At 42.8% G+C, this 57,671-nt stretch carries 53 protein-coding genes (1 of these 53 running past the window's edge); 11 read left to right on the plus strand and 42 right to left on the minus strand.

Going from position 1 to position 57,671, the window contains the following annotated elements:
- Positions 1 to 65 precede the first annotated feature (65 nt).
- Together ACO05V_RS01055 and ACO05V_RS01060 are read left to right on the plus strand one after the other, a co-directional pair.
- Positions 66 to 554, plus strand: a complete 489-nt coding sequence (locus tag ACO05V_RS01055) for a hypothetical protein (RefSeq protein WP_421846685.1) — start codon at positions 66 to 68, stop codon at positions 552 to 554.
- A gap of 245 nt (positions 555 to 799) precedes the next feature.
- Positions 800 to 1,369, plus strand: coding sequence for a tyrosine-type recombinase/integrase (locus ACO05V_RS01060; protein WP_421846687.1), 570 nt, complete (start codon positions 800 to 802; stop codon positions 1,367 to 1,369).
- 148 nt (positions 1,370 to 1,517) lie between these two features.
- On the opposite strand, the gene ACO05V_RS01065 is transcribed toward ACO05V_RS01060, so the two are convergent.
- From ACO05V_RS01065 to ACO05V_RS01100, 8 genes are all read right to left on the minus strand, one after another.
- A complete protein-coding gene (locus ACO05V_RS01065) occupies positions 1,518 to 2,729 on the minus strand; it encodes an IS256 family transposase (RefSeq protein ID WP_338269659.1) in 1,212 nt (403 codons plus the stop codon).
- A gap of 99 nt (positions 2,730 to 2,828) precedes the next feature.
- Positions 2,829 to 4,106: a tyrosine-type recombinase/integrase gene (locus tag ACO05V_RS01070; protein WP_421846689.1), complete on the minus strand. Its 1,278-nt coding sequence runs from the start codon at positions 4,104 to 4,106 to the stop codon at positions 2,829 to 2,831.
- Between the two features lie 367 nt (positions 4,107 to 4,473).
- Positions 4,474 to 4,905, minus strand: a complete 432-nt coding sequence (locus ACO05V_RS01075) for a DUF6641 family protein (protein WP_421846691.1) — start codon at positions 4,903 to 4,905, stop codon at positions 4,474 to 4,476.
- 62 nt (positions 4,906 to 4,967) lie between these two features.
- Positions 4,968 to 5,618, minus strand: a complete 651-nt coding sequence (locus ACO05V_RS01080; RefSeq protein WP_421846693.1) for a hypothetical protein — start codon at positions 5,616 to 5,618, stop codon at positions 4,968 to 4,970.
- A gap of 119 nt (positions 5,619 to 5,737) precedes the next feature.
- Positions 5,738 to 7,006, minus strand: coding sequence for an MBL fold metallo-hydrolase (locus ACO05V_RS01085; protein WP_421846695.1), 1,269 nt, complete (start codon positions 7,004 to 7,006; stop codon positions 5,738 to 5,740).
- A complete protein-coding gene (locus ACO05V_RS01090) occupies positions 7,003 to 7,179 on the minus strand; it encodes a hypothetical protein (protein ID WP_421846697.1) in 177 nt (58 codons plus the stop codon). The genes ACO05V_RS01085 and ACO05V_RS01090 overlap by 4 nt, the downstream gene beginning before the upstream one ends.
- Positions 7,180 to 7,373: 194 nt before the next feature.
- Positions 7,374 to 7,694, minus strand: coding sequence for a hypothetical protein (locus ACO05V_RS01095; RefSeq protein WP_421846699.1), 321 nt, complete (start codon positions 7,692 to 7,694; stop codon positions 7,374 to 7,376).
- A gap of 154 nt (positions 7,695 to 7,848) precedes the next feature.
- Positions 7,849 to 8,163, minus strand: a complete 315-nt coding sequence (locus ACO05V_RS01100; protein WP_421846701.1) for a DUF6626 family protein — start codon at positions 8,161 to 8,163, stop codon at positions 7,849 to 7,851.
- Between the two features lie 83 nt (positions 8,164 to 8,246).
- Between ACO05V_RS01100 and ACO05V_RS01105 the strand changes: the two genes are divergently transcribed.
- Both ACO05V_RS01105 and ACO05V_RS01110 read left to right on the plus strand, forming a co-directional pair.
- A complete protein-coding gene (locus tag ACO05V_RS01105; protein WP_421846703.1) occupies positions 8,247 to 8,711 on the plus strand; it encodes a hypothetical protein in 465 nt (154 codons plus the stop codon).
- Positions 8,712 to 8,997: 286 nt separating this feature from the next.
- Entirely contained in the window at positions 8,998 to 9,567 is a 570-nt protein-coding gene (locus tag ACO05V_RS01110) for a tyrosine-type recombinase/integrase (RefSeq protein ID WP_421846705.1), read from the plus strand.
- Here the strand turns inward: ACO05V_RS01110 and ACO05V_RS01115 are convergent.
- The 8 genes from ACO05V_RS01115 to ACO05V_RS01150 form a co-directional block, all read right to left on the minus strand.
- Positions 9,564 to 10,529 carry a tyrosine-type recombinase/integrase gene (locus ACO05V_RS01115; RefSeq protein WP_421846707.1) on the minus strand — a complete coding sequence of 322 codons (966 nt, stop codon included), beginning with the start codon at positions 10,527 to 10,529 and terminating at the stop codon, positions 9,564 to 9,566. The two genes, ACO05V_RS01110 and ACO05V_RS01115, sit on opposite strands and share 4 nt — an antisense overlap.
- Positions 10,516 to 10,803, minus strand: coding sequence for a hypothetical protein (locus ACO05V_RS01120; protein ID WP_421846709.1), 288 nt, complete (start codon positions 10,801 to 10,803; stop codon positions 10,516 to 10,518). The genes ACO05V_RS01115 and ACO05V_RS01120 overlap by 14 nt, the downstream gene beginning before the upstream one ends.
- A 383-nt stretch (positions 10,804 to 11,186) precedes the next feature.
- Positions 11,187 to 11,618, minus strand: a complete 432-nt coding sequence (locus tag ACO05V_RS01125; RefSeq protein ID WP_421846711.1) for a DUF6641 family protein — start codon at positions 11,616 to 11,618, stop codon at positions 11,187 to 11,189.
- Positions 11,619 to 11,680: 62 nt separating this feature from the next.
- The gene (locus ACO05V_RS01130; protein ID WP_421846713.1) at positions 11,681 to 12,382 is read right to left on the minus strand and encodes a hypothetical protein; all 702 of its coding nucleotides are present in this window, start codon (positions 12,380 to 12,382) and stop codon (positions 11,681 to 11,683) included.
- A 43-nt stretch (positions 12,383 to 12,425) separates the two neighbouring features.
- Entirely contained in the window at positions 12,426 to 14,162 is a 1,737-nt protein-coding gene (locus tag ACO05V_RS01135; protein ID WP_421846715.1) for a carbamoyltransferase C-terminal domain-containing protein, read from the minus strand.
- Positions 14,162 to 14,335: a hypothetical protein gene (locus ACO05V_RS01140; protein WP_421846717.1), complete on the minus strand. Its 174-nt coding sequence runs from the start codon at positions 14,333 to 14,335 to the stop codon at positions 14,162 to 14,164. The genes ACO05V_RS01135 and ACO05V_RS01140 overlap by 1 nt, the downstream gene beginning before the upstream one ends.
- Positions 14,336 to 14,541: 206 nt before the next feature.
- Positions 14,542 to 14,850 (minus strand): hypothetical protein, encoded by a 309-nt coding sequence (locus ACO05V_RS01145; protein WP_421846719.1) that lies wholly within the window; start codon positions 14,848 to 14,850, stop codon positions 14,542 to 14,544.
- Positions 14,851 to 15,005: 155 nt separating this feature from the next.
- Entirely contained in the window at positions 15,006 to 15,320 is a 315-nt protein-coding gene (locus ACO05V_RS01150; RefSeq protein WP_421846721.1) for a DUF6626 family protein, read from the minus strand.
- Between the two features lie 754 nt (positions 15,321 to 16,074).
- On the opposite strand from ACO05V_RS01150, the gene ACO05V_RS01155 reads away from it, so the two are divergent.
- Positions 16,075 to 16,644 carry a tyrosine-type recombinase/integrase gene (locus ACO05V_RS01155; RefSeq protein WP_421846723.1) on the plus strand — a complete coding sequence of 190 codons (570 nt, stop codon included), beginning with the start codon at positions 16,075 to 16,077 and terminating at the stop codon, positions 16,642 to 16,644.
- Here the strand turns inward: ACO05V_RS01155 and ACO05V_RS01160 are convergent.
- The 3 genes from ACO05V_RS01160 to guaB form a co-directional block, all read right to left on the minus strand.
- Positions 16,641 to 17,876 carry a tyrosine-type recombinase/integrase gene (locus tag ACO05V_RS01160; RefSeq protein ID WP_421846725.1) on the minus strand — a complete coding sequence of 412 codons (1,236 nt, stop codon included), beginning with the start codon at positions 17,874 to 17,876 and terminating at the stop codon, positions 16,641 to 16,643. The genes ACO05V_RS01155 and ACO05V_RS01160 overlap by 4 nt on opposite strands.
- Positions 17,877 to 18,037: 161 nt before the next feature.
- Positions 18,038 to 19,615 (minus strand): glutamine-hydrolyzing GMP synthase, encoded by a 1,578-nt coding sequence (guaA, locus tag ACO05V_RS01165; RefSeq protein WP_421846727.1) that lies wholly within the window; start codon positions 19,613 to 19,615, stop codon positions 18,038 to 18,040.
- Between the two features lie 128 nt (positions 19,616 to 19,743).
- Positions 19,744 to 21,210, minus strand: a complete 1,467-nt coding sequence (gene guaB, locus ACO05V_RS01170; RefSeq protein WP_421846729.1) for an IMP dehydrogenase — start codon at positions 21,208 to 21,210, stop codon at positions 19,744 to 19,746.
- Between the two features lie 93 nt (positions 21,211 to 21,303).
- On the opposite strand from guaB, the gene xseA reads away from it, so the two are divergent.
- The gene (xseA, locus tag ACO05V_RS01175) at positions 21,304 to 22,650 is read left to right on the plus strand and encodes an exodeoxyribonuclease VII large subunit (protein ID WP_421846731.1); all 1,347 of its coding nucleotides are present in this window, start codon (positions 21,304 to 21,306) and stop codon (positions 22,648 to 22,650) included.
- A gap of 66 nt (positions 22,651 to 22,716) precedes the next feature.
- Here xseA and ACO05V_RS01180 read toward each other — a convergent pair whose 3' ends face one another.
- The 3 genes from ACO05V_RS01180 to ACO05V_RS01190 all read right to left on the minus strand — a co-directional run bounded on the left by ACO05V_RS01180 (position 22,717) and on the right by ACO05V_RS01190 (position 28,072).
- On the minus strand, positions 22,717 to 24,645 hold the full coding sequence (locus ACO05V_RS01180; protein ID WP_421846733.1) for a methyl-accepting chemotaxis protein: 1,929 nt from the start codon (positions 24,643 to 24,645) through the stop codon (positions 22,717 to 22,719).
- Between the two features lie 159 nt (positions 24,646 to 24,804).
- On the minus strand, positions 24,805 to 26,169 hold the full coding sequence (locus ACO05V_RS01185) for a sigma-54-dependent transcriptional regulator (protein WP_421846735.1): 1,365 nt from the start codon (positions 26,167 to 26,169) through the stop codon (positions 24,805 to 24,807).
- The gene (locus tag ACO05V_RS01190) at positions 26,156 to 28,072 is read right to left on the minus strand and encodes an ATP-binding protein (RefSeq protein ID WP_421846737.1); all 1,917 of its coding nucleotides are present in this window, start codon (positions 28,070 to 28,072) and stop codon (positions 26,156 to 26,158) included. Before ACO05V_RS01190 ends, ACO05V_RS01185 begins: the two co-directional genes overlap by 14 nt.
- Positions 28,073 to 28,424: 352 nt before the next feature.
- Between ACO05V_RS01190 and ACO05V_RS01195 the strand changes: the two genes are divergently transcribed.
- From ACO05V_RS01195 to ACO05V_RS01205, 3 genes are read left to right on the plus strand one after another with little or no spacing between them, the layout of a single operon-like run.
- Positions 28,425 to 29,879 (plus strand): cytochrome ubiquinol oxidase subunit I, encoded by a 1,455-nt coding sequence (locus tag ACO05V_RS01195; protein ID WP_421846739.1) that lies wholly within the window; start codon positions 28,425 to 28,427, stop codon positions 29,877 to 29,879.
- Entirely contained in the window at positions 29,879 to 30,889 is a 1,011-nt protein-coding gene (gene cydB, locus ACO05V_RS01200) for a cytochrome d ubiquinol oxidase subunit II (protein WP_421856843.1), read from the plus strand. Before ACO05V_RS01195 ends, cydB begins: the two co-directional genes overlap by 1 nt.
- Positions 30,889 to 31,026 carry a hypothetical protein gene (locus ACO05V_RS01205; RefSeq protein ID WP_421846741.1) on the plus strand — a complete coding sequence of 46 codons (138 nt, stop codon included), beginning with the start codon at positions 30,889 to 30,891 and terminating at the stop codon, positions 31,024 to 31,026. Before cydB ends, ACO05V_RS01205 begins: the two co-directional genes overlap by 1 nt.
- Positions 31,027 to 31,121: 95 nt before the next feature.
- On the opposite strand, the gene ACO05V_RS01210 is transcribed toward ACO05V_RS01205, so the two are convergent.
- The 5 genes from ACO05V_RS01210 to ACO05V_RS01230 all read right to left on the minus strand — a co-directional run bounded on the left by ACO05V_RS01210 (position 31,122) and on the right by ACO05V_RS01230 (position 37,336).
- Complete coding sequence (locus ACO05V_RS01210; protein ID WP_421846743.1) at positions 31,122 to 33,071, minus strand: TRAP transporter permease; 1,950 nt, start codon at positions 33,069 to 33,071, stop codon at positions 31,122 to 31,124.
- Between the two features lie 10 nt (positions 33,072 to 33,081).
- Positions 33,082 to 34,020 carry a TAXI family TRAP transporter solute-binding subunit gene (locus ACO05V_RS01215; RefSeq protein WP_421846745.1) on the minus strand — a complete coding sequence of 313 codons (939 nt, stop codon included), beginning with the start codon at positions 34,018 to 34,020 and terminating at the stop codon, positions 33,082 to 33,084.
- 116 nt (positions 34,021 to 34,136) lie between these two features.
- A complete protein-coding gene (locus ACO05V_RS01220) occupies positions 34,137 to 35,252 on the minus strand; it encodes an ABC transporter substrate-binding protein (protein WP_421846747.1) in 1,116 nt (371 codons plus the stop codon).
- Positions 35,242 to 36,672, minus strand: a complete 1,431-nt coding sequence (locus tag ACO05V_RS01225) for a sensor histidine kinase (RefSeq protein ID WP_421846749.1) — start codon at positions 36,670 to 36,672, stop codon at positions 35,242 to 35,244. Before ACO05V_RS01225 ends, ACO05V_RS01220 begins: the two co-directional genes overlap by 11 nt.
- Positions 36,665 to 37,336 carry a response regulator transcription factor gene (locus ACO05V_RS01230; protein WP_421846751.1) on the minus strand — a complete coding sequence of 224 codons (672 nt, stop codon included), beginning with the start codon at positions 37,334 to 37,336 and terminating at the stop codon, positions 36,665 to 36,667. The genes ACO05V_RS01225 and ACO05V_RS01230 overlap by 8 nt, the downstream gene beginning before the upstream one ends.
- Before the next feature lie 292 nt (positions 37,337 to 37,628).
- On the opposite strand from ACO05V_RS01230, the gene ACO05V_RS01235 reads away from it, so the two are divergent.
- Positions 37,629 to 38,525, plus strand: coding sequence for an EamA family transporter (locus tag ACO05V_RS01235; RefSeq protein ID WP_421846753.1), 897 nt, complete (start codon positions 37,629 to 37,631; stop codon positions 38,523 to 38,525).
- Between the two features lie 24 nt (positions 38,526 to 38,549).
- Here the strand turns inward: ACO05V_RS01235 and ACO05V_RS01240 are convergent, their stop codons facing one another.
- From ACO05V_RS01240 to ACO05V_RS01285, 10 genes are all read right to left on the minus strand, one after another.
- Positions 38,550 to 39,380, minus strand: a complete 831-nt coding sequence (locus ACO05V_RS01240) for an ion transporter (protein ID WP_421856846.1) — start codon at positions 39,378 to 39,380, stop codon at positions 38,550 to 38,552.
- Between the two features lie 112 nt (positions 39,381 to 39,492).
- Positions 39,493 to 39,768: a hypothetical protein gene (locus tag ACO05V_RS01245; protein ID WP_072842024.1), complete on the minus strand. Its 276-nt coding sequence runs from the start codon at positions 39,766 to 39,768 to the stop codon at positions 39,493 to 39,495.
- Positions 39,769 to 39,856: 88 nt separating this feature from the next.
- Positions 39,857 to 40,423 (minus strand): mechanosensitive ion channel domain-containing protein, encoded by a 567-nt coding sequence (locus tag ACO05V_RS01250; RefSeq protein ID WP_421846755.1) that lies wholly within the window; start codon positions 40,421 to 40,423, stop codon positions 39,857 to 39,859.
- A gap of 21 nt (positions 40,424 to 40,444) precedes the next feature.
- Positions 40,445 to 41,332 (minus strand): AEC family transporter, encoded by an 888-nt coding sequence (locus ACO05V_RS01255; protein WP_255827095.1) that lies wholly within the window; start codon positions 41,330 to 41,332, stop codon positions 40,445 to 40,447.
- 68 nt (positions 41,333 to 41,400) lie between these two features.
- Positions 41,401 to 42,393, minus strand: a complete 993-nt coding sequence (locus tag ACO05V_RS01260; RefSeq protein WP_421846758.1) for a substrate-binding domain-containing protein — start codon at positions 42,391 to 42,393, stop codon at positions 41,401 to 41,403.
- A gap of 74 nt (positions 42,394 to 42,467) precedes the next feature.
- A complete protein-coding gene (locus tag ACO05V_RS01265; RefSeq protein ID WP_421846760.1) occupies positions 42,468 to 43,271 on the minus strand; it encodes an ATP-binding cassette domain-containing protein in 804 nt (267 codons plus the stop codon).
- Positions 43,271 to 44,353, minus strand: a complete 1,083-nt coding sequence (locus ACO05V_RS01270) for an ABC transporter permease (protein ID WP_421846762.1) — start codon at positions 44,351 to 44,353, stop codon at positions 43,271 to 43,273. Before ACO05V_RS01270 ends, ACO05V_RS01265 begins: the two co-directional genes overlap by 1 nt.
- A 128-nt stretch (positions 44,354 to 44,481) precedes the next feature.
- Positions 44,482 to 45,513, minus strand: coding sequence for a sugar ABC transporter substrate-binding protein (locus tag ACO05V_RS01275; RefSeq protein WP_421846764.1), 1,032 nt, complete (start codon positions 45,511 to 45,513; stop codon positions 44,482 to 44,484).
- Between the two features lie 155 nt (positions 45,514 to 45,668).
- The gene (locus ACO05V_RS01280) at positions 45,669 to 48,197 is read right to left on the minus strand and encodes a PAS-domain containing protein (protein ID WP_421846766.1); all 2,529 of its coding nucleotides are present in this window, start codon (positions 48,195 to 48,197) and stop codon (positions 45,669 to 45,671) included.
- Entirely contained in the window at positions 48,198 to 48,932 is a 735-nt protein-coding gene (locus tag ACO05V_RS01285; RefSeq protein WP_421846768.1) for a response regulator, read from the minus strand.
- A 93-nt stretch (positions 48,933 to 49,025) separates the two neighbouring features.
- Between ACO05V_RS01285 and ACO05V_RS01290 the strand changes: the two genes are divergently transcribed.
- A complete protein-coding gene (locus ACO05V_RS01290; RefSeq protein ID WP_421846770.1) occupies positions 49,026 to 49,340 on the plus strand; it encodes a 2Fe-2S iron-sulfur cluster-binding protein in 315 nt (104 codons plus the stop codon).
- A 105-nt stretch (positions 49,341 to 49,445) separates the two neighbouring features.
- Here ACO05V_RS01290 and ACO05V_RS01295 read toward each other — a convergent pair whose 3' ends face one another.
- The 5 genes from ACO05V_RS01295 to proC all read right to left on the minus strand — a co-directional run.
- Positions 49,446 to 51,422: a methyl-accepting chemotaxis protein gene (locus ACO05V_RS01295; protein WP_421846772.1), complete on the minus strand. Its 1,977-nt coding sequence runs from the start codon at positions 51,420 to 51,422 to the stop codon at positions 49,446 to 49,448.
- A gap of 115 nt (positions 51,423 to 51,537) precedes the next feature.
- Positions 51,538 to 53,262: a SulP family inorganic anion transporter gene (locus ACO05V_RS01300; protein WP_421846774.1), complete on the minus strand. Its 1,725-nt coding sequence runs from the start codon at positions 53,260 to 53,262 to the stop codon at positions 51,538 to 51,540.
- Positions 53,263 to 53,335: 73 nt separating this feature from the next.
- Positions 53,336 to 55,906: a TRAP transporter permease gene (locus ACO05V_RS01305; protein WP_421846776.1), complete on the minus strand. Its 2,571-nt coding sequence runs from the start codon at positions 55,904 to 55,906 to the stop codon at positions 53,336 to 53,338.
- A gap of 82 nt (positions 55,907 to 55,988) precedes the next feature.
- Positions 55,989 to 56,975, minus strand: coding sequence for a TAXI family TRAP transporter solute-binding subunit (locus tag ACO05V_RS01310; protein WP_421846778.1), 987 nt, complete (start codon positions 56,973 to 56,975; stop codon positions 55,989 to 55,991).
- A 121-nt stretch (positions 56,976 to 57,096) separates the two neighbouring features.
- Positions 57,097 to 57,671: the 3' portion of a pyrroline-5-carboxylate reductase gene (gene proC / locus ACO05V_RS01315; RefSeq protein WP_421846780.1), read on the minus strand. 247 nt of this gene lie beyond the right edge of the window; only the last 575 of its 822 coding nucleotides appear in the window; its start codon lies off the right edge, out of view — the gene reads right to left on this strand; the stop codon is at positions 57,097 to 57,099.

Genomic DNA, 57,671 nt, shown 5'->3' on the forward strand with positions numbered 1-57,671 from the left:
AAATAACTGTGCGTTAGAAAGTACGCACAAAGTATTTAGCAAAGATACCAATGAGAAACATAAGTTTGACACAGCAATACAAGCAAGCCGTTACAGATTGGAATGCGAAACAGCAATTCACTCTATTTGGCACTTGTCAGTTTATGTTCAAAAGTAATCGAACAATTGAAGATAGAAAAAAAGCGGTTAAGCGATTTTGGAATGCTGTAGACAGAACAATCTATACAGCAAAGGAAATAGCAACAGAAGGCAAACGAGTAGAACGTATTGTATATTTAGAACAAGGCAGAAGTAGAGACTATGTACATTTTCATTTTTTTTGTAAGGCAAATAATCCAACTCAACTCAAAACACTTATCAATACAACACAGCATTTTTGGAACAACAAAGTAGAAGATACTCAACCATTAGATATCAAACTCAATCAAAATAGTGACTACAGAGATGGATATGGAATTAAAGAGTATGAAGCAATTTGCTTTGACGATAACCGTAATTTCAAAACAGAAATATCAAACGAACAGATATTTGTAGAGTGCTGTCATCTTACATAAGGCAACGTTGACACAACAATAATACGCGATGCTGAACTTTTGTTGTGATGCTTTAAACATAACTATGTGTGTTTCATACGTAGTTTCTTCGTATGTTTAAAATGTAAGAAAGTAATGAATAGTTTACATTATGATGTAACCAATTGAAAAACATATTGATTTATTTGTAAGTCATATTGGTAGGAAAAAGAAACATAAGAAATTACTTTAGTTGTAGTGAAATTATTACATTTAAGGTGATTGAAATGAAACAAGCAAAAGTACTAACAGAAAAAGAACTAAAGAAAGTTATCGACTACATTGATGCTTTTGACAAACACGCACACAGAAACAAAGTGATTGTGCTTCTTACACATTATTGTGGAATGCGTGTAAGTGAAGTGGCAAGTCTACTTGTGTCAGATGTTGTAAATGATGAAGGTGAAGTAAACGATGTTATTCATCTAACAGCAAATCAAACAAAAGGAAGTGACAGTAGACGTGTATTTGTAAGTAAGAAGGCAAAAACAGCACTCAAACAGTATCTACAAAGCGATTTAAGCGTCATACAGCGTGTTTACTTGTTCAATACGCAAAACAGTAAGCGATTTAACACAAACGCACTTACGCAACTTGTTAAGCGTTTATATGAGCGTGTTGGTATTGTTGGAGCAAGTTCACACAGCGGCAGAAGAACATTCATTACTAAACTTGCTACAAGTGGAGTGAGTGTACGTGTGATAGCAGAGGCTGTTGGACATTCATCTATTGCTACTACACAGCGTTACATTGATGTGAATGATGAGTTGATTGGTAATGCTGTGGAACTTGTGTGATGGAGAAGTCTAAGCACAAGTTGAAGAAAGAGTTGAAAAGAGCAGAACGACATAAAGAGTGGTTAAAGAAGAACTTACCAAACACTGATATTGAAAAGAAAAATCAAAAGCAGATATGACCCTGTAACAGATTCTGTGTAACTACCATTTAGTTAAGGTGCTTTTCGAGTCGCTCCTCGAACTCAATAATAAATCGACTCATCGCTTGGCGCCAGTTTTGAATGGGCATTGTCCATTTTTTACTGGCCTCTCTAATGGCAAGATAAACCATTTTCCTCGCAGAATCGTCGCTTGGGAAGACTTTACGTTTTTTAATGGCTCTACGGATGACACTGTTCAGTGATTCAATAGCGTTCGTTGTGTAGATCGCTTTGCGGATATCGTCAGGGTAACTAAACAGTGTATTAAGATTATGCCAGTGATTGCGCCACGATTTGGTGATTTGCGGGTATTGATCGTCCCAGACGCCTGCGAAACGATCTAACTCCAACAAGGCTTCTTCTTCCGTTGCAGAGCGGTAAACTTGCTTTAAGTCCGCCGTCACCGCTTTGTAGTCTTTCCATGATACATACTTCAATGAGTTGCGTACCATATGCACGATACACAGTTGAATGCTGGTTTGTGGGAAAACGGCATTGATGGCTTCTGGGAAGCCTTTTAGACCATCAACACAAGCGATGAGAATATCTTCTACACCACGCTGCTGAAGCTCAGTGAGGACGTTTAGCCAGAACTTAGCCCCTTCGTTCTCAGCAATCCACATGCCCATGAGTTCTTTATGACCGTCGGTGTTGATACCGAGTGCCAAGAAAATCGATTTATTGATAACACGCTTATCTTGGCGGATTTTCAACACAATACAATCAAGATACACAATGGGATAGATGGCATCCAAGGGGCGTGCTTGCCATTCAGTTACTTGCTCGATCACCGCGTTGGTAACACGTGATACCAGTGTCGGAGATATCTCAGCACCGTACCATTCATCGAAGGCATTGACGATGTCTCGGGTGCTCATACCTTGCGCGTAGAGCCATAGGATTTTATCGTCCATGGAAGTAAAGCGGGATTGGTGCTTTTTGACCAGCTTTGGTTCAAAAGAACCTTCGCGGTCACGAGGCGTATCCAGTTCAAACTCACCATCTTCCGTCTTAATACGCTTACTGTTCTTACCATTACGACTGTTGGTTGACGAGGATTTTTGATGTCTCTCGTAACCCAGATGCTCATCCATCTCTGCATTCAAGGCCGCCTCAACGGTAATCTTCTTCAGCATTTGGCTAAATTCGTTAAGATCCTCAGGCGTTTTAATGCCTTTGGCGGCTTCTTTTGCGAAGGCTTCCAGTTCTTTTTGGTTCATTTGCATCTACCTATCCTTAATTCTCTATAGAATATGTTGTGATAGGTAGTTACACAAAATTAGTTACAGTCTCGCAGATATTTAAGTTATATACTGCTATTAAATTTGACTACCAATTGGAATGACTTTGCCATCTCTTTTAACGTAAGTAGCCATTGCTGTAGTTTTCATCATTGCTTCATTCAAATGATAGTAAGTCTTTTCAATCTGATTGACACTTGTTCCACACATATAAGCAATGTCACTAAACTTACATCCACTCATTACACGTTGCGTAATCATATAGTGACGAAGTGAGTAAGGAACTAATTCCTTCTGTCTGTCTTTTGGTATGTCAGTCATCAGCATTATACGCTTCCAATGTCTGTGGAAGTTCGTACGTGGAAATATTTTATCTCCTTCTACACTAAACACATAACCATCAGCACTTTTTCCATATTGACGAAGAAGTTTACTCCAACGTTCAATATAGTCTCCACCTCTACAGTACAAAGTACGTGGCATTCTTACTTTACTTGTTTCTTTTCTAACAAGTATCTTAGCAAGTTTAATCTCTTGTACGTTGCCACCACCCTCTACTTCTATGCTTACATCTAACCACTTCAGTTGTCTTTGTTCACCACTTCTAAGTCCACTATTCGCCGCAAATAGTATCCAATGTCTTACAAGTTCTCTTTCTAAATACTCATCATCTGTTAAATGATTTTTCTTCTTTGCTACGTAACTACGCATTGCTTTATAGAAACTTTCATACTCATCTCTTTCGAAAGTTTGTCTACGTACTAACTCTTCATTTACATCAAATCGACGCTTTGGCATTTTTGGAATTGCGAAACGTGGAACAGAAGCAACCTTTTTGAAGTCGTACAAGTAACGCTGACAAGCATTGATAGTTGCCATCTCATTTCTAATTGTACTGACACTTGCTTTTTGTTTACTTCTAAACAAAACGTAAGATGTTTCTTCATTCTCTCTTACGTAGTTTGATAGTGTGTTTATTCCTAAGTCACTAACTTTAGTATCTTTGTTTACATAGTCTAAGTAATGATTGAGATGTGTAACTATAGTTCTATATCTACCTTCAACAATACCAACATCAGCAATACCTACGTCTTGTTTTCTATAGTCTAAGTATAAAGAAACACCTTCTTTAATGCTGATAGCAAAGAAACTCTTACCAAGTTTCATATCGTTTCTTATTTCAATATATAAGTCTTCAGCAAGTTCTTCAGCACGTGCTTGTTCCTTTACACGCAGAGATTTCTCCACATATCTACGTGCGTTTTTAACATACATACGGAACTGCCAAACATCATATTTGTTTCTAAATATGATTGCTTTGCTTCCAAGTATTGGTATTTGTTTTGTCTTTGCCATTGTTATGAAGTGTAATAGTTGCCTTAGTTTCTAACCTTGTTTCTAACAACTAACACATTTTTCAATTAAATCAAATAGCGTTAAAATACTTTCTAACTACTTTCTAACAACTATATCTATATAAAACAATGACTTATGGTATGAAATCTATTCCCACTCAGTAGTAACGTAGATTTTATTCCGTTCATTATCAATGACTTAAATAAACTTAATAATGCGTGTGTAACAAGTGTGTAACTCACCAAACACCCTGCACGTTTTTTCTACGCTTGTGCAACTATTGCAATTCAATAGTTTACGCTATCAGCACTTGCACACTGTAAGACGAAGAACATGCTGAAACCAACACGTTCTTTTGCTCACGTGTTCACTTGTTCTTTTGTGTCACTCGTCTACCAAACTGGGCTTGCTTTTCTATCACTGCATCTAACTCACCAAGTTCTGCAGCTTCACGCACCTTAGCTAATACATCAGCTACTTCTGTTTCGCTAGATAGTTCAATCGCATTCTTACCTTTAGCAAACTCCAACGGCTTGCTGCCATAGCGCACTACAAGATTTATCTTCCCATCAACACTAGCAGTCCACCAACGTTTAACACGCTTAGCAACTTCTACTTTGCGCTGGTTACCATCTGCATCAGTCACCCACTTGTGTTGCGTCGGTGTGTAGTCTTGGTTTGTTGCAAGTTGAATTTGTTCATCTATCTTTGCCATCAACTTGCGACGACGAACGGCAATAGGGTTGTTGTTTTGAAGTGGATTAAAAGCAACGAAATTCAATGTATCAAGTACAGTCATAACAGCCTCCTAGTTAGCTAAAAGCATTGTGCTTTCAGAGTCTGGTGGCTGTCATCCGAAGATTAGTCTCCTGTATTCAGAAACTTATCTAGATTGGATACCTCGTCTTTAGATGCTGGCGCTGCGTCTCTTCCAATGATGTGCATTGCACGTTCAACAACAGCTAACTTTACACTCTGCTTACTTGTAAGTCTGCTGTCATCACTCAGCTTTTCGTGACTACGTGACGTAACCAAGCGTGGAAGCGAAGCTATGTCTGCGCTTAAGTTACCACCTATTTCAAAGCTGATGTCTCTATCAAACCAAACGCGAAGACTGCTGTCAGAGTGCAGAATTTCTTGCAGTATCTCTAGCGCATCTTCGCAAAGGCTTTCACTCTTGTTGTAGAACTTCTTAGCAGTCGAGTGATTGCCTTTGCTGCTGTAGCCTTCTGCACGATTATAGTTAAAGGTAGCTTGCTTCAGTTTTTCTTCGTATCTCTTTAAGTCGCTTGGTTTATCTTTAAGCTCACTACGTAGCTCAAGTTGTTCTTTCCACTCATACTCAAGCTGTGCGTACTCGTCTTCGCTTAACCACGTTTGCAGCTGACGGTTTTGCACGTTTTCTCCACGCTTAAGTGTGCCAGCTATTGTTTCTAACTTGTTAAGACGCTTGGATTCTTCGGCAGTCATTTCGCGACGTGGATTAGTTTGGATAAATCGCTCTTTTGGCATATCAGAGAAAACCCTACTGCTCCAACTTTCACCATTACACGTTTTATTAATTAAAGCGCTTGCATTTAATTAAATATTTAAAGGCTATATTTAATTTGAATGTGATATTTAAAACAAAATCAATGGTAGTGACTTCTATTTTTAACCCAGAGAACCGACTGGAGAAGACCTTTATTGTTACCTGCTAGGCGATGGCATGCGGCTATGTTGAAAGTATCAATCCCAAATGGAAATTTAACCATAAAGACAAATTGATCTGATACGGTATATAAATCAATCTCATCCATACTATGTGTCGGCAATTTTTCGATTTTGTTAGAGATCACATTCCACTTTATTAGAACATCGATATCCTCTAGATAAATTTTCGTGGAAAATTTTGGAAACAGAAATCTTTTTAAAAGATTTTTTAACGAATATTTGGAAAAAACAAATAGTCGTTGCAACATAGGAACTTCGCTGATGCTGTCAGAAAATTCTTTGATAACTTCCTTATCAGATTTACTGTTGTTCTCATTTATTAAAAAATTTTTCTTATCAAAAAGATTATCTAATTTTGGCAATGACGTTTGGTTTTTCTCCTCACGCAGTCTATCATCAATATAGATTTCATCATCAAACCACGGTAACTGGAAAGCCTGACCGCGCTTTAAAAGAGCTTCTGATACATCTTTGGGCGTAACTATATAGTTATTAAGATATCTATTAAATGGATGGCAAAAATAGACATAACTAGCAAAAGGAATCACTACCTTTGGCTGAAAGTCATCTGTATACTGCAGCAACCTATCGATATGGAATTTAGTACCATTTTTAGTTATAGCGTCCTCATCATCTGAATTTCCGTAATAGCCAGCAAGGCTGAATTGCGTAAATAATAGATCTATATCAGGATACCTCTGATTAATTTTAGATACTGTTTCTCGAGCAGTATAATGATCGTTTTGGTTTAGGATCGTGATTTCATCAGTTGAAAGCACGATTGAGTTATCATGATCTTCTTGCTCACCAAAATAAGCAACAGATACATGATCATTTAGCTTTAATTCGGATCCATCCCTAGGTGCAAAAACAACATTAAATCCAGTTTTTTCTAGCGCAGTTCGAACAAATTCATTAGTCCTCAGAGGAAAGATTAAAGTAGGTACAGTCTCACATACTTCTAAAATCTTTCTTAACGTTAGGAAATGAAGGTGGTCTGGATGCTCATGAGAAATACAGATATGTGTAACATCTTTAAATTTTGATTTTTTTATCTCTGTTTCTTGCAATAGAGCCCAAGAGTTATTGAACACTTTGCCACTGAACCAAGGGTCAAATAACACTTTAAGATTATTACCTTTATATTGAATACAAGCATGATTTATGAAACTGATATTCGAACTCATGACTTTTTCCTTCCCTCAGCCAATGAGCCTTTCAGCATGCCAGCAGTGAATCCAAACTCTTTGCAAAGTCGCTTTACTTCTTTCAGTGCACTAGCACGTTCGTTTTTCTTAGCTTCAACCATTTGCTGCTGAATTGCTTCCATTTCAGCTTTCAATTCGTCATAAGATTTCATCTCACACCTCCATAGGTTAAGTGTCAATCTTATATTATAGATTTGTTAAGAGGATGAACAGCACGTTTTTTCTACGCTTGCTGTAGAATATTGAATTTAGGGGTAAGTATCTGCACAGCGTCTCACTATGCCAGTCAGTCATTGCGTCAACCGTACATGCAAACAGCTAAAAACCGTGCATTTTTGACGTGTTTTCAGCGCTTATCTCTGTCGTCTTGTTGATTTGGTAACGGTGGTTGTGGACGAATAGGTGTGAAGTCCGTTCGTTCTGTGTCTTTTTGTACTGTCTGCTGCTGTGGTTCTTGTTTGACTATCTCAGTCTTAGGAACAGCGACAGTGCGTGTGACTGTCTTTGTTTCTGGCTTTGCTATCTTCTTTGCGAGTGCTACCACACTACTGCTTGTGCCTAGCATCAACTCAAGTGCTGCCCACTTTGTCTCGTCGTCTACTCGTTCAATCTCACCGCGTATAGCGTTTAATGCTTGCTGTATGTCTTGTAAGGCACTTTTGTTCATACTGTTATTTAGCAACTAGCAGACTGGGGTGATGCGAAATCACCACCTAACTTCTATAAGTACTCCACCACTGAAAACTGCAGCATGAAATTGTCACGCTTAAAACCCAATTTCGGATGACGAGGTTGTTGAAGTGAAGCTACAGTGTTACTTTTCAAACCCTCACCTCGTCTTTCCACCACCCCACAGCATCCGTATTAATCTGCTTGCGACACTGTTCGCTGAGTTCAATAAAACGCTTACCAAGCTGCGTATGCTGTTCTGTCGCCGTCATACAGCGTCCGTAGTGCTGTAGTTTGCTTGCACATATAGCCAACGTACCCACACTGGGTTTAACACGCTTAAAACGCAGCGTACGCATGTAGCATTCGCTTCTACACAGCCAATCCTTGCTGAATTGGCTTTCACTGCCGACAGCGCCAATCTGCACCAATAACTCGAATACCTCGTTTAGTACCGTTTTTTGCATCAATCATTCCTCCGTTGATAAATAACTATATGCACAGCTAGTTACTGTGTATTTACCAACAGAACATTAAGTGTAGGAAAAACGTGCAATTTACAGAACGACTTAAATTAGACGGTGCAAAGTGGGTGCGTAGTCAGAACTTTTGGTTATTTGGTACTGCTACGTTCAAAGACGGTAGTCGCATATATGATAGCGATGCTATCTCTGACGCTAAGCACTTCTTCAACATACTTGATAGGCAGATACTGGAACGCAAAGACACATCACAAGGCAAACGACTTGATAGGCTAGTTTTCTTAGAACATGGACGCTTAGGCGCAAATACTCACATTCACTTTTTCATCAAAGGGACACATCTAAGTCAGTACAAGGCAATTACGAAATTTGCACCAATGATTTGGCAAGAACGGATAGCAAAGGCGCACAATCTAATACTCAAAGACAATATAGGACTTGATGACACTCGTAGCGAATACTGTTGGAAGGAGATTAAATCTTATCAACGTGACGTTCTGCTTACTGAGTGCTGCCACTTGTCAAATTCTTAGCAACACACAAACCTAACAAAGGCGATGCTTATACTTGGTTTGTCTGCTTGGATGTAACTGCTGCACGTTTAGACGAGGTGGCTTGTTATCGTTATGACTAAACAATCAACTCAAACTAGTCACAATTGAAACTATACAAAGAAACATAAGAAAACAAACATTATCTTACATTTCCGCATAAGCCTTTGATGTATGGAAGGAATTAACTTAGCACTTATTGGTTGCTCAAATAGAACCTCAGAAAATACGCTGTATGTACGAAAACATTACATTTAGGTGGTGACATATGGCACAAGCAAAGACACTTAATAAAGCAGAACTGAAGCAGCTGCTAGACGTAACAAATTCGTGCAGTCGTTATCTACTGCGTGACAGCACGATGCTGCTGTTTACGCACCTGTGTGGTTTACGTGTTGGAGAAGTAGCTGCACTACGCTTTGATGACGTGTTAGATGCAAACGACACAGTACGAGACGAAATGACACTAGATGCAGCACGTACCAAGTCAAAACGAGCACGTAAGATATTTCTACCAAAGCAGATGCAGCGTCAGCTACAAGCATACGTTAGAAGCGTTGCTAAGCGTCCACAGCACGGTTATTTGTTCTCTACACAAAAGAGTGCGCGATTTAGTGCAAACACTGCTACACAGCATCTACAACGCTTGTATGCACGTGCTGGAATTGCTGGCGCTACGTCACACAGTGGTAGACGTACTTGGTTAACAACACTTAGTCAGAAAGGCGTTAGTGTATTTGTGTTAGCTGACATGGCTGGACATCGAAGCATTCAGACAACACAGCGTTACGTAACAGTTAACGATGAGATGAAACGCAACGCTGCTGAGTTGATTTAGAGAACTTCAATAGTGCCATCTTCTCTACGTCTGTAGTCAGCCACAGCGTTGGTTAAACGTATCTCGTCATTCAAGTGGTAATACGTCTTTTCAATCTGTGCCACGCTAGTGCCACACATATCTGCTATCTGCCTAAACGTTAAGCCACTCATAATGCGCTGCGTAATCATAAAGTGACGTAAGCTGTAGGGAACCAAGTCACGCACTTCCCTATCTGCAATAGCTGCTAACTCAATCATCTTATGGAAGTGATATAGCAGCGTACGCTTGCTTAGTTCGTTTTCGTTATCCACTGTAAAGATTAACTCGTCAGCACTTTTAGGCTTTGATATTTCGCGTAAACGTTCAAAGTACTGTCCATTACGACACAAGAAGGTGCGACTTGTACGCACTTTACTTGTCTCTGCACGAACATGGATACGTGCTAGTTTCTGTTCTTCGCCATTCACTTTGTGGCGCTCAATCTGCACATCACTCCAACATAACTGTCGCTGTTCACCAACACGCAAACCACTGTTAGCTGCGATTAGAACGTAGTGCTGCACGATTTTTCGCACTCTTAGTTCTGCATCATCCAACTTGTTATGCTTGGCAGTATAAGTACGCATAGCACGATACAGTGCTTCGTATTCATCGTTAGTCAGTGTTGCACGACGAATAGCTTCATTGCCTTTGTCTAAGCGTGGCAGCTTCTTAAAGTCAAAGCTATCTATGTGTGTTTCGCCATTCTTGTGTAGCCACTTCATTAGCGCATTAATTGTGCTTTGTTCGTTTTGAACTGTGACTTGTTTGACGTTGCCGTTGGTAGCTTTGTGACGATGGTAGAAGTAGTTTTCGCAGTCAGTGCGTTCTAGTTCTTTCAGCTTAGTGTCTTTGCCAATGAAGCTAAGAAAGTGCTGTAGATGTGTTGCGATGGTTGTGTGTCGTCCTTTGACTATGTGTCCAAGTTCAACGTCTCGCATACGAACGAAAGCTAAGATACTTCTCTACACCTTCTTTTGTGGTTATGGAGAAGTATGATTTGCCTTGCTGTAGATTAGCGTAAATCTCTAAGTACGCAGCTTTACCCTTTTCGATTGCAGTAGCTTCACTGCGTGTACGTAGGCTTTTACGTGCGTACTTGTTTTCTTTTGGCAACCACATACGAAACTGCCAATACTCACCTCGCTTGTAGATACAAGCCTCGTCAAATATTGGTATTTCGCCTTCAGCAAAGTGCTGTTTCTTTAGTGTCAAATCTTAGTCTCTGAGTTACTACGAGTTTCAGTAGTCACACGTTTGTGCAACATTTTGTGTAACTGTATGAAAAAAGACTAAGGAAATCAACGATTGATTTCTGAGCGTGAAAGTAATGTGTAAGTAATGAATACAATGAAATCAATTACTTACACTAAAATAACTACTCCCACTCAGTAGCAACGTTGAATATTTCTTGTTTATAATCAATAACTTATAGCCGCACAATAGCACGTGTGTAACAAGTGTGTAAGTCATTAATCACTCTGCACGCTTTTTCTACGCTTGCGTACCTATTGCAATTCAATAGTTTACGCAATCTACACTCGCACACTGTACGACGAAGAACGTGCAGAACTATACACGTTCTTCTGTTCGTTTGTTCACTTGTTCTTAAGTGTCAAACGTCTACCAAACTGTGCTTGCTGTTCTATCAGTGCGTCTAACTCACCTAGTTCAGCAGCTTCACGCACCTTACGCAGCGTGTCAGCTACCTCAGCTTCACTTGCTAGTTCGATGGCATTCTTACCTTTAGCAAACTCTAGTGGCTTGCTTCCATAACGTACAACAAGGTTGATTTTACCATCTACGCTTGCAACCCACCAACGCTTAACACGCTTGGCAACTTCAACTTTTGTTTGCTTACCTTGTTCGTCTGTCACCCATTTATGCTGCGTGGGCGTGTAGTCTTTGTTTGTTGCAAGTTGAATTTGTATATCTATCTTTGCCATCAACTTGCGACGACGAACAGCAATAGGGTTGTTGTTTTGAAGTGGGTTAAATGCAACGAAATTCAGTGTATTAAGTACAGTCATAACAGCCTCCTAGTTAGCTCTAAGCATTGTGCTTTCAGAGTTAGGTGGCTGTCATCCGAAGATTAGTCATCTATCTGTAGGAACTTATTTAACTGTAGTTTGGTGCTACTTGTTATAGGTTCAACAGCTCTACCAATGTTATCAATTGCACGTTCAAAAACACTTATTTTTACGTCAATCTTCTTCACTAAACGACTATCGTTACTTAACTTTTCTATACTTCGTGATGTAACCAAGCGAGGTAAGTTGCCTAAACTTGCATCAATTAAACTACCGTGTTCAAAATCCAAGTGCCTATCAAACCAAATCTTTAAGCTAGCATCAGCTGCGACAATTTCTTGCAGTATCTCTAGTGAATCTTCACATAAGCTTTCGCACTTGTTGTCCAACTTATATGCTGCAGCTTTCTTACCCTTTCGATGGTAAGCATCAGAACGATTACGCATCATAATCGCTTCTTTTAACTTATCCTCGTAGCGTTTTAGCTCGCTTGGCTTATCTTTAAGTTCTTCCCTAAACAGTTTTTGCGTGTCCCATTCAGCAGCTATTTGTTCGTACTCATCTGCACTTAACCAAGTTTGTAGCTGACGGTTCTGCACGTTTTCTCCACGCTTCAACTTCTCTGCAATGCCTTCCAGTTTTGCTAGCTTTGTTGCTTCGTCTTTTGCCAGTTTTCGACGTGGATTCGCTTTTTCTATCCGTTCTTGCAGTAACTGACGAATGGTACTGCTCGATTGCTTCAGACTGTCAAACCACTCACTCAAATAAACACTCAATCACTAAGGGATCGTTCAAAACTATAGATAGCTACTTACTTTTCTTCTTATAAAATCCAACACTGTCATTGGCTACTACCCAAAGTTCATCAATTACACCATTTCTGAGGTTAACTATACCTTCATCAATATCACAAATAATTGGTTCTTCGTGAACGTTGAATGATGTATTTACAAGAGAACTTTCATCACTAATCTTCTCCCATTCACACAACACCTTCCAAATAAAATTGTTTGAGCTTTCTGTAACAATCTGAGGCCGAGCGGTTTTGTCGACGTGAACAACCGCAGGATTATTTTTTGTAAAATCTACAGTGCAATCAACAGTAGATGTCATAAAATTTAGCGTGATATCTTTGCTATCGAACGCAATGATGCATTTATCGGCAACTTCTTTCCTTAGAACGGGAGCAAAAGGCATAAACTCCGTTCTATTCATTCTTTTGTTAAGCCAATCGTTAATTGTTTTATCTGACGTAGGGACAATTATACTTCGGTTGCACAGAGCCCTTGGGCCGAATTCCATACGCCCATTGATTAATCCAATTACATTTCGATTTCTTAAAGACTTTGCAAATTTGACGGGAGCATCTTCAACCGCAATATTTTTATAATAAAATTCGTTTGCACATTCAGTCTGCGTAATTGACCGAAATGTCGCCTTAGGCCCTAAATACATCGATTTGATTGTTTTAACCTTAGATGCATTTTGTTTATTCCGTTTTTCTATTTTTTTGTGAGCTAATGCACAGGCTCCAAGACAAAGACCACCGTCACCCATTTGCGGTTGAACGAAACAATTATCAATTTGCTTCATTTCTTTTAGTTTTTGGGTAACCTTTACGTTTCCAAAAACACCTCCAGCACACATTAAATTAGTTGTATCTACGTCGTTCTCTTTCAAATGGAAATCCAAAAGCTCAACCATCATGTTCTCAAGATGTAGCTGTGCTGCTGCTGCAATATCTTCTCTTTTATATTTTTTAATCTCACTCTCTAGTAATTCAGAATAAGGCGCAAAAAACGGTCGGTAGTAATCTCCAAAATTCGAATGAACATCTCCGCTCTTCACTTCAATCATTTTCTTCATGAGGCTGTATGCTTCTGTAGGGTTTCCAAAGGCTGCCAATCCAGTTATTTTTCCTTCATGTCGCATCGGCTTAAAGCCTAGTAAGCCTGTAATACGGCCGTAGAAGAAACCGAATGAATTACTCGATGGGGTTGAAAATATCTTCGTTAAAGCTTCATTTGAATGGCGATTGAATTTGTAAATTGTTGTTGCCTCAAAGTCACCCCGCCCATCACTCGTATATATAAAACCTTCATCAAAGGGTGAATAGAAAGCGGCACTTGCAGCATGCGCTTCATGATGGAAGAAATCAAAAACTCTCTGTTTGCTTTGATCAATATTTTCATCTACCCAATCATCAAATTCTTTTCTTTTAGCTTTGTCAAGATGAGTTTCCCACTTAATTCGTTCTTTTGCGATATCTAGAGCCTGTTTATCGTCTGCACATCTAGCGCCTAATATCAAATATTTTTCTACCAAATCGTCCTGGAACCCTTTTGCCCACGCGTATGCAATAGCTTCAACATCTGTAAGTTTAATGTCGGCAAAATTAAGACAAGATTCGATGCTTTTTTGCGGAAATGAATCATCTAATTTTTTCCTTGTAAATCTTTCTTCTGAAGCAGCAAAAATTATTTCACCATTTTTCATTAGACACGCAGATGCGGTTTCGTCATTGCAGATACCGAGGATGTACATTACTTAGTCCTTCCTTTAGCCAATGAGCCTTTAAGCATCCCAGCCGTAAAGCCAAACTCCTTGCACAGCCGCTTCACTTCTTTGAGAGCATTGGCACGTTCATTCTTCTTTGCTTCAGCCATCTGCTGCTGAATAGTTTCCATCTCAGCTTTAAGTTCGTCATATGATTTCATCACACATCTCCTTTGATTAAGTGTCGATGTCATCATATAGATTTTAACGAATGTTGGGAAGCACGTTTTTTTGACGTCTAGCGCAGTATGTTGTAATTAGACAAAAGTATTTTCACAGCGCCTAACTATGCCAGTCAGTCATCTAGTCAACCACACTGCCATACAGCTACAAACTGTGCAGTTTTGACGGTTTTAACTATAGTAACTTACTGATTACGTTGATTAGGTAACGGTGGCTGTGGACGAATAGGTGTGAAGTCTGTTGGTTCTGTGTCTTTTGGTGTCTTCTGTGGTGGTGATTGTTGCTTGACTATCTTTGTATTAGGAACAGCTATGGTGCGTGTGACAGTCTTTGTTTCTGGTTTTACCATCTTCTTTGCTAATGCTACTACGCTGCTGCTTGTGCTCAACATCAACTCAAGTGCTGCCCACTTTGTTTCATCATCCACACGCTCTATATCGTTGCGTATGGCGTTTAAGGTTTGTTGAATATCTTGCAGCGCACTCTTGTTCATACAGTTATTTAGCAACTTGTAGGGTGGGGTGGGTGCAGAACCACCACCCTACTTCTGTAAGTACTCCACCACAGAAATCCGCAGCTAGAAAATTTGCCATCTAAATACCCATTTCGGATGACGACTTTGCTCATTCGACATTACAGTGTTACTTGTCAAACTCTCACCTCGTCTTTCCACCATCCCACAGCATCAGAATTTATCTGATTGTGACAACGTTCGCTGAGTTCAATGAACTGTTTGGCAAGCTGAGTATGGGCTTCTGTAGCCGTCATACAGCGTCCGTAGTGCTGAAGCTTGCTTGCACATATAGCCAACGTACCCACACTCGGTTTAACACGCTTAAAACGCAGCGTACGCACGTAGCACTCGCTTCTGCACAGCCAATCTCTACTAAATTCACTCTCACTGCTCACAGCACCAATCTGCTGCAATAACTCAAATACGTCGTTTAATACCGTTTTCTGCATCTTTTTTTCCTCTGTTGATAAATAACTATATGCACAGCTTGTTAATGTTGCTGTGTATTTAGCACGTGTTGCTAGTTATAAATGAGATTAAGGTTGGTACGCCGATTGAAATAGTACTGCTGATGCCTTCTGATGTGAGAGGACAAGCAAACGGACTGCTCATTGTCTGCTTCAATGCACTACCCCAGTGATGCTGGGATGCCTTAAACGACACACCTATGTGTGATTAACGATTTTGCATTGCCGTAATGGTTGAATAGGAACACCTATTGTAAAGTGAGTTGGAAATGTCATTAAACCAACAAAGTCGCTGCGCTGCTTCTGGCTGGCTCGTAGCAATGACTTGCGTAAGACAGCACGTAATAGGTGATTGCAAAACCTACCTTCCTCGTAACAGAGTTGTGTAAGCCCAGTTGTTTAACCCTCAGTAAATGAGCGAAGAACTAAAGTCATTGCCGTTTACGGCTTTGACTTGTTCTTCCTAGTAAATGAGTAACAGATAATTATTCATACAAAGAATACACGCTGTGTTGTTTGAGATTGAGCGAACGCGAAAGAGTAAACAGCACAAGTAGTGTTAGCGAAGCTGACACTTAAACAGCACTTAAGAATATGTAAGAAAATTGTGATTATCTTACATTTAGACGTAAGTCTATGAGTTATGGAAGGTATTTATAAGGCACATTCTGGTTGCTCAAAACAAACATCAGAAAATACACTGTATGTACGAAAACATTACATTTAGGTGGTTTAGATGGCACAAGCAAAGACACTTAGCAAAGCAGAATTAAAGCAGCTGTTATACGTAACAAATTCGTGCAGTCGTTATCCATTGCGTGATAGCACTATGCTGCTGTTTACTCACTTTTGTGGTTTACGTGTTGGCGAAGTGGCTGCGCTGCGTTTTGATGACATACTTGATGCAAACGGCAACGTACGAGACGAAATGACACTTGATGCTGCACGTACCAAGTCAAAGCGAGCACGTAAGATATTCTTACCAAGGCAAATGCAGCGTCAGCTACAAGCATACGTTAACAGCTTAAACAAACAGCCACAGCACGGTTATTTGTTCTCTACACAGAAGCAAGCACACTTTAGTGCAAATACAGCTACACAGCACTTACAACGCTTGTATGCACGTGCTGGGATTAGTGGTGCTACGTCACACAGTGGACGACGCACTTGGCTTACTGCACTTAGTCAGAGAGGTGTAAGTGTGTTTGTGCTAGCAGAGATGGCTGGACACAAAAGCATTCAAACAACTCAGAGATATGTTTCAGTAAATGACGAAATGAAACGCAACGCAGCAGAGTTGATTTAGAGAACTTCAATAGTGCCATCGGCATTCCGCTTATAGTCAGCTACAGCGTTGGTTAAACGTATTTCATCGTTTAAGTGATAATACGTCTTTTCAATCTGCGCCACGCTAGTGCCACACATATCTGCAATCTGCCTAAACGTTAATCCACTCATAATGCGCTGCGTAATCATAAAGTGACGCAAGCTGTAGGGTACTAAGTCACGTGTTTCTCTGTCAGAAATGTCAGCTAACTCAATCATCTTGTGCCAATGATACAGCATCGTACGCTGTGTGATTTGGGTTTCACCATCAATCGTAAAAACAAGTTCGTCACTACTCTTTGGCTTTGAAGTCTCACGTAGGCGTTCGAAGTACTGTCCGTTACGACACAAGAAGGTACGGCTTATGCGCACTTTACTTGTCTCTGCTCGAACGTGAATACGTGCTAGTGTTTGTTCCGTACTGTTTGCTGAGTGTCGCTCTAGCTGCACGTCTTTCCAACGCAACTGTCGCTGTTCTCCAACACGTAAACCACTGTTAGCTGCAACTAGCACATAGTGCTGCACGATTTTTCGCACTCTAAGCTCAGCGTCATCTAGCTTGTTGTGTTTGGCACAGTAAGTACGCATTGCACGATATAGTGTTTCGTATTCATCGTTAGTCAGCGTTGCTCTACGTATTGCTTCGTTGCCTTTGTCTAATCGTGGCAACTTCTTAAATTCAAAGCTGTCAATGTGAGTCTCGCCGTTCTTATTCAGCCACTTCATCAGTGCATTAATAGTGCTCTGTTCGTTTTGAACAGTGACTTGTTTAACTTTGGTGTTGGTACTTTTGTGGCGATGGTAGAAGTAGTTTTCGCAATCAGTGCGTTCGAGTTCTTTGAGCTTGGTGTCTTTGCCAATGTAGCTAAGGAAGTGCTGAAGATGTGTTGCGATTGTTGCTAAGCGTCCACTCACAATGTGTCCAAGCTCAACGTCACGCTTACGAAAGCTCAAGTACTTCTCAACACCTTCTTTGGTGGTAATTGAAAAGTAACTCTTACCTTGTTGTAAGTTGCCGTAAATCTCTAAGTAAGCTGCTTTACCACGCTCTACAGCAGTGCTTTCGCTGCGTGTGCGTAGGCTTTTACGTGCGTACTTGTTCTCTTTAGGCAACCACAAGCGAAACTGCCAATACTCGCCTCGCTTGTACACACAAGCTTCGTCAAATATTGCTATTTCACCTTCAGCAAAGTTTTGTTTTTTTAGTGCCAAGTTTGCTCGCAGAGTTACTATTATTTTCAGTAGTCACACGTTTGTGCAACATTCTGTGTAACTGTACGAGAAAACTTCAATTAAATCAATGGTTGATTTTATATGTGAAACAAATGTGTAAGTTAAATATCGTTTAATATCAATAACTTAGTGTATAATAACTACTCCCACTCAATCGTCGCAGGTGGCTTAGATGATACATCGTAAGTCACGCGAGAAATGTGTTCGATTTCGTTGATGATGCGACCAGATACGGTTTCTAGCAATTCGTAAGGCAGGTGAGCCCAACGAGCTGTCATAAAGTCGATGGTTTCAACAGCACGAAGCGCAACGACGTATTCATAACGACGGCCATCGCCTACTACACCAACAGATTTAACTGGCAAGAAGACAGCAAAAGCTTGGCTTGTTTTATCATACCAACCTGAACGACGTAGCTCTTCGATGAAGATAGCATCTGCACGACGAAGAATGTCTGCATATTCTTTTTTCACTTCGCCCAAGATACGAACACCAAGACCTGGTCCTGGGAATGGATGACGGTAAACCATGTCATAAGGAAGACCTAGTTCTAGACCCAACTTACGCACTTCATCTTTAAACAATTCGCGAAGCGGCTCAACCAAGGACATCTTCATATCATCAGGTAAACCGCCAACGTTATGATGGGACTTGATAACATGCGCTTTACCTGTTTTAGACGCAGCAGACTCAATCACGTCAGGGTAAATAGTGCCCTGTGCAAGAAAATCAATGCCATCCAATTTAGATGACTCTTCGTCGAAGATCTCGATAAACGTATTACCAATCACCTTACGTTTTTTCTCGGGGTCCGCTTCACCCGCAAGCTTACCAAGGAACAAATCTTCCGCATCAACACGGATAACTTTTACGCCCATGTTATCAGCGAACATTTTCATTACTTGATCGCCTTCGTTCAAACGAAGCAAGCCGTTATCAACGAATACACAAGTCAATTGATCGCCAATCGCTTTATGAAGAAGCGCAGCAACAACAGAGGAATCCACACCACCAGACAAAGCCAACAAGACTTTACTGTCGCCAACTTGCTCTTGCATACGCTCGATAGCATCTTGCGCGATGTTTGCAGGTGTCCACAAAGTGTCACAGCCACAAATATCAACGATGAAACGAGACAGAATGCGGCCACCTTGTAACGTATGCGTTACTTCTGGGTGAAACTGTACACCGTAAAATTTCTTCGTTTCGTTCGCCATTGCTGCAATTGGGCAGCTGTCTGTCGATGCCATCAATGTGAAGTCTTCAGGCATAGCAATAACTTTATCACCATGGCTCATCCAAACATCAAGCAACGCAACACCATTGTTTGCGATGTGATCTTGAATCTCTTCAAACAACGCAGGACCTTCATGCTTACGGATTTGCGCGTAGCCAAACTCGCGAATTTCTGATCCTTGAACTTTACCGCCCAACTGCTCTGCCATGGTTTGCATGCCATAACAAATACCAAATACCGGCACACCCAATGTAAATACTGCTTCTGGCGCACGTGGAGAACCTGGCTCAGGAACGGATTCAGGACCACCTGCAAGGATGATGCCTTTTGGATCGAAGTCGATAACTTCCTGATCTTCCATATCGAAAGCACGAACTTCACAGTAAACACCGATTTCACGAACACGACGTGCAATCAGTTGAGTGTACTGAGAACCGAAATCAAGAATAAGAATTTTATGAGCGTGGATATCTTGCGACATTATTAGCCATTCCTTTCACTCTACTTAAGAGACAAATCTTTTCGTAGAAGTAATCAATAAATAGTAAGAGCAATAAATAAAGATGGGGCGTGTTGTACGCCCCATCTCAGTGTCAAATTATCTCGCGTTTAACCCACATGATAATTTGGCGATTCTTTCGTAATTGTCACATCATGAACATGACTTTCACGCATACCCGCACCCGTAATCTTAGAGAACTGAGTCTTAGTACGCATAGTTTCAATATCAGGTGATCCGGTGTAGCCCATAGAAGAACGCACACCGCCCATCAACTGATGGATAACCGCCGCCATTGGGCCTTTTGATGGCACGCGGCCTTCAATACCTTCTGGCACCAATTTTTCAACGCTGCTTGAATCTTGGAAGTAGCGATCGCTTGAACCCTGAGATTGAGACATCGCACCTAGCGAGCCCATACCACGGTATGCTTTAAATGAACGACCTTGGAACAATACCACTTCACCTGGCGCTTCATCTGTACCAGCAAGCAAGCCACCAACCATGATAACGCTCGCGCCAGCCGCAATCGCTTTACTGATATCACCAGAAAAACGCACACCGCCATCGGCGATAACAGGAATACCACGTGGATTCATTACTTCAGCAACATTCGCTACCGCACTGATTTGTGGAACGCCCACACCAGCAACGATACGAGTGGTACAGATAGAACCTGGACCGATACCTACTTTCACGCCATCAGCGCCCGCATCCGCTAGAGCAATTGCCGCGTCTGCTGTTGCGATGTTACCGCCGATAACTTGAATGTGAGGGAAGTTTTCTTTTACCCAACGAACGCGATCAATAACGCCTTTAGAATGGCCGTGAGCCGTATCAACAACAATGATATCAACGCCAGCATCAGACAAAGCTTTAACTCGATCAGCGGTATCCGCTCCAGTACCAACAGCGGCACCAACACGTAAGCGACCTTGATCGTCTTTACATGCATGAGGGAAAGTAGTGGCTTTATTAAAATCGGTTACAGTAACCATGCCACGTAATTCAAATTGCTCATTCACAATCAACACTTTCTCAATGCGATTTTCATGCAGCAACTTGCGAATAGAACCAGATGATGCACCTTCAAGCGCCGTAACAAGGCGATCTTTTGGTGTCATAATGTCAGAGACTTTTTTGTCAAAGTCTTTAACAAAGCGCACATCACGACTGGTTACGATACCAACCAAGTCAGAACCTTTAACAACAGGTACACTTGAGATGCTATTCGCCGCAGTCAAATCCATTAGCTCTTGAACGCTGGCTTCAGAATTGATGGTAACAAGATCTCGAACGATGCCGCTTTCGAACTTTTTAACACGACGCACTTCACGAGCTTGCTCTTCAATGGTCAAGTTTTTGTGCACAATGCCTATGCCACCTTCTTGAGCCAGAGCAATCGCCATGCGATGTTCAGTAACGGTATCCATCGCTGAAGACGTAAGCGGAATATTTAACTCAATGTCTTTAGTGATTTTCGTTTTGAGGCTAACATCCTTAGGAAGAACTTCGGAATAGCCGGGGATAAGCAATACGTCGTCAAACGTTAAAGCTTCTTGCACGATTCGTAACATAATGGGGAGTTTCCAATGCCAACAAGGGTGTTAAGATGGCAAGTAATTCTACTCCTTTAGTTGCATTCGGTAAATCAAAACCACGAGAGATTGATGAAAAACTTTACAACTTCTGCGTCACAAGAAACGGCTTTTACCGTATCTCAGCTAAATAGACAAATACAACAACTACTTGAAGCCAGTTTGCCGTGGATTTTAGTGGAAGGTGAAATATCCAATCTCGCCAAGCCGGGCTCAGGACATTGGTACTTTTCCCTCAAAGATGACAAGGCTCAAATCCGCTGTGCCATGTTTAAAGGCAAAAATGCCGCTGTACGCTTCAAACCCAAAGATGGCGACATGGTTCGTCTACGTGCTCGCGTCACTTTTTACGGCCCAAGAGGCGACTGCCAACTCAGCGTCGAAAGCATGGAGTCTGCTGGCGAAGGCGCATTGCAAAAAGCGTTTGAGCGACTAAAAAACAACTTACAAGCCGAAGGCCTGTTCGCGTCGGAACACAAAAAACCACTGCCCACCAAGCCTGAGCGTGTTGCCATCATCACCTCCCCCATTGGTGCAGCAGTGCGAGACATGGTTATTGCCTTTCGTCGTCGCTTTCCGTTAACCGAACTGACGATTCTACCCTCTTTGGTACAAGGCCAAGATGCCGCCAAAAACATCTTAAGACAATTACAGCGAGCCGATGGCAGCGGACACTTTGACGCGATTATCCTCGGTCGCGGTGGCGGTTCATTGGAAGATTTATGGAGTTTTAACGATGAGACCTTGGCACGCGCCATTTTTGCTGCCCAAACGCCTATTGTTTCTGCCGTAGGTCATGAAACAGACTTCACTATTGCTGATTTTGTCGCCGATGTACGAGCCGCCACACCAACGGCTGCTGCCGAGCTTTTAAGTCCAGATCGTAATCAATTAATTAGACAAATCGAGCAGCAAGAGAAGCAACTCGTTCGACGCATGTCACGCATTCTCGAACAAAGCCAACAACAGCTCGACTTTATGACCAAGCGTATTCGCCACCCAAAAGAGCGAATCGAGCAACAACAAAATCAACTTGAACAACTCAAACGCCGTTTGCAACAAAGCATGCAGCGCAAAATATTAGAGCAACAAACTCAAACTACTAACTTGGCTCATCGCCTAGAAAGAAACAGCCCGACTCGCCGTATCGATCAGGACAGACAAAAGCTCAAAGACATCGATGCTCGCCTTGCTCGCGCATTAAGCAACACCCTAACCAACAAGCAAACAGCCTTTGCACGCATCGTCGACAAACTCAACCTTGTCAGCCCGCTTAATACTTTGGCTAGAGGCTACGCCATTGCATCAAAAGACAAGCAAGTGATTCGCTCCGTCAAGGACGTTAAAAATGGTGATGCTGTTTCGGTAAGGGTGCAGGATGGAGTCATTTCGTGTGACGTAACATCAAGTCAAAGCTAACAATATGCTCCAGTAAGTTTGTACCAAGCTCAATCAATAAGACTTGGTACAGACCATTAAATGCCATCACGTCACTTTGAACAACTCGACTTTATCTTTTAAGTGTCTCATCTCTTCACCAATGGCATTGGTTGCTGCTCGACTTTGATTGAATAATTCGGCTGTCTGCTCGCTTTGTGCCGCCAACATAGATAAATGTTGGTTAATATCCTCCACAGAAGCATTTTGAATACCCGCCCGCTCGGCGACCTGCTCACTCATATCGAATAGTTGCTGCAAGAAGACATCAAGCGTATTTACTTTTTCTGACACCAGCTTTTGACTGTCTAGGGTCTGAATACTTTTCTCACAGGCAACATCCATCTGTGATGTCACTTGAGTCGATGCACTTCTCAGCTGAGTAATGATACTTTGAATTTCATTGGTGGATTCGCTGGTTCGTTGCGAAAGCATACGAACTTCATCCGACACTACCGCAAAACCGCGACCATGCTCGCCCGCCCGAGCCGCTTCGATTGCCGCATTAAGAGCAAGCAAATTGGTCTGTTCTGAAATTGAGCTGATCACATCCAAAACAGAGACAATCTTCTCTATGTTGTCATTCAACTCGGTCAAACTGGTTTTGCTTTGTAACATATCGACTTCGAGCGCCTCTAGGAAAAGCAAACTACTCTGAACTTCTTTATTCGCTTGCTGAAGCTCCGCATTACTTTGATCCGACAACTCACCCGCTTTGGTGGCTAAATCTTTTACCTGCGCACTCTGCTCAGTGATGTCTTGGGTAGAGTTAAAGATCTGATCTACAGATTGCTTCTCAGCCTCAGAGGCTTGGGAAAGTTCATCCACCTGTTGATGCAAACCAGCAATAGCACCATCGGTCGTTTTAACGGCATCATTCACAGTCAAAAGCGAACTTTTCAAAGTTGATAGCAAGGAGTTAACCGCATCAGCCAAATCACCAATTTCAGCCTTGTCAGAACTTTTAACTTGATAATTGAGATCTAAGTTATCAGAAACATAACGAACATCCTTGCCAATAGCGACAATAGGACGAGTCAGCGAGCCAATAACGAAATGAAGAATGAGCAGAGAAATTAGAATAAAAACGATAGAGTAGAGAAACGCATTCTGTAACTGTGAATAAATCGGCGTCATGATCTGCTGTTTCGGCACCGCGAGCATAATGAACCTGTCTAACACTGGAACCCACAAAGAACCAAGATAAAAGACCTGTCCATTAATGGTCACATCATCCAACACCACCTCGCTTTTATTACCCAATAGGTTAACAATATGATTTTTGTCGATTAACTCCATAAATGGAGAATCGCCTTTCGCTTGAATCACACCATCACTTGTTACCAACATCGCACGGCCCTGCTGACCGACTTGGAGCTTCTGAACCATATTAATCAGCTTATCGGCATTAATTCCTAAGCCAGCTACCGAAAAAGGTTTATTGGTATTCGGATCTATAGAATCACTACGATAGTTAATAAACAGCATCGAATTTTCATACTGCAAATTCAATTCATAGTCATGACCCGTAGCCAAGAAGTTTGGATAAAACTCTTTGTATGGATAGTCTGATAGCGGCGTCCTAAAAAAGTCTTTTTCATAGCCAAAATATTCCAAACCATTTGGGCCATTTAATACATAAAAAGTCGAGTCACTTCCTGCGATCTCTTTCACGGATTTCAGCTTAGCTGCTATAAACGCAATCTGGTTATCTGGCGCGCCTTTACTCACCCAATCTTCAACGAAGTTGTCGTTTGTCATCAAATGAGAGGCTGTAATTAACGGAGTAATTTCTGTACTGATTTGCGAAGCTAGATTACTGAGATGGGTTGGTAAAACTTCTTTTTTTAACTGTTCTAGTTCTGTGTCTAGTGTGGAAAGAGCCTGAGTACTGACAGAAACAACAGTACTAACAACAAGCAACACAGCAAGCACAGAGAACATGCGACTTCTAATGGATAGACTTTGCCACTTCATAATAACGTCCTTATTATTCATTCTTATTGTAAAGTTATCGTCAAATACTACACCTCAGTTAATGACAAAAACAAAACAATTTTCTGATTGTAAATAACAAAGCTATTAATAATCGAAAACATTGACACCCATCAAGAAAAAATTCATCTCTGAGAATCTTCACAACCCATAGCGCTCGATTTTCTTAATCAACCCTTGCCGAGAAATACCCAGTTGTTTGGCGGCTTGGGTGCGGTTACCTTGATTCTTATCTAAGGCTTGGGTAATCAAACGAATTTCAAGGTCACGCACCTGCTCATCCAGCGAAGCGTCACTTGTTGGTAAATTAACCGACGTTGGGCGAATTTTTTCGCCACTTGGGTACAATAGTTGAATATCTTCCATGGTAATTTGCCCTTGCGGACAAATAGATGCGACGCTTTCCAGCGCATTTTTCAATTCCCGCACGTTACCGGGCCATGTTTGATCTCGGAACCATTGCACCGCTTCAGGACTGAGCTGTAATTGCTTAGTTTGCTGACTTTGCAAGCGCTGTAGAAATGACTGTAGTAACACAGGAACATCTTCGAGTCGCTCCGACAACGCTTGGGTTTCAATATTGACACCTTTAATGCGGTAATACAGATCTTCTCGAAAACTGCCTTCTCGGACTTTTTCAAGTAAGTCTGCATTGGTCGCAGAGATCACTCGAATGTCGATGTGCTTCTGCTCTCGTCCTCCCACAGGAAAGAAGGTACCTTCCTGCAACACGCGCAGCAACTTGACCTGCATGGCTAATGGCATTTCGCCGATTTCATCCAAGAACAAAGTACCGCTATCGGCCAAACTCAATAAACCTACCTTGTCTTTTTCCGCCCCAGTAAACGCGCCTTTCACGTAACCGAACAACTCGCTTTCTAATAAATCCGCTGGAATCGCGCCGCAATGCACAGAAACAAACGGCTTGGCTGCGCGATGACTCAAGTCGTGCAAGGTACGCGAAATGACTTCTTTACCGGTTCCCGATGGCCCAGTCACCAAGACCCGTACATCCGTCGGTGCGATTCGCTCCACCAGCGCCCTGACCTTTTGCGAACTCATCGAATGACCGATATACGCAGACGCACCTTGGGAGGAATTACTAACTTGCTTGAGCTGAGTCAGCTCTCGTTCTAAGGTGGTTTTGGTGATCGCTCGGCGCACTACAACCGCTAACATATCTGGGTCAATAGGCTTGGCAATAAAATCCCATGCGCCAAGTTCAATGGCTTTAAGCGCCAAATCCCTATCCGCATGGCCAGTAATAATAATCACCGGACGACCAGCAAAATCGTCCATAGCATTCAAGGTGACTTGCGGGTCAAAATGCGGCGGCATGGACAAGTCTAATAGCACTAAATCCGCATCAAACGACGCCAACGCTTTCCGCGCTTCGTCTAGGCTTCCCGCCGTTTTGACATGGTAATCTTGATTCGCCAACCAGCGGCTAGCCAATTCACGAAAAGCTGGTTCGTCGTCAACTAGTAATATTTTATTTTGAGTCATGAAATTCTCTATTTGTAATCGCAGCGCCAGAAAAATGGCGAGGTAAAATAAGTTCAAACGTCACCGACCAAGCCAAATCAGAGCGGTGCCAAATCTTGCCACCATGGGCATCAACAATACGGCGTACTATTGCTAAACCAAGACCACTGCCGCCTGCTCGCTTAGTCACAAAGGGTTGGAACAAAGCCTCACCTTGTAGACTTGAGTCGATTGCTGGCCCGTTGTTATGCACTTGGATGACTATCTGTTGATCTTGTTCTTTAGCTTCAATAGATAACTTGCCATCTGGCATATTGCGCAAAAAAGACACAGCGTTATCGATCAGATTAATAAACACCTGTTGTAATCGTTGTGGGTCAGCATCCAGCTCTATTGTTTCATTTATATCTAGCTCAACCGCCACACCTTCTAGCTGAGCCTGCGCCAGAATACTCGCTATTAAAGATCGTAACGGTGTAGCGACAACTTGTAACGTCAAGCCACCGGAATACACCAACATATCACTCACCAAACGATCGGCGCGTTTAAGCTGAGTCTGAATATACTGACGCGTTTCGGCTGGCGCGTCATAGGCCGCCATTGAAATTATATTAAGTGGATTGCGTAGCTCGTGGGCCATTGCTGCTGACAAACTGCCCAACTCAACCAGATGCTGTTCGTCCATGCGTTTTCGTTCTGCCGCAGCCAAGGCCAGCGACCTTTCAAGCAAACCACAACTGGTCGAAAACAAGGACGCAAACACCTCAGCAGTCAAACGCATGCCAGGGCTGGCATCTTCCCAACCGATTAATACAAAGTGCCAATCAGAATCTGACCGAGACACTCGAATTGCCAAGGCGTCATTCTGTTCCTGAACAGGATAAGCAGAGCTTTGTAGCTGAATTGCCACACTACGCCTTATCTGTAGAGAAAGTAAACGTTCACCAATGGCGATCAGTTGCGGCCAATCTTGCGCCTCTTTTAATTGCGTTGACCAGGTATCCAACACCGCTTCGTTCAATGACGCACCGGGGTAAATAAGCCGAGAAACCAAGCGACTCAAAGGCTGATAAATGACCGCCGCGACGACCAAGATAAACAAGGAATACAACCAAAGCTGCCAACTGGGAACATTCGCTAGCGCCTGCAAACCGATGCGTCCAGACACCACGCTGATGACCGCGATAACGCAGAGAATAACCAACATCATGGCCACCCAAAGCAAGGCCCGATTGGCAAACGCATTCACTGATAAAATCTGATAGCGCACCACCGCGTAGACCAACAACAGTAAATAAGTTGGCAGCAGTAACATAGGATAAGGAAACCAGCTAATACCAAAAGAGGGAAATACAAAGCTGGTTGCCAACAACAAGCCCCAAGCCCCCACACCAAACATGGCGAGAATAGAGCGTTTCTTATTACCAGAATGTCGATACCAGCCAAACAACAGCACGCCATGAGCCAAGATGCCGATCAATACCGTATAAGCAAGATTCCACGTCCCTGCCTCGGTAAAGATAAAAAATGAACGCGTGTCTAGCGTACTGATCGCATCTCCAGCGCCGATCCACCAGCTTTGTAAAACCACTACGAAACTGGTCAGGTAAAACCAAGGCACCACTTGATATAAGCGCTCTAGCATCGGCTCTTTAACCGAGCCTGAGTTTACAAAACGAATCGCAAAGTGTAAGAAGAAGGTCGGCATCAACGGGTTAGCCAGAATGATATGAATACCAATTTGCTCGTAGCCTTGGAACAAAACCACATGCCCGAAGCACCAAATCGCCATCATGATGGCGAAACCTGCCAAGGTCTGTAGATCGCTTTGCTTTCGCGCTCGCCACAATAACCAAACCGCAACCAATACGCCGCACACGCTCGTCACAAGCATGGCAACTTCAAACATCAAGGAAAGCGTCAAAATCGTAAACCTCGTTTACACCTAAAAGTGAGAAAATCGTAAACTCTTTTTACACCACAAGCAAAAATATAAATTTTCCCTTTAAAATCAATGCTATAAATTTTACTAATAGTTGGCCTGTCCTTTGCTCTACTAAAAGCAATCTTTGATTTATATCAAACTATTATCAACTTATAGGACAAGCATCATGAATACTGGCTTTTTAATGACCGAAATCATCGCGCTTTTTAGCATTGTAGGTTTAGCACTTTTGCCTCTGGCTTTGCAGCAAATGCGTACGCTAAGAGTTAAGAGAAACGCCTAACCTTATCTATATATCTCTTAACGCTTATTGATTCCCAAGGGAGCCATTATGGACCTCGACGTCGCCATCTTATCTCGCATACAGTTTGCTTTTACTGTGAGCTTTCACATTATTTTCCCCAGCATCACCATCGGTTTGGCGACGCTAATTGCCATTTGGGAAGGCTTATGGCTTAAAACACACAACCCTTACTATTTGCAGTTGGCCAAATTTTGGATCAAACCCTTTGCCATTACATTCGGCATGGGCGTAGTCTCTGGCATCGTTTTGTCCTATGAGTTTGGTACTAACTTTTCCAAATTCTCGGAGATTACCGGCGCGGTGCTTGGGCCATTGATGGCCTACGAAGTACTGACTGCTTTCTTCATGGAAGCCGGTTTCCTTGGTGTCATGCTGTTCGGTTGGCAACGTGTTGGTCGCAAGCTGCATTTCTTCGCCACGCTCACCGTTATGGTAGGTACTTGGATTTCAGCGTTTTGGATCATTGTTGCAAACTCTTGGATGCAAACACCAACAGGCTACAAGATCATCAATGGTAAGTTTGAAGTCGAAAGCTGGATGGAAGTGATCTTTAATCCATCTATGCCCTATCGCCTTACTCACATGTTAGTTGCGTCATTAATTACCGCGACTTTCGTGGTGGCTGGTATTAGTGCTTATTACTTGTTGAAAAAGAAAAACATTCCTTTTGCGAAAAAAGGCTTGTCCATGTGCATGTGGTTTGCCTTGGTGTTAACGCCTCTGCAAGCATGGATTGGTGATATGCACGGTTTAAACGTAAGAGAACATCAGCCAACTAAATTGGCGGCGATGGAAGGCATTTGGCCAGCGGAAGAAGAAAATGTTCCGTTATTGTTATTCGCTATGCCGAATATGAAAACCGAGTCGAATGATTATGCAGTCGGTATTCCAAACCTTGGTAGCTTGATCCTGACTCACTCTTGGGATGGCGCAGTGCAAGGCTTAAAAGCGGTACCGCCAGAAGACAGACCGAATGTGCCGTTAGTGTTTTGGTCTTTCCGTGTCATGGTTGGTATTGGGGTTGGCATGATGGGTATCGCAGCGCTCGCGCTATTGTTACGCCGCAAAGGCCGCTTATATGAAAACAAAGCGTTTCTATCTCTCGTAACGTTATTTACCCCTATGGGTGTCATTGCAGTACTGACAGGTTGGTATGTAGTGGAAATCGGTCGTCAACCTTGGATTGTCTATAACCTTGTTAGAACATCCGAAATTGTATCGCCACTTCCTCCAGAACGTGTGCTCTTTACTTTGACCATGTTTGTGATCATTTACAGTTTGCTGATTGGTGTTTACCTCTACTTCATGCGCAAGCTGATTAAGAAAGGGCCGCCATCTATGGAAGCACTAGAGCAGCAACTGATTGGCATGAAAGCGCCGGGCTACGCATTGGCTTGGGTGAAGTCGCTAACTACTCAAGAACAACAATCGACAGATTTGAAAACAAAAGATCAATCAACAATAGAACAAGGAGATAAATGATGGATTTGGCTCTTTTCTACTTCCTTGTCTTAGGCTTTGCCATCTTTATGTACGTGTTACTCGATGGCTTCGACCTAGGGATCGGCATTCTCTACCCTTGGTTTAACCAAGAGGGCGAGCGCGACCATTTAATGCGCTCTATCTCACACGTTTGGGATGGAAACGAAACCTGGTTGGTGTTTGGTGGCGTGGTGTTGTTTGCGGCGTTTCCAGCCGCTTATGCTGGCATTACCTCAACCTTTTATCTGCCCATCATGCTGATGCTGTTTGCTTTGATCTTTCGTGGCGTGGCGTTCGAGTATCGTTTTAAGTCCGATACCTCTCGACCTTATTGGGATTTCGCCTTTAGCGCGGGATCTGCCATCGCGGCGTTTTGCCAAGGCATGTTGCTAGGCTCAATCGTTCAAGGCGTGCCAGTCGGTGTCGACAGCTTATCCAGCCTGCATTGGCTAACGCCCTTTTCTATCCTAACAGGGTTTGCCGTAATGGCTGGCTATGCTTTATTAGCCGCTTGTTATTTGTTTATGAAAAGTCGTGGACGCATTCAAGAACATGCCGCTAAGTTAGGTAAACGACTCTTGTTGATCACGATTTTGGCCATGGTGATCGTCAGTGTGTGGACGGTAGCAAGCCAAGTTGAAATTCGTCAGCGTTGGTTTTCGGGATTCAATTTCTTGTGGTTATCGCCCTTGCCTATTATCACCTTGGTGGTCGCTGTTTTGGCTTGGAGAGATTTAAACAGTCACGCTACAGGAACCGTTCATCATGAAGGTCGACCTTTTTGGTATGCCGCAACGCTGTTCTTACTGGGTTTTGCCGGTCTTGTGGTCGGTTTGTTTCCATATCTGATACCAAGACAATTAACCTTTATGGAAGCCGCATCGCCAGACAGCAGCTTGCTCTTCTTACTGCCAGGTATTTGCATCTTCGTGCCATTGATTTGTGCTTATACCTTATGGGGTTATCGAGTATTTGCTGGCAAGGTGGAAGATTATCAGGAGGGCTACTAATGTCATTCAAAAGCCTGAAAGAAAAAGCCGCCAAACTCAAATCTTGGCAATGGTTTTTGCTCTTATACGGAGTCGGTTTTGTTGCAGTATTAACCGCGTCTTACGGTATTAAGCTGCTGATGACTGGGTTGCCTTAAAGAGTCATAGTTACCAAGAAAATTGATAAAAAAGCGCACATTTCATTTATAGAAATGTGCGCTTTTTAGTGTCGTTTGCTTGGTATCCTAAATTATTAAGCTTCTGCTTTGATGGTATTGGGCTTTGTTTGAATACTTGCTTTGAACAGCAATCCAGCAAACAACACAATACCGATAACACGAGCGCCCAGCACGGTAATAGACGTGTCCGTTGCTGCTGCAGGCCAAGCGATTAGTACCGCTGCGACCACATAGGCCAAACGGGTAGACCAAGATAAGTTCTCACGTAACCAGCCTGAAAAGCCGATGCTCATCGATGCAGTTGCCAAGGTCGCAAACGAGATAGCAGCAATAACACTAGCAGTTGTTCCGATCAACAAAACCCCCGGCATAGTGACGAACAAGAAGGGCACCAAGAGTTTTACAAAACCCAAACGCATAGATTCAATCGCCGTCTCATTAGGATCTGCTCCGGAAATAGTAGAAGCAGCGTAAGCAGCCAATGCGACAGGAGGAGTAATCGCTGATACCAAACCAAAGTAAAAAATAAACATATGCGCCGACAAGGTTTCCATACCTAACTGTGTCATCGCCGGAGCAACCAATACCGCGAGCAATAAATACGCTGCCGATGTCGGTAGTCCCATTCCTAAGACAAAAGACGCCAACGCAGTGAGCAACAAGACAGCCCACAAATTGCCGTCGCCCAGTTCAATGATCAAACCTGACAACATCAAGCCCATACCGGTAAGATTCAATATCCCGATAATCACGCCTGCTGCAGCCACGGCAGCAACGATTGGCAAAGTTGAAGACAATGTCTCTTTACAAGCAGCTATAATATCTAGCGCATTTATACGAGTGGCTTTTTTCCAAGGACAAACTAACAAACCAGCTAGAATCCCCATCACTGCCGCTTGAGTTGGTGACTTGCCTGAAATCATCAGGCCGATCAAAACCACCAATGGAAGCAGAAGATAGCTCTTCGTTCTCAGAGTTCTTAGTAACAACTGTAAGCCCGCTTCTGTGTCTCTTGCTAAGTTAAGACGTCCTGCCTCAAGGCGAACTGAAATCATCAAGGCTAAAATATACAAAAGCGCGGGAACCAAGGCCGCCATTGCCACTTCAGCATAAGGAATCCCAATCATTTCCGCCATCAAGAAAGCCGCAGCGCCCATAACCGGCGGCATAATTTGTCCAGCGGAAGACGCAGCGGCTTCGATAGCTCCAGCCAGTTTTGCGCTGTAGCCCACGCGTTTCATCAACGGAATAGTAAAAGTACCTGTGGTCACTACGTTCGCCACAGCGCTGCCATTAAGGGAGCCAAGCAATGCGCTAGACAAAGCCGCAGATAAGCCAGGACCACCTTGCACACGCCCAGTTAAACCACGGGCCAAATCAACAAAAACCTCGCCCGTACCAATTTTAGTTAAAATGGCACCAAACAAGCCGAATAGGAAAATATACTCAACGGCGACGCCCATGGGCACACCATAAACCCCTTCAGTCGATAACATCAGAGTTGACGTCAGACGGCTTAGATCATAACCACCGTGACCATATTTACCAGGGATCAAATAGCCAAAGTACGCGTAAAGGAAAGCGAGGGCCATTAAGGTAATCAATGCCCAGCCTACCGCGATACGAACAAAAACAAACACCACCACAATGAGAGCAATAAAGATCAACCTATCTTGCTCAACCGACATAGCGCCACGCATAACAATGTCAATGTAGTAATGCCACAAATAAGGTCCAGGAATTAACGCTAATAAAGCCAATAGATAAAACGCTCCACGACCCACGACACTTTTGTATCTCAGGGCATAAAACAGCATGGCAGCCGCTGCGACTAAAGAGAAAAACGACGATCTCAATATCAACGCAGTAATGCCACCATAATACGCACCGTAAAGTACAAGACCGGCGATTCCAGCGGCGATCACACTAAACAATAAAGAGACTGCTAGACGTTCCTTGCCACCAGCGAATTTTGATTCAAGGAGCAAACTTTGAAAGCCATTGCTGGAATCTGATTTCAACATAGTAGCTCTCCTAGTTTGCGCTTACTTCGTCATAATACTTTTTCGCGCCTGGGTGCAACGCAACAGGAGTGTGTTTTGCGGTTTCTAACGAAATTGCTTTTGCTTGTGGGTGAATTTGACCTAGCTCATCTAGATGAGAAAAAATTGCCTTGGTGATATTGTAAATTTTGCTCTGGTCTTCTTTACCGCTGGTAAACAATATAGCTGGATCGTTAATCATCAAAACCTGTTTGGTTTGATCTGGGTAGGTTCCAGCAGGTAGAGAGTAAGCTTGGTAGAAAGGGTATTTTTGGATCAGGCTATCGAGTTTATTAATATCCGCTGACAACAATTTCATGTCGGTTTGTGAATCGAGATCAATCAAAGAGGAAGTCGGAGCACCTGCCAAAACCACTGTTGCATCAACTTGGCCGTTTACCAGGGCTTTTACCCCTTCATTGTAAGAAAGAAAACGTGGTGTGATATCGTCAAAGACACCATATTCTTGTAACAAACGTGTTGCTAAAACAGCGGCATTACTTCCTGGAGGCCCCATGCTGACACGTTTGCCTTTTAAGCCTTCAAAAGAGTCGACACCATTTCCGGAAATCGTCGCCACCTGCAATACGGCTGGATACAAGTAGGCAATACCAGCAACATCCAATGGTCCACTTACTTTAAATGGGCCTTCGCCATTCTTAGCTTCAAATAGGGTAGAAGATGATGAAAGCCCGAGTGTCATTTGGCCTGCTGCCACTCGATGGTTGTTCTCAACAGACGCACCAGTTACTTCCGCTCGTGCCGTGGTGTTATCCATATACTTGTTGAGTGTTTCTGAAATGCCCGCGCCAATCACATAAAATAAACCACCGGTTCCGCCAGTACCAATGGATACGCGCTCCGCTGCTTGAACAGGGCTATTGACTAAAGTCGCACACAAGGCGCTCGCTATAAGCAGTTTTTTAAACATAGTATTCTCCAATTTATTTTTGTTTTGGTCGTACTTTAGCAAGTACTTAAAACACTTTAGCGAGGAAACCTTTCATGAACCTTTCATGGGTATTTAATAGCCCATAAAAATAAAATCTATGGTAATAACGAAGACGAAGAATCATTAGGAGCGGAAAACCTAGCATTGTCCCACTCATGATAAATAAGCCGTTTCTTGGCATCATCTGTCTGAATAAGTAATTCAAGGCCAAGAGGAATTGGGCGAAAAATCCCATGCGGTAACTTGCTTAATTCATCACGACTATAAGGGCCTGTAACCTTTGTACTAATTGGCGTAATGCCAGATTGATTAGCAAGTATCTGCTGCCCTTCTGGAGACAATAAAAGGTCAATAAAACGCTTCGCCAATGCCGGCTGTTGGGCATCACGAGGGATAAATGCTGTACGCATAATGATGGTCGTATAATCCGTTGGCATGATGGTTTTGATCCATGCATACTTTTGTGACCACTGATATGAATAAGCACCAACAAGATTATAGGCGATAAATATCTGACCTTTTAATAGCGCATTTAGCATCGACGATGTATCTGTATAAAGCCGGGCTTGATGCGTACCAAACGCTTCTAACAATCGTCCATAACTGCGAGATTGTTGTCCATCATAGGCCCACGCCAAATAACCTAAACCTGACTGCTGAATATCAAACAGGCCAATTTTTTCGTCTAAAAGATGATTCTTACTGCGGATCAAATTCAATAACTGCTCGCGACTCAGCGGCAAAGCCTCTCCAGCCAAAATATCGCTATTTAGCGCCGTTACGATAGGTTCGTAGGTAAACCCAAACAGCTCATTTCGCCAATGTGAATCCTTGGGGACATTACTAAGCTCTGGCGAATCATAAGCCAATGCGTAACCATCGTTCGCCAATTTAAATTGAAGATCCATCGCAGGGCTAAGCATCACATCAGGCCTCATATTAGGCTGCGAGACAAATTGCTCGTATAAATGACGAGTATTCGATTCGGTGTAATGAATAGTGACATTCGGATACTTTTCTTGGTATGCCCTAAACAATGGCTCAATTGCCTGATGATTTACAGCACCATAAATAGCGAGCACATCCTCCTGATGATTGGGTTGTTTATTCAAACTTGGAAAAGCGATATAAGAATCTTGTCGCACTGCATCAGCAAACACCATACGACTAACCAAGATTAAGCAAAGTCCCAGCACATAACTAACTTTCATACGACAGCCCTTTTCGTTGGGGAAAAATAACTTCCACAATCAATCCGGTTGGCTGGTTGTCTTTTAAATGGAATCTGGCGTCATGATGCTCTGCGACTTCTTTGGCAATGGATAAACCAATCCCTGAGCCAGAAGCAAAGTTATCCGGGCTACGATAAAAATACTCAAAAATATGTTCCTTATCCTGATCTGGAACCCCCACTCCTTGGTCTCGAATTTGTAACACGATCGACGTCTGAGATAGCTCATCCATCATCATTAATTCAACTTCAACGACACCACCTTTTGGACTGTATTTGATGGCATTTTCAATGATGTTTTGTAGCATTTGTTTAAGCGCAAATTCATCCCCCTTAATAGTAACGTGGATGTCTCCTATATATTCAATTTCAACCTGTCGCTCTAATGCCCAAACCACCAACTCGCGACAAGTCTCTTTGATCACATGATCCAAAGCAACAAGACTAAAAGGGTGACTCTGATAACGGTGCGTCAATGTAGCGCGGCTAAGCAGCTGATTAACCGTATTGGTCAATACATTGCTGCTTTCTAAAATATGCTGTAGTTGCTTTTGCCTTAGCTCTTCATCGGTTTCATCTAGGGCATTTTGGGCCTGTGAGTTTAGGCCTGCCAAGGGAGTGCGTATTTGATGAGCCGCCTCTGCGGTGAAGCGTTTTAAACGGATTAAAGTATTATCCAGTTGAGCCATAAAGTAATTAATGCTCTTCAATAAAGGCGCTATCTCACTGGGTACTTTGGCTTCCAGTGGCGATAGCTCTTGGGGAGAACGTTCTGTAATGGCTTGTTTGATTGCCTGCAGTGGCTGTAATACTCGCCAAATAACAAAAAGCAATAACAGCAAAGTGATAAAGAAAAACAAGGTAACAAACTGCAGCGCCATATGACTAATTTCGGTCGCGGCAGCGCGTCGTGCGTCTAATGTTTGCCCAACAATAATAAAAACATCGTTAACGCTATCCGCCTCTAATAAGCGCTTTCCCAACGCAACAAAACGCACCGTTTCACCGTGATACATGGCTTCATAATAAATAGGAATAAATTTCTCTTTTTCGATGGATTGCTGAAGCAACTGGGTGAACGGAATATTGGGAAGATCTTTGTACCCTGTCAGCACCTGATACTGTCCATTCATAATGGAATAAAACGCGCGGTCTGAGGTAGATAGTGCCAAGGTTTCAAAAGCAGAAACAGGTAAATCGATAAAGAACTGCGAATCCAAGAGACTAATATTCTCGGCCATTTGCAAAGCAGAACCATATAAAAGCCGATCATAAGACTCTTTTGCCGCCCTATTCGCATAGATATGAGCACTCCAAAGAGCCACAACATTAATGACGATCAGCACCGTCGCCACCATCAAAATCAATTGCCGACGAATCGACGTAGTAGCCTTAGCCATAATGTTTTTCCAATAAGTAACCAAGGCCACGAATGGTTCTAATATTGATATCACTGTCTTGCAGAGATTTTCGCAAGCGCGCTACATAGATTTCAATCACACTTGGATTTGGATTTTCATTAAAGTTATAAATATGTTCGATCAATGCCTCTTTGCTTAAAACCCGTCCAGTGTGGGTGATAAACACCTCTAATAAACGAAACTCTCGTTGTTTTAGCTCGACTAAATGATCGCCAATAGTCACAGTGCATGCTTGCAGGTCTAAACTGACATTACCGTATTCTATGATGTTTTGTGCTTGCCCTTGGCTACGACGCAGTAAAGCACGACAACGAGCTTCAAGCTCACCAAAGTCTACCGGTTTGGTCATATAATCGTCAGCTCCTAGATCCAAGAGCTCTATGCGATCTTTTACTTCATCACGGGCAGTCAGCACAATCACCGGTGTATTAGAATATTTTTTTCGGAGCGTTTGTAATATTTGAGTCCCCGTCATATCCGGCAAATTTAGATCCAATAGCATGAGATCGTATTCTTGCAAGGCCAACATCTGATTTGCCTGTAAACCAGTCTGTGCAAGATCAAGACCATGCCCCATTCGACTGATTCTTTGGCTAATGGCTTCGCCTAAAATACGATCATCTTCTACTACTAAAATACGCATGGTAATGGTGCTCTTGTGGCTTATTTATTGTTATAAAGAAAATTGAATGTGTGCTATTCAGTTATTATTCGGGACATGGTCAATTTAGCCTATATTCCAACATGAATGAATGGAGTATCGCTTCTATTAATGGATTCGCTGAAAAATGAATACCGTGTATTTCTCCACCATAAGAGATTCTATCTATCTGTGTCCTCCATTCTTCCTTTATCTGTCCATGTGCAAACTTATCGAAAACACGTAAAATAGTGAGCTTATTTTCGCCTCACTATGACAAAGTTAAGGACTCAACATGATTCGCAAAGATATGTTTTTGGCGCTGATTATTATCGTCGCCTGGGGTTTTAACTTTATCGTAATGCGTTGGGGATTAGACGAACTCACGCCAATGATGTTGGGTGGATTACGCTTCCTCGTTATAGGTATGATTGGTTGCTTCTTTTTCTCTCGCCCTAATACGCCGCTGCTTTGGTGTATTGGTTATGCCTTATCATTGAACTTCGGGCAATTTGCTTTTTTATTCAGCGCCATATCTTTCGGAATGCCGGCAGGACTGGCTTCTTTGGTGTTGCAGTCCCAAGCCATTTTCACTCTATTATTCGCTATTTTGTTGCTAAAGGAAGCCGTGCGACCTTACCAAGTACTCGCCATTGGCATTGCCATTGGAGGCTTGGCGGTCATCGGATTGGACAATGAAGACTCCACAATGACGGCGCTTGGCTTTGGCTTAACTTTAGCCGCAGGATCTAGCTGGGCAATGGGAAATATTTTCACCAAAATCATTAGCCGCAAAGGCTACGATGCCAACCTAAACTTAATCGTTTGGTCGAGCTGGATTCCGCCAATCCCTTTCTTTCTGTGTGCCTACTTCATTGATGGCGGCGATGTCATGTGGAGCAACATCATTGAACTAAGCTTTAAATCCATAGCGTCACTCGCCTACCTATCGCTCTTTGCTACCTTGGCTGGCTATGGTTTGTGGAGCTATTTATTGTCTCGTTACCCTGCGGCAACCGTAGCACCCTTAACCTTGGGCGTACCTGTGGTCGGATTAACATCAGCAGAAATTTTTCTGTCAGAAACGGTTAGCGGTATGCAATGGATAGGAATTTTGGTCGTTTTGATTGGTTTGATGCTAAACACGTTTGGTGGACGCTGGCTAAAAAAAGTTAGCCAGCGCACCGCTTGAAGTCGTTTTGAAATTGAAAGTAGGTTAATTTTTTCGGTCTTGTTGTGCGTCGATTTTATCCGCAAGAAGTGCCACTTGAGCCTGTAATTCTGAGATTTGCGTCACCAAAGCCTGATGATTACTCTCTTGGTTTTCGTGCTCTTCCTGCGCGGTTTCACGCGTCATCACGTCTAATACCACACCGACCATCATGTTTAAAAACACAAACGCGGTTAAGAAAATGAAGATGATGTAGAAGATCCAGCTAAACGGATACACTTCCATGGTCTCATACATCACATCCGTCCAATCTTCGAACGTAGCCACACGGAACAATGTCAGCATTGAGATAGCAATATCACCCCAAAGCGTTTCATTCACTTGATGGAAAAAGATCGAGCCAACCGCCGCGAAGATGTAAAAAATGATAAACATCAACAAGGCAATGTAACCCATTTTGGGAATGGCTTTAAGCAAGGCATTAATCAAGAAACGCAAATCAGGAATGATAGACACCAGACGCAAAACTCGGAACACTCGTAACAAACGTGCGACAAGAATCATCTCAGTCTCGGAAATTGGCATCAAACTACCGACAACAATAACAGTATCAAAAATATTCCAAGGATCGGTAAAGAAGCGACGTTTATCATCACAAGCAATAAAACGAAGAGAGAGTTCGACTAAAAAGAAAACCGTAATAAAGTTATCTAAGTAATTAATCGCTTTATCAATGCCATAAGGTAAGGAATAGGTTTTTGCACCAACGGTCAAAGCAGCAATAATAATGATGCTGATAATAAAACCTTGAAACCACGCGCTACGCTCCACGCGTTTTATCTTCGCGAACCAATTTTCAGAACGACTCATTTCCATTATTTTTTCTACACCCAATATGCAATCTTGAAATCCTGCATTAAAGACAGGAGCCGCCATATTAAGTTCATATCGTGAAGAAGAAAAGCAGAAGCTGGTCAGGTCAATATGACTAGGTCCGTTTTACCCTAACAACTTTCATAATTTCAACTGGAATTCCCGCGACCATTTCTTGAGTCGGGTAATAGGTGAGATTCACACGAGCACCGCGTAAGGTGCGATATTTGCCTTGGCGTTTAAAGCGAAATGGGACATCGTAGCCTTCGATCATTAAAGTGTGTAGCACCCAGTCTTCTTGCGGGCGTTGGGCATGAGATTTTACTTTCAGCGCATCGGAATGTATCAGCGCATCATTATTTTTTAACAAAGACTCAGGATCGGATTTCACGAGAGATTTCCTTTCTTAAAGATCAAAGCATCTTAGTATGACACAAATATCTGCAATCTTAAAAAAACTGATCAATTTTCACCCAACACTAAGCGGAAGGGCTCTCATCCTCTAGTTTATTCACTGATGTGTTGGGTGTTTTAAATTGGCTCATGGCCATTGCCGCTTCTCGGCTATCAAACCGAACAACGGCTTTTTGTAGAATCAAACTGTTTGGATAAGTGACAATATCCCCTGATAATCGATGGATAATCACGTGAAAAGACGATATCTCCATAATCTGTCCTAATATCTCATCGTCCTTGTCGACAACTTTTATCCAATCCCCAACTCGATATGGAAAACCAAAAAAGATGATTAAGCTCGCAGTAATATTGCTTAAAATGGACCATTGGGCAAAGAGCGCAACACCAACAACGGCGAACACAGAGGAAAAAAAGATCGCCAGCTGCCCATAACCTATCCCCAACACCAAGCAAACCAACATGACAAAAATCGCGGTAAAGCCAAGATTTAGCATTTTTGAAACGTAAGTTATTCTCACTTCGTTGGCGAAGCTCTTTTGCCCTAGTAGCCTTACTGTCGACTTTAAAATACGAGAAACGATGATGTAAGCCACCACCAGTAAAGCGATTAAGCCAATTTGCACCATCATGCTTTTTCTCCTAGTACGGATTTATAAAACATAAAACAACACACCAGGAATAATCCCCACACTCATCAAATTACTGATCAACACAATCGATGCCACCTTGTGGGGCTCCTGTTGATAAAGTTCTGCCACCATATAATTCAACACCGCTGGTGGCAAACAAGCAAAGATAAGTAAGTAGGCGAAATTCTCTGGCGACATACCAACGACGTAATACCAAATGACAGCAATAACCAGGCCACTTAATGGACACAGAAAGCCGCTGATCACACCCAGTTTCCATTCACTAAAGTCGACATTCGTCATACGAACACCAAGCGCAAATAACATCAGAGGAATAGCGATTTGCCCCATCATATCAACGGATACCTTGACTGCTGGCATAACAGTCCAACCTTGTAGGCTCCATATTAAACCCAATATCGTCGCGATGATCATCGGCATTTTCAGCACATTAAGGAGGTTGGTTTTTGGGTTAAGTAAATACATACCAACGGTAAAATGTAGCAAGTTCTCGGTAAGGAATAGCACCACTGCGATAGGCAAAGCCGATTCACCAAACGCCAGTACAATCAAAGGAATCCCCAAGTTGCCACTGTTGTTAAACATCATTGGAGGAACCAAGGTTTTAGGCGAAATTTTTAGCCACTTACATAACGGCCAAACCAGTAAGCCTGAACCCAATACCACCACAGTAGCGGCAATGATCAAGTCCACATATAGGGCAATATGGAACTCTTTCGAAGCCATAACAGAAAAAATAAGCGCAGGGCAAAAAACACTGATATTTAAACGGTTCGCCACCGTCATGTCCGTAGGGCGAACTCGTGCATATAAAAACGCCACCAGCACGATACTGGCCAAAGGGAAAACTGTATTAAAAATTTGTAAAAATAACGTCGAAGTGTCCATTAATAGCCTCTTTCACGAAGGGCATTAGCTTAACGCCCTACTTACAAAAGACCAAGATGGATTAAGAATTAGTTTTTCTCTATTAACCTTGAAGGAATTAAAATAAAACGCTGAGCCACGTCTTTGCCTTTTAATAAATCCATACCAATTTCGATGGCTTTTTCCGCCATAGGAATAGGACGCTGAACAGCGGTAGCAATCCAAGGATTATCCTGTTGCTTAATAATCTCGGCAGCAAATGGCGCACCGTCAATCGACGCCAATACAAATTCGTTACGATTCGCTTGCTTCGCCGCACGCAAAGCACCAAACGCCGTTGGATCATTAATGGTAAATACAGCATCAATGTGATCATACTCTTCCATCAAATACGTCATTGCTTCCATTCCGCCTTCAACACTGCCCGTACCATTCATTCGGTCACTTAACAGGACAATATTCGAATATTTATTTAATGCCGATTTACAGCCAGCGACTCGCTCGATGACAGACGAAACTAAGACGCCATTAATAATGACAAAATTACCTTGGTAACCAATTTTCTCAGCCAGTTTCTCACACGCTATAGCGCCTGCTTGAACATTATCTGTCGTAATCGTCGCATCAGCACCTTGGGCATTTACATCTACTGCAATCACTTTAATACCGGCGCGTTGAGCCTTGGCAACCACCGCCGCTAACTTGTATTCGTCCGCAGCGGTTAAGATGATCAAATCGACTTTTTGCTCGATAAAATCATTGATTTGACCAATTTGTCGTTGCCAATCATACGCATCTGAACGAATAAGCATTTTTACTGGCTCACCCGCCAGCTCTTCCGCTTTTGATGAAACCGTGTCCACTAGCTGAACAAAATAGGGATTGCCCAAATCAGCAACACTAATACCAATCGATTTAAGGGGTTGAAGCTCTGAAGATTGTGGCTCTGAGGATTGTGAAGCCAAAGGGGAAAGCGAAACGGCGACAATCAAAACCGCCAATAGGCTTGGCATCAGGCGATAAGCCTTCCAAAGCTGTCGAGCTTTATGAAAACGCACCACTGACTGTTTAATTAGGCTCATTTTGTTTCCCCTGATGAAAGGCCGCTATTTTGCCCTACCTGACGGCAGATAAAAATAGCGACTGGGTTTTTATCTTAGGCCGCTTCGCCCTCTGCCTCTGATTCACCAATCTCCATCGCGCCCGTCATAATAGCAACGGCATCAGACATGGTATGAGACTGAGGCGTGACAATTGCTGCGCGTTTACCCAATCGATGGATATGGATACGATCTGCGACTTCAAACACATGGGGCATATTGTGACTGATCAAGATAATTGGCAAGCCACGATCACGAACCTCTTTGATCAAGTTCAATACACGACGTGACTCTTTCACACCAAGCGCTGCCGTTGGTTCATCCATGATCACAACTTTGCTACCGAACAAGGCAGAACGTGCAACCGCCACACCTTGGCGCTGACCACCCGAAAGTGACTCAACCGCTTGGCTAATATTTTGAATGGTCATCAAACCTAGCTCGGTCATTTTATTCTTAGCGCGGCGCTCCATTTCTTTCTTATCCAGCATGCGAAAGACAGAACCTAGAATGCCAGGCTTCAACAACTCTCTGCCTAAAAACAAGTTATCGGCAATGTTTAATGCTGGCGACACGGCTAAGTTTTGATAAACGGTTTCGATGCCTAACGCGCGCGCTTCCATTGGTGAAGAGAAATGCACAGGTTTGCCATCTAACAGTATTTCACCTTCGTCTGGAATCAAAGCGCCAGACAAGGCTTTGATTAACGAGGATTTGCCTGCGCCGTTATCGCCAATCACCGCTAATATTTCACCGGGATAAAGTTCAAAATCAGCATGATCAATCGCCGTTACACTGCCATAACGTTTTACCAAATTCTTTGTTTGTAACACGGGAGTTTTATCGTATTGAGCTACCATTATGCTGTCCCTCTTCGGATCCACTGATCAACACCAACGGCGACAATAATCAAAATACCGACGGTGAACTCTTGCCATAACACATCGACACCAGCGAGTGCCAAACCATTACGAAATACGCCTACAACCAAGGCGCCGATTAAGGTGCCGTAAATAGAACCTCGACCTCCAAACAAACTACAACCACCAATTACAACGGCAGTAATACTGTCCAAGTTTGTGGTGTAACCCGCTTGAGGGCTCACAGAACCGATACGACCAATCAAGACCCACGCACCCAGCGCACATACCACACCAGCCAAAATATACACGGAAAGCAAAATACGATCAGTACGGATACCCGCTAATTTCGCTGCCGCGGGATCATCGCCTGTTGCATAAACGTGACGTCCCCATGGCGTCCAATTCAGCGCATACCAAATCACAAAGAAAATCCCCAACATCAACAAAGAACCATAAGTTAATCTGGCACCAAAGACGTTGATGGTTTCACCTAACCACTGCAACAAAGGTGCAGCAGCACTGATATCTTGAGAACGAATGGTTTCACTTTTTGAATACCACAAGTTCAGAGCAAAAAAGACGTTCCACGAACCTAATGTTGCGATGAAAGGCGGCAACTTCATACGTGTAATCAGCAAGCCATTAATAAAGCCAGCAATCGCGCCTACGCCGATACCAATCAACAAGGCAAGCCAAGCTTCGAAGCCATAGTCCATCGCCATGCGACCCATTACGACGGACGCTAATACCATGATGGCACCCACGGACAAATCGATACCCGCGGTTAAAATAATTAAGGTTTGAGCAACACCAATCACACCGATAATAGTGACCTGTTGCAGGATTAAAGACAGGTTAAATGGGTGTAAAAAACGCCCACCGACAATCGTACTAAACCCGATAATAGCCAAGATAAGAACAATACTTGGTGCAGCGATTGGATAATGATGAAGAAACTTTTGGAAACGCTGCACAAGGGTTTCTTTACGCTCGAACTTGGCAACATAGGTACTGGCTTGGTCCGCGACTTTATCGTGATCAAGTACCGCTGTAGACGGTTTTGGGTTGGTAGAACTCATAGACTACTCCAGACAGGAAACATTACTAGGCAGAAAAGGTCACTTAAGATAGAAAAAACGCCGTTAGCCAAACGCTCGACTAACGGCAAATCAGGGCACCTTCACACCCATCTATCACAAGAGATTAATTAGCCCCAACACATCGCCAAACCAGTTTTAGACGAAACAGATTGAACGCCTTTCACTGGTTCATCAGTAATTAACTGAACGCCTGTGTCGAAGAAATCTAGACCATTTGACGCGGAAGGACGTGAGCCAGATTTGGCAAACTCAACAATCGCAGTAACGCCTTCAGAAGCCATTTTAAGAGGGAATTGCATGGAAGTAGCGCCGATTACGTCATCTTTGATATTACGAACACCTGGGCAACCACCATCAACAGAAACGATCAATACGTCTTTTTCAAGTCCGAAAGATTTCAATGCCTCATACGCACCAGCCGCAGCAGGTTCGTTAATGGTATAAACCAAGTTAATTTCTGGATCTTTTTGAAGTAGGTTTTCCATCGCACGACGGCCACCTTCCTCAGAACCTTGCGTTACATCGTTGCCAACAATACGAGGGTCCGTTTCATCGCCCATACGTTTTGGATCTTTAAGATCGATCCCAAAACCTTTCAAGAAGCCTTGGTCACGTGCAACGTCGACGGTCACTTGGCTAGTACTTAAATCAAGCAAGGCAATTTTTGCGTCTTTGGCTTTATCGCCCATTTTCGCTTTTGCCCACATGCCAATCATTTCTCCGGCTTTAAAGTTATCCGTCGCGAACGTCATGTCTGCCGCACTAGCAGGACTAAGAGCGGTATCTAACGCAATAACGAGCAAACCTGCATCACGTGCTTTTTGAATAGTCGGAACAATAGCGGAGGTATCGCTAGGCGTAATAAGAATACCTTTGGCACCTGCGGAAATTAAGTTTTCGATTGCTTGAACCTGAGTTTCGTTATCGCCATCGTAGCGACCGGCGAAGGTACGCAATTCAACACCAAGCTCAGTGGCTTTTTGCTGTGCGCCTTCTTTCATTTTCACGAAGAATGGGTTGGTATTGGTTTTGGTGATCAAACCGATGATTGGGGTTTCTGCCATAGCCACAGTAGACAATGTGCCAGCAGCGACTAGACAAGCCAATTTTTTATACGGAATACGATGCATGAATTTCATTGTTTTTATAACTCCAATTTTTGTTTTTATTATTGGCAGCGATGCCATTCAAAAACAGATCCAGCCCCGACTCTGTTTCTAATAAAACACTATGAAGATAAAAAACTAATGAATAATTTCATCATTTAATCTTTTTTTGTAACATTTGTAATAATTCAATGTTCGAGCTGAAATATTCCACTTAACTCTTTGATAGTAAAAGGTTTTGAAATAAACAAATCATCGTCCTTTAATTGATATTTTTGTTTTAATTCGTCTTTCGGTAAACCTGACATTAGCAATATGGGACCAGTAAAACTGGATAAATCAGTCTGCAAACTATGCGCTAATTCAACTCCACTCATGGTGCCAGCTAGGTTCACATCCGACACAATAGCGTCAGGAACTATGGCTTTACTCAAAGCATTCATCACCGCTTCGGCACAATCAAAGGTTTGCACCATAAAGCCCATTTTTTCCAATTGCTCGCGCATCACTCGACATACTTCTTCATCATCTTCCACCAGCCACACCAAGCTAAACTCGGGCAAGACAATCACCTCTTGATTGATGTCTTTCTCTTCAGAGACGTTGTTATCACCTGAGACAAAGTCAAGCGATGTAATTTGTCGAGGCAAGAAAAGACAAACTCGGGTCCATTTGCCTTTTTCAGAGGTCACTTTGATTTCGCCACCGCTTTGCTTCACAAAGCCATAAATCATACTCAAACCCAAACCACTGCCCTTGCCGACGGGTTTAGTGGTAAAGAAAGGTTCAAAGATGCGACCAATCACCTCATCGGCAATGCCTTCACCTGAATCTTCCACGCGTATACGAATCGCTGGAACATCACTGTTTGGCAAAGTACACAGTTTGGTTGAAAAGGCTAAGCGGCCGCCATCTGGCATGGCGCTGGCGCTATTCAAGGATAAATTCAATAAGGCATTTTCTAGCTGGGAAGGATCAATCAAACTCACCACATCGGGGCATTGCAAATCACTTTCGACGACAATATGCGAGCCAACGCTGTATTCAACCAAATCCAACATGCCTTCGATCAAATCATCAATACCAATCGACACAGGAAAAAGCTGCTGACGACGACTAAAGGCCAATAAACGCTGCACTAGGTTGCTGCTTTTCTCTGAAACCACCAGCGCACGTTCTATGTATCGGGCTTGATCGGTGGTCTGTGGGCGCGAGTCAGACAGCATTTGTAGATTCCCCATAATCGCTGCCAAGAGATTATTAAAGTCATGGGCAACGCCACCTGTTAGTTGCCCTAGCATTTCCATTTTTTGCGCCTGACGTAGCTGACTCTCGACGCTTTTACGCTCAGTCAAATCCGTATACAAGGTAACAAAACCACCCTCTGGCATCGGCTTGGAGCGAAACTCAATAATTTTCCCCGAATCAAAATGACGTTCGAAACTTTGAAAACGTAAATGACGCGAGACGTTCACCTCTTCCATGTGAACTTGCTGATTTTCTAGGTTGAGGTTTTTATGTTGCCCGCGGTTTATCAGGCTTTGCACTTCATCAATAGACATGCCGACACTCAAATCATCGTCCGACAAATCAAACAATGTCTGATAACCCGAGTTCCAAGCAACCAAGCTACCTTTTGCCGAAAACACACTCAAACCGTCATTCATATTATCGAAGATAGTTTCAAGCAAACGTTTTTGCTCCGAGAGCTCTGCCGTCACTTCCAAACGCCTTAACGCATCACGGCGAAAAACCTCAAACGTATCCGCCAAAGTGCCGATTTCATCGTTACGACGTATTCCCGTATGTTTTGAATCAACACGTCCTAACGATAGCTGCTCCATGTCGTTGGTGACGACACCTAAATCTTTGGTCATACGCTGGCTGTACCAATACAAGCGCGTTAGACCCAACAACAGAAACACAGAGATACCAATAATCCAGTTTTGACCGCGAGCAACAAAGGTCGATACTTCTTGTCGCTGACGACTCACTTTCTTCTGTAATCCGCCCACAAAGTCGCTGACTTGTTTGCTCAGCTGTTCAGATTTGGCACGAATAGAAATTAGTAGGTAGTTTTTGCGCTCTTGGATTTGATTCAAACGCCTGTGCGCCATCAGTAAGTCTTCTGCAATGCTCGCTACTTGCTCGTTTTGCTCTGATAACTTTAAGCTTTTCAGCATGCTTTCAGGTACTAAGCTCGGCGATTCTAATAATTGTAGTAACCAGACCAAACCTTGCTGACTGTCTACGCTGGCAGCATCATCATTAGCTGGCAACTGACGAATACGAAACTGCTGCGCCAAACTGTCTTCGCGCAAATACAGCTCTTCTCGTACCAAGGCAACAAGCTCTTCAAGGGTGGTTTGCAAATCGTCTAATCGCTCGTCGATGTCCCGCTGAAAGACAGAATCTGTCAGACTATCTGCAACGCCGCGAAGTTCAAGAATACGGTGGTGAATACGCTCAGATTCAGTTTGTAACTGGAAAGGACGACCCGAACCTGCGGTATAAGGCGCGATGGCAGCCAACTGCGCAACACCTTCTGCCAATGTTAAAGAGGTACTGATTTCAGGTAAGGTTTCTGATTCGAATTCTGACAAAGAGGCTTCACTGACTCGCATGGATTGCCAGCCGATCCCGACCATAAAAAATGCCACCAAGCTAATCGCTAAAATAGACAAGGAGGCTTTTTGACGGATACTGGTAAAGCGCATTTAATTCATCCGCACAGGGCCTTGGAAAAAATAACCAAGTCCGCGCTGGGTTTTAATGAACTCTGGCGTTTTCGGGTTTGCCTCTATTTTTCGTCTAAGGCGAAGAATCAACACATCAACGGTTCGATCAAACACCTCAGTTTCTAAACCTCGGCTTTGCTCTATTAGTTGTTCACGAGAAAAAATGCGATCTGGATGACGAGCTAACACTTCTAACAGCGAGAATTCGCCTAAAGTTAAAGTCACCAGCTTGCCGTCTGGATCATGCAAAAGGCGAGCGGTCAGATCCAACGTCCAACTGCCGAATTTCAAACAGTCGTGATCTTGATTAATCGTACTTCCCGTCGTCGGTGGCACTTGATAAGAACGACGCAACAAAGCATGAATTCGCGCTGTCAGTTCACGTAAATTAAATGGCTTCATCATGTAATCGTCTGCAGCTAACTCTAGCCCTAAGATTCGATCTGTTTCATCGCCTTTACCAGTTAACATCATGATTGGCATCACAAACCGCTCGCGAATTTCCCGAGCCAGATTCAAACCATCTTCTTCTCGAAGGTATAAATCCATCAGCACCAAATCGACAGGTTCCGCTTCGAGATGAAGCCACATTTGGGTGCCATTTTCCGCTTCCAATACCCTGTAACCTTTTTGCGATAAAGCGTCACAAAGCAACTGACGAATATCTTGATCGTCATCCACTACCAATAAAGTCTTTCTATGTTGTTCTGTCATTGTCTGGGTTTAATCCATGATCTTTGTTATTTCGCGCATGCGATTGATAGCATGCTAAAGTTTATAACAGATTAACAAAAGGAAAAGCTTACTGTGCAGAAGAAACACATACCTAAGAAAAAAGAGATTCACCTAACTTTTTTCGATCCTGAGCAGTTCATTCAAGCAGATCAAGAAGAAACCGTCTTGCATGCATTAATCTTGGCGGGTGTTCCTATCAAGCAGGCCTGCACAAATGGCGTTTGTGGAGTTTGTCTAACACCCTTGCTATCTGGTGAAATCGACTACACCAACCGGCTGCCTCACGGCTTAAACGAAAAAGAAAAGCAGAACGGCTACTTCCTACCTTGCATCGCCACCTGCAAAACTGACATCGCCATCGGAAGACCTAAAGTGAAACTGCGCTAACCGCCTAAAACGCTCTCCTGTCAAAAATAAAAAAGCGCCTTACATTGAAGACGCTGGGAGCATAAATTAAGAGGATCATTTTCCTCTATACATTTCTATCCTTCATTAAGCTGTCTTAAATTGGCTTACTAGCTCACTCTGTTGAACGGCAAGACTGCTCATTTTCTGACAGTTTTTTTGGCCCGTAATCGCATCTAACATGGCCGTCTCTGAGCTCTCTGACATTTCATGTATACTTTGATTTATCTCCTGAGCAACATGAGATTGTTGATCCGCTGTTGTGGCAATTTGCATACTCAAGCTTCGAATTTCAGCCATAAATTCACGTAATTCTATTAGCGCCTTACCCACACTTTCAGCCTCATTCATACTCTCTCTCGCTCTTTCACAACTACGTTTCGTTGTGACGACAGTTTCACTCACACCACTTTGTAAGTCATAAATCACTTTTTGAATTTCTTCCGTCGATTCATGGGTTCTAGTCGCTAATGTACGCACTTCATCTGCAACTACGGCAAAGCCTCGACCTTGCTCACCCGCTCGAGCAGCTTCAATAGCGGCATTCAAAGCCAGTAAATTGGTTTGCTCAGCGATCCCCTGAATAACGTCGAGAATCTGCCCAATGTTTTGAGAATATCTATCGACTTGGTTGACAATTTGAGAAGACGTTTCTAATTGCTCCACCAGCTGAGTTACCTGCTCAATATTTGTCTTCATACGCTCTAAGCTATAGTTAGCACTGTCATCCACTTCATGGACTTTTTTCAATGTGACATCGGCATTTTGAGCCACTTCATTTACGGTCGCAGACATTTCGTTCATCGCTGAAGCAACGGACGTCATTTTGTCATGCTGCGCTTGCATGAGTCGTTGCGTCGAGCCCGATGAGAGGTGAACACTTTCAGCGGATTCCACTACTTGAGCCGAGGCATGGTTAATTTGCTGCATAACTGAACTGAGCTTTTCAACCAACATATTAACCCAATAAGATAACTGCCCAAACTCGTCTTTAGTCTGTATTGTTAAGCGTTGGGTTAAATCGCCTTTGGCAATTAAATCCAAAATAGCTAAGATTTTGACCAACGGCTTACGAATACTTCGACTCACCCAAACCGCGATGATCAAAGCAACAATGACAGAAATCGTCATAATAAAAAATGTCATATACTTGGCTTTGGCCGACGCATTTAATGCATCCTCTTTCGCTTGATTACGCAATACACCAACCACACTAACCAGTTGATTTAATTGAGTTTGTACTGAAACTAGACTATCAAATAGGATAGAGGCAGCCGCCTCAGATTCCATTTGCATACGACTCAACTCAAGGTACTCTGACACAACGTTATCTTTTGCTTGAACGGATTGCTGGATGCTTTCCACTTGTTGGGCGATAAATTCATCCCCCAACTGAGGCAACGCATCGTTAAGTGGCGCGAATATTTGAGACATCTCGCCCTGAATTTTTTTGAGCGCATCCACTTCTGTAGAATCAAAATAATCCCTAATAAGCAGTTTCAAACTCTCTACTTGTGTTTGCGCTAAACTCACTGAAAAAGCCTGTTTATCATTCTTTGGATAACGAGCTATCGCTTCTAAGTCTTCCGACAGCAAAACCAGAGCATCCTTTAAGTCTAATTTCTGACTAACCAGTGCCTTTTGCAATGTTACTTGGCGGCTGTGCTCTTTAATTGCGTTATTGGCTATTTTTGAAAATGCCTGATACTGATCAATAATGGAATCTAGAACTGATCGAACATTAGGATAATTGACCACCATTTTTTTCAAAGAATCCGTTTGTGTGGAAAAGCGCTGTTCTTCTTCTGAAAACTTCGTCAATGCCGTATCTAAGGCAGAGTCACTAGAAGCAATTAAATACTGTAAAACCGCGCTACTTGTTTGTGCTGAAGTAACACTTAACGCATTACTACTGTCTGAGATATCCGCTATTTTTCCCGTTACTGTTTCGATTCTTTGCTGAACGCTGTTTAAACCTGTCACACCAGAGGCTGCAACGATAAACAGCAGAACCAGTAATAAAATGAAGCCAAGCAAAACACGCTGGACAACTGAAATAGACATACCCTACTCTCCCTTATATATCGAATGCGCCAATCGATGTTTCATATTCGCTAGCGCCGCCTTATCACCACAACCCATTTTCTCTTTTTACCCAAACCTGAAACGCTCGTTTTTGCTATTTAGGACACTCTTGAAACACCTTGTTCGTACACTGGTTACATACGCTAAGAGGTACCTTTTCCACCATGTCTGAGATGGCGGCTTTCGTTGAAAGCTTTAACACACCATCATCTAAACACTCGATTAGTCGTTTATCCGTTAATTCATCATGCACTATGCCTTTTAACGAACTAAAAAATACGGTGCCGCCTTGCTGATGAATCCTATCGACCTCTTCAACTAAGGTATGCTGACCCGAAATGTCGATGAAATTTACGCCTTTAAAGATCAGAATAAGCTGCTTATGACCTGAACTAAGCAACTCTCTAAGAGAGCTTTTTAATGACTCAGCAGCCCCATAAAAAACAGATCCGTCTAAACGGGCTATTTTTATCGCTGGACATTCTGGTAATTGATGGCGCTCAACATTACGAATTTGACGCGTATGATCATCCAGCAACCTTGGCGCAACCACAGTAACTTTTGGTCTTGCGGTCCTAGCTAGGTAAAACACAAGAGACGAAACGATGCCTAAGTAAATAGCGTATTCCAAGGGAATCAGAAGCGTCCCAAAAAGCGTAAACAAGAATGGAAGAGACTCTTCTTTTGGCGACAACACATTCATTTTGACTGCTCGCCAATCAAACAAATTCCATGCAATAACCAAAATGCTGCCAGCCATTACAGGCACGGGAATAAGGTGTGTCGCTTTTGGCATAAATAGGATAAGCAACAACACAAGAAGTGCCGAAACGACAATAGAAAAAGAGCTTTTAGCGCCAGAATCATAATTCCCGCCCGAACGAGTAAACGAACCAGAGCTTGGATAACATTGGAAAAATGCCCCAATAACATTCGACAACCCTTGACCTAGAAACTCTTTATTTCCATCGATAGACTGCTTTGAGCGAATCGCGATAGAGCGAGCAATAGAAACAGCTTCGATTGCACCAAGTATTGCAATAGACAATGCAGCCGAACTTAATAAAATGATCGAATCAAGGCCGAAGTCAGGTACTTTAAAAACGGGTAAAGCATTTGGTAAGGCACGAATCATGTGGACCTGATCCGATGAGGCAAATAACCAATGACAACTAATTGCACCAATCACCATACTGGTTAATAAATACGGAACGGCTTTCAACCAAGACTTTATACATATCGCGCTGACCACGGTAATCATTCCGACCCAAGTAGAAGAAAGGTCAATGTTATGAACGTTGAATATGACTTCCTTAACATAACCTAGAAAACTTGATGCTTGGCTATTAGATAACCCGAAGAAATTACTCAATTGGCTCATAGCAATAAGTACAGCCGCTCCAGAAGTAAAACCTTGCACTACCGAATGAGAAATAAAGTTCACTAAAAAACCGAAGCGGAAGAGATAAAATAAAAGCTGAAAAAGACCAACCAAAAAAGACAGCAAAAACATCAAAGACAAGTAACTGCTTTGTGAATCCCCTGCCAAGCCACTAATAACAACTGCACAGACGATAGACAAGGCAGCAGTTGGTCCAGAAACCATATGTTTTGAAGAGCCAAAGATTGAAGCTATCACGGCTGAAAATATCGCAGTGTAGAGACCAAATTCAGGTGGTAAACCAGCGATCATTGCGTAGGCGATGCCTTGGGGAATGACTAAAATAGCCCCTGTAACGCCCGCAATAACATCGGCTTTAATCGAGTTAAGAGACCAGAGCTCTCTCGTTTGAAACGAAGAAAACCTGTATTTGCTCATAATATTCAATACTTTCTAGTAAATAAAAAAAGAGGCAACATATCTGTTGCCCCAAAAGCCTTTTGGGAGGAGGCTATAAAACGCTCTTTTTTCGTCGCCGTTGCAGCACAATAACGCCACCAAGCAACAATAGACTTGGAATATAGACAAATAGGTTTGAAGGCTGATCATTCGTCACTTCAATACCCTTAACCACTTGAAACGCTTCGAAGCCCGCTTCATATGCGTCACTACCGATGCCAACACTATCCACTTCAACAGTGCCGTCGGTGATATATAAATTCAGACCTGCATGTTCAAAAATGGTGTTAATGTCGCCAGATTCTCGAGCGATCAGCATGTGTGTTGAGTTTTCAGGTTTGCCAGAATAGCCGTCTTCAGAGACATGAATTCGAAGCGGTGTGCCAATCTCAATCGTATTTTTTTGCTCCAGATAATCCGATATGGCAACGTAATGATGAGGTTCGACCACTTTGTCGATCCAAAAACCGGGACGAAAAATACTAAATGCAATCACAAGTAACAGAACGCTTTCCCACCATTTGCTTTTAACAATAAAGTAGCCCTGCGTTGCGGCAGTGAAAATCAACATAGCCAAGGTCGCGATAATGAATATAAATATCCCTTGAGCAGCGCTAACATTGATCAGCAACAAATCTGGATTAAAGATAAATAAGAACGGTAGCAATGCCGTCCGTAATGCGTATTGGAAGGCTATAATCCCCGTTCCTATCGGCTTACCGCCCGACACAGTAGCGGCCGCAAAAGAGGCTAATCCTACAGGTGGTGTAACATCAGCCATCAGCCCGAAATAAAAGACAAAAAGATGGACCGCGATCAAGGGGACAACCAAACCATTTGAAGCGCCAACTTCCACTATGACACTTGCCATTAACGACGAGACAACAATATAGTTTGCAGTCGTTGGCAATCCCATACCTAAAATCATGCAAAGAATAGCAACTAAAATAAGCATGAGAGTAATGTTGCCGAATGATAAAACCTCAACCACATCTGCTAACACAGCACCGACACTGGTCTGAGAGACCACACCAACAATAACGCCTGCAGTAGCGGTTGCAATTGAGATGCTTGCCATATTTCGAGCACCCGACACCATGCCATCAAATAAATCTTTCGCGCCACGAAACAGCTTAACATTCGATTCTTTACGGAATATCCCGTCTAAATACGGCTTAGTCAGAATCATAAAAATCGTAAGTAACGCCGCCCAAAAAGCACTCAGTCCAGGGCTCAGACGCTCAATCATGAGACACCAAACCAAGACTACAACAGGCAATAAATAATACATACCGGACTTAAAGATAACGCCCGGCGTAGGAAGCTCAGATAAATCCTGATCGGTTGAATTCTCTAACTTTGGACTCTGAGACCCGATATACAATAATCCAACGTAGCTCAAAATAACCAAGGTCGAAATAACAAAAATAGATTCGTCACCGGCGAGCAGCTTTATCCAACCCAGTCCGTAATACACCACAGCGCTGATCACAGAAACAACTAGGAAACCAAAAATAAAAGACGAAAGTTTACGAATGAAGCTGGTGCTAGATGTTTTACGAGGCAAGCCCTGCATATTAGCTTTTAGCGCTTCAAGATGAACGATATAAACCAATCCGATGTATGAAATCAAAGCTGGCAAAAAGGCATGTTTGATCACATCCAAATAGCTGATACCAACGTATTCAACCATTAGGAACGCAGCAGCGCCCATCACTGGTGGCATGATTTGCCCATTCACAGAAGACGCAACTTCAACTGCACCAGCTTTCTCAGCAGAAAAGCCAACTTTTTTCATCATTGGAATCGTAAACGTTCCTGTTGTCACAACGTTCGCAATAGAAGACCCCGAAATCAATCCCGTTAATCCAGAAGCAACAACGGCCGCTTTGGCCGGGCCGCCGCGAAAATGCCCAAGACAAGAAAAGGCAAGCTGAATAAAGTAGTTACCCGCACCAGCTTTATCGAGCAGCGCACCAAATAATACAAACAAGAATACAAAATCTGTCGAGACGCCAAGGGCAATACCAAAAACACCTTCCGTCGTAATCCATTGATGATTTACCACTTCATAAAGGTTGAACCCCTTATGAGCAATCATCTCTGGCATGTAATTACCAAAGAAGTTGTATATTAAAAAGATCGAAGCAATCAGAGGTAATGTAATACCTAGACTACGTCGAGCGGCTTCAAATAACAGAGGAATCCCTATGCATGCAACAATGACATCTTGCAAGATAGACGCCCCAACTCGCGTAGCAATACTGTTATATTCAATTAAGTAGTAGGATGTGCAAAGGCTGGCTAAAATCGCAATACACCAATCCGTAGCTGGAACTTTATCTATTGGTGACTTACTTCCAAACGGAAAACTAAGAAAGACTAGAAAGATTGCAAACGATAAATGGATCGAACGAGCTTGATTACTATTCCAACGCAGCAAATCTGTTTCGAGTAAATAAGGAAACGGGGAAGCAATCCAGAGCTGAAAAAGAGCCCATACAAACGCAACAACTAAAATCACCTTTAACTGAAGCCCTTTAGGTCTCCGGCCTCCCATATCATTTGATGAAACCAGCTCATCTAAATCAGTCGAGCTACCGCTCTCCTTATATTGACTCATATTACAACCCCAGGAGAATACTTAAAAAAACCATCGGGTAATACAACCCCGATGGTTACAGTTGACATCAACGTTGATCTGACTATTTTATCCAACCACGCTCTTTGTAATACTTGATCGCACCAGCGTGGAGTGGTGCGGAGAGACCAGCACTGATCATCTCTTTAGGGTCTAAATTAGCAAACGCTGGGTGTAGGCGCTTAAAGCGATCAAAATTTTCAAAAACACCTTTAACTAAGTTATAAACCACTTTTTCTGACGTAGCGGTTGAAGTCACCAATGTTGCTTTCAGGCCATATGTGTGAACATCATTCGGCGTGCCTTCATACATTCCACCTGGAATAGTGGCGTAGCTGTAGTAAGGAAGTTCTGCAATTAAGCTATCAACCGCTTCGCCAGTGACATCTATGATATGAGTTGAGCAGGTGCTAGTTGCTTCTTTAACATTCGCCACGGGATGACCTGCGACCATGACAAAAGCATCGACTTTGTTATCGCATAGCGCTTGGGACTGTTCAGATGATTTCAGCTCGCCTGCTAGCTTAAAGTCGGATACTTGCATACCTGTTTTTTCCATCAACGTCAGCATAGTTGCACGTTGGCCGGAACCAGGATTACCGATATTTACACGTTTACCTTTTAGGTCATCAAACGATTTGATATTTGCATCGGCTCTGGTAACCAAGGTGAAAATATCTGAGTGCAGAGAAAATACAGAACGTAAATCTTGATATGGGCCCATATCTTTAAAATTCGACGTGCCATTATAGGAATGATATTGCCAATCGGACTGTACGATACCAAAATTCAATCCACCGGAACGAATAGAGTTTAGGTTGGCTATCGAGCCACCAGTAGAAGGTGCCGAACAACGTAAGTTATGCTCTTTGACATCACGGTTTACCATTTTACAAATGGATTGACCAACAACGTAATACACACCTGTTTGACCAGCTGTACCGACAGAAAAATGCTCAACATCTGCGGCATAACCAGATGTTGCACTTAACCCACTAGCAACAACTAACGCTGCCGTTGCGCTTACAAATTTACTTCTTAGCTTACTCATTATGTTATTTCCTCGTTTCTTTCGTGTCATTTTTGAGGGAGCGTATGCTCTAGTGATTGCTTATAAGCAATTTCTAATCACCACCGACACACAAAAATCAGCATGACGACAGCACTATTTTTTATGCGAGTTCGACACTTCGCTGACGCGCAGCAACACAACATGCTTCTATACGGTCTTTTAATTCATGATTGCACATCAATGCTTCAAGCCCGGCTTGCGTTGTGCCGTTTGGGCTGGTGACATTTTGACGTAAAGTTTCAACATCAATGCCACTTTCTTCTATAAGACGAGCAGCACCAGCCAAAGTATCCAGCGCCAAAGCTTTTGCAAACTCGTTGTCTAGATCAAGCGCTTGCGCGGACTCAATAAAGCACTGAGCAAAATAAAATAAATACGCTGGACCACTTCCACTAATCGCAGTCACCGAGTGCATTTGCTTTTCATTCGATACCCAATAGAACGTTCCTAGCGATGCGAATAGTTCCTCTATAAGCTTCGAGAACATGCTTCGGCTTTCTGAAAAGCCGACCAAAACGCCTTTACCTATCATTGCTGGCGTATTCGGCATGACTCGAACCACGTGCTGTGCATTAGGTAACATATCCAATAAAGTCTGAACCATTACGCCTGCAGCAACCGATACCAAACAGGTTGAGGGGGAAATAAATTGATTAAATTGTGAGATATGCTTAA

It is taken from the genome of Marinomonas sp. (assembly GCF_965225885.1).
In the GTDB taxonomy this organism is placed as follows: Bacteria; Pseudomonadota; Gammaproteobacteria; order Pseudomonadales; family Marinomonadaceae; genus Marinomonas.

Coding starts and splice junctions, on each gene's coding strand:
- ACO05V_RS01060 (WP_421846687.1), top strand. CDS start 800: ATGAAACAAGCAAAAGTACTAACAGAAAAAGAACTAAAGAAAGTTATC.
- ACO05V_RS01065 (WP_338269659.1), bottom strand. CDS start 2,729: ATGAACCAAAAAGAACTGGAAGCCTTCGCAAAAGAAGCCGCCAAAGGC.
- ACO05V_RS01070 (WP_421846689.1), bottom strand. CDS start 4,106: ATGGCAAAGACAAAACAAATACCAATACTTGGAAGCAAAGCAATCATA.
- ACO05V_RS01075 (WP_421846691.1), bottom strand. CDS start 4,905: ATGACTGTACTTGATACATTGAATTTCGTTGCTTTTAATCCACTTCAA.
- ACO05V_RS01080 (WP_421846693.1), bottom strand. CDS start 5,618: ATGCCAAAAGAGCGATTTATCCAAACTAATCCACGTCGCGAAATGACT.
- ACO05V_RS01085 (WP_421846695.1), bottom strand. CDS start 7,006: ATGAGTTCGAATATCAGTTTCATAAATCATGCTTGTATTCAATATAAA.
- ACO05V_RS01090 (WP_421846697.1), bottom strand. CDS start 7,179: ATGAAATCTTATGACGAATTGAAAGCTGAAATGGAAGCAATTCAGCAG.
- ACO05V_RS01095 (WP_421846699.1), bottom strand. CDS start 7,694: ATGAACAAAAGTGCCTTACAAGACATACAGCAAGCATTAAACGCTATA.
- ACO05V_RS01100 (WP_421846701.1), bottom strand. CDS start 8,163: ATGCAAAAAACGGTACTAAACGAGGTATTCGAGTTATTGGTGCAGATT.
- ACO05V_RS01110 (WP_421846705.1), top strand. CDS start 8,998: ATGGCACAAGCAAAGACACTTAATAAAGCAGAACTGAAGCAGCTGCTA.
- ACO05V_RS01115 (WP_421846707.1), bottom strand. CDS start 10,529: ATGCGAGACGTTGAACTTGGACACATAGTCAAAGGACGACACACAACC.
- ACO05V_RS01125 (WP_421846711.1), bottom strand. CDS start 11,618: ATGACTGTACTTAATACACTGAATTTCGTTGCATTTAACCCACTTCAA.
- ACO05V_RS01135 (WP_421846715.1), bottom strand. CDS start 14,162: ATGTACATCCTCGGTATCTGCAATGACGAAACCGCATCTGCGTGTCTA.
- ACO05V_RS01140 (WP_421846717.1), bottom strand. CDS start 14,335: ATGAAATCATATGACGAACTTAAAGCTGAGATGGAAACTATTCAGCAG.
- ACO05V_RS01145 (WP_421846719.1), bottom strand. CDS start 14,850: ATGAACAAGAGTGCGCTGCAAGATATTCAACAAACCTTAAACGCCATA.
- ACO05V_RS01150 (WP_421846721.1), bottom strand. CDS start 15,320: ATGCAGAAAACGGTATTAAACGACGTATTTGAGTTATTGCAGCAGATT.
- ACO05V_RS01155 (WP_421846723.1), top strand. CDS start 16,075: ATGGCACAAGCAAAGACACTTAGCAAAGCAGAATTAAAGCAGCTGTTA.
- guaA (WP_421846727.1), bottom strand. CDS start 19,615: ATGTCGCAAGATATCCACGCTCATAAAATTCTTATTCTTGATTTCGGT.
- guaB (WP_421846729.1), bottom strand. CDS start 21,210: ATGTTACGAATCGTGCAAGAAGCTTTAACGTTTGACGACGTATTGCTT.
- xseA (WP_421846731.1), top strand. CDS start 21,304: ATGAAAAACTTTACAACTTCTGCGTCACAAGAAACGGCTTTTACCGTA.
- ACO05V_RS01180 (WP_421846733.1), bottom strand. CDS start 24,645: ATGAAGTGGCAAAGTCTATCCATTAGAAGTCGCATGTTCTCTGTGCTT.
- ACO05V_RS01185 (WP_421846735.1), bottom strand. CDS start 26,169: ATGACTCAAAATAAAATATTACTAGTTGACGACGAACCAGCTTTTCGT.
- ACO05V_RS01195 (WP_421846739.1), top strand. CDS start 28,425: ATGGACCTCGACGTCGCCATCTTATCTCGCATACAGTTTGCTTTTACT.
- cydB (WP_421856843.1), top strand. CDS start 29,879: ATGGATTTGGCTCTTTTCTACTTCCTTGTCTTAGGCTTTGCCATCTTT.
- ACO05V_RS01205 (WP_421846741.1), top strand. CDS start 30,889: ATGTCATTCAAAAGCCTGAAAGAAAAAGCCGCCAAACTCAAATCTTGG.
- ACO05V_RS01210 (WP_421846743.1), bottom strand. CDS start 33,071: ATGTTGAAATCAGATTCCAGCAATGGCTTTCAAAGTTTGCTCCTTGAA.
- ACO05V_RS01215 (WP_421846745.1), bottom strand. CDS start 34,020: ATGTTTAAAAAACTGCTTATAGCGAGCGCCTTGTGTGCGACTTTAGTC.
- ACO05V_RS01220 (WP_421846747.1), bottom strand. CDS start 35,252: ATGAAAGTTAGTTATGTGCTGGGACTTTGCTTAATCTTGGTTAGTCGT.
- ACO05V_RS01225 (WP_421846749.1), bottom strand. CDS start 36,672: ATGGCTAAGGCTACTACGTCGATTCGTCGGCAATTGATTTTGATGGTG.
- ACO05V_RS01230 (WP_421846751.1), bottom strand. CDS start 37,336: ATGCGTATTTTAGTAGTAGAAGATGATCGTATTTTAGGCGAAGCCATT.
- ACO05V_RS01235 (WP_421846753.1), top strand. CDS start 37,629: ATGATTCGCAAAGATATGTTTTTGGCGCTGATTATTATCGTCGCCTGG.
- ACO05V_RS01240 (WP_421856846.1), bottom strand. CDS start 39,380: ATGGAAATGAGTCGTTCTGAAAATTGGTTCGCGAAGATAAAACGCGTG.
- ACO05V_RS01250 (WP_421846755.1), bottom strand. CDS start 40,423: ATGATGGTGCAAATTGGCTTAATCGCTTTACTGGTGGTGGCTTACATC.
- ACO05V_RS01255 (WP_255827095.1), bottom strand. CDS start 41,332: ATGGACACTTCGACGTTATTTTTACAAATTTTTAATACAGTTTTCCCT.
- ACO05V_RS01260 (WP_421846758.1), bottom strand. CDS start 42,393: ATGAGCCTAATTAAACAGTCAGTGGTGCGTTTTCATAAAGCTCGACAG.
- ACO05V_RS01265 (WP_421846760.1), bottom strand. CDS start 43,271: ATGGTAGCTCAATACGATAAAACTCCCGTGTTACAAACAAAGAATTTG.
- ACO05V_RS01270 (WP_421846762.1), bottom strand. CDS start 44,353: ATGAGTTCTACCAACCCAAAACCGTCTACAGCGGTACTTGATCACGAT.
- ACO05V_RS01275 (WP_421846764.1), bottom strand. CDS start 45,513: ATGAAATTCATGCATCGTATTCCGTATAAAAAATTGGCTTGTCTAGTC.
- ACO05V_RS01280 (WP_421846766.1), bottom strand. CDS start 48,197: ATGCGCTTTACCAGTATCCGTCAAAAAGCCTCCTTGTCTATTTTAGCG.
- ACO05V_RS01285 (WP_421846768.1), bottom strand. CDS start 48,932: ATGACAGAACAACATAGAAAGACTTTATTGGTAGTGGATGACGATCAA.
- ACO05V_RS01295 (WP_421846772.1), bottom strand. CDS start 51,422: ATGTCTATTTCAGTTGTCCAGCGTGTTTTGCTTGGCTTCATTTTATTA.
- ACO05V_RS01300 (WP_421846774.1), bottom strand. CDS start 53,262: ATGAGCAAATACAGGTTTTCTTCGTTTCAAACGAGAGAGCTCTGGTCT.
- ACO05V_RS01305 (WP_421846776.1), bottom strand. CDS start 55,906: ATGAGTCAATATAAGGAGAGCGGTAGCTCGACTGATTTAGATGAGCTG.
- ACO05V_RS01310 (WP_421846778.1), bottom strand. CDS start 56,975: ATGAGTAAGCTAAGAAGTAAATTTGTAAGCGCAACGGCAGCGTTAGTT.